The sequence below is a fragment of the Chryseobacterium cheonjiense genome (genome assembly GCF_012927265.1).
Taxonomy (GTDB): Bacteria; Bacteroidota; Bacteroidia; order Flavobacteriales; family Weeksellaceae; genus Chryseobacterium; species Chryseobacterium cheonjiense.
Map to the genome: position 1 here is coordinate 230,686 of NZ_JABBGF010000004.1, position 50,712 is coordinate 281,397.

Below are 50,712 nucleotides of genomic sequence, written 5' to 3' on the forward strand. Positions count from 1 at the left end.
TTCTATCATCTATTTTAAAAATATTAATTTTATGCCCGCAAAAATCAACAACATGTCAAAAGTAAAAATAGGTACCGTTCAGATGTCTTGTGTAGCAGACAAGCAGGAGAATCTGAACAAAGCCATTGAAAAAATAAAGGAAGCTGCAGCAAAAGGGGCTCAAATTGTTTGTTTACAGGAGCTTTTCACGTCATTATATTTTTGTGATGTGGAAGATTATGATAATTTTGATCTGGCCGAGCCCATTCCCGGACCATCCACAGAAGCACTTTCACCTGTTGCTAAAGAATTGGGTGTTGTAATTATTGCTTCATTGTTCGAAAAAAGAACCGAAGGCCTTTACCATAATACAACTGCCGTTATTGACGCAGATGGAACTTATCTTGGAAAATACAGAAAAATGCATATTCCTGATGATCCTGCATTTTATGAAAAATTTTATTTTACACCAGGAGATTTAGGTTATAAAATTTTCAAAACCAAATTCGGAAAAGTAGGGGTGCTGATTTGTTGGGACCAATGGTATCCGGAAGCTTCCAGAATCACCGCTTTAATGGGTGCAGATATTATGTTTTATCCCACTGCAATCGGCTGGGCAACGGATCAGGATGAAGAAACCAATCAGGATCAGTATAATGCATGGCAGACCATTCAGCGTTCCCATTCGGTGGCCAATGGAGTTCCGGTGGTTTCTGTAAACAGAGTAGGATTCGAGCAAAACGGAGCTATGAAATTCTGGGGCGGAAGCTTTGTTACGAATGCTCAGGGAAAACTGCTCTATCTGGGATCTCATGATCAGGAAGAGGTTGCCGTTACAGAAGTAGATCTGTCACAGACAGATTACATGAGAAAACACTGGCCTTTTCTGCGTGACAGAAGAATCGAAACGTACTCACCAATTACTAAACGTTTTATTGACGAAGATTAGTGATGATAGATAAAAATTTCAATCCGGCGGAAAACGGATATATTTTTCCTGCAGAATGGGAAGAACATGAAGCGACATGGCTTTCTTGGCCTCATAAAGAAGCATCTTGGCCTGAAAGAATCGATCTGATTTATCCGGCTTATGCACAATTTATTGCTGAACTTACGAAAGGTGAGTTTGTCTGCATCAATGTAAAAGATCAGGAAATGCAGGCCTTTGCAATGGAACACATTTCAAAAGCGGGTGCTGATATTTCAAAAGTTGAATTCTATTTTAATGAAACCAATGACGCCTGGTGCAGAGACCATGGTCCGGCTTTCTTAATTAATAAAAATGGTCAGGAGCCTCAAAAAATTATTGTAGACTGGGGATTCAATGCATGGGGTGGTAAATATCCGCCATTTGATCTGGATGATGATATTCCAACTAAGATTGCTCAACAAAAAGAAATTCCTGTTCTTTATCCCGGGATTATTATGGAGGGTGGTTCTGTTGAATTCAATGGTGCCGGAACTGTACTGACTTCAAAATCCTGCCTGCTTAATGAAAACAGAAATCCGCATCTTTCTCAGGAAGAAGTGGAGGAATTTCTGAAAAAATATTACGGACAAAAACAGGTTCTTTGGGTAGAAGATGGTATTGTGGGCGATGATACAGACGGGCATATCGATGATACCATCCGTTTTGTGAATGAAAATACCATTTTAACCGTTATTGAAGATGATCCTGAGGATGATAATTATGAAATTCTTCAGACCAATCTCCGTCAATTGAAAGAAATGACCTTACTAAGCGGAGAAAAGCTGAATATCATTAAACTTCCGATGCCGGATGCAATATATTGTGAAGGGCAAAGACTGCCTGCTTCTTATGCCAATTTTTATATTGCCAACAAATCTGTGATTGTTCCTACATACAGATGCGATAAAGATGCAGTGGCGCTGGAAATTATCCAAAAGTGTTTTCCCGACAGGGAAGTTGTGGGGATAGATTCTACCGATATCATCTGGGGACTGGGAAGCTTCCACTGTTTAAGCCAGCAGGAACCTTTAGTTTAGTTGACTTTAAAAAATAAAAGCATTGCAATATTTATTGTAATGCTTTTTCTTAATAGACCTTATCTGCTGAAATCTGTCTATTTTTACTATTTTTATACTATTAAAAACAAATAATGCCACTTTATCGCGATTTTTCTGATGACAATGCCACCATTCTTGTATGGAAATACGACGAAACAGAAGACCTTGACGTCCATAAGCTTCTGGAGCCTGAAAATGCAGAAAAAGTAAAAGATTATCATCCCAAAAAACTTCTTGAGGTATTAATGGTACGTAAACTGTTGAAAGGTCTTAAGCCGCACTCGAAAATTTTGTATAAAGAAAGAGAGCCGTTTCTCTCTCCGAAGGATGCCGAAATTTCCATTACCCATTCTTTTCCTTTTGCGGCGATAGCGATTTCAAAGAATAAAATAGGTATTGATATTGAGAAATTTAATCCTAAAATTCTGAGGGTTATTGATAAATTCACTTATGAAAATGAAAGAGGCTTTATTCCTTTTGATAATGAAGTAACCTTCTATACCATTATCTGGAGTGTAAAAGAAAGCATGTATAAAATCCATCACTCAAAACACTGGTCGCTGAAAAAGCACTATGAAGTAAGACCTTTTGAACTAAAACACCTTCATAATATCAAATGCAGGGTACATGATGATACAATGTCTGATGAATTTAAAGCCAGAGTAGAGTTTTTTGACGACTACTGCTTTACGATTGTTGAGGAATAGCCTTCAGCGATTCTTCGCTTTGTTTTTCATTCTGGTATTTTTCAATGACTTTTCGCTGTTCTTTGGCCACATCGTAGATCAGCTCCAGAATATCATGAATATTTTTTAGTTCCGTAAGATGCGATATTTTATCAGGATCCCTCAGATCATAGGTTTCATTTTCTATCAGCTCTGTTTTTCTTTTCATGATCAGGTCATCCAGCGAAGAATCTTCGGGTTCAATACGGCTTTCCATGTTAAGGGTTTCCGTTATTTTATCACCATTCAGGAGGTTGCATACTTTCTGCATTTCTGCTTCGATCTTGCGGCTCCAGCCTTCGGCGTCTATTTCAGGATATTTTTCATCATCCTTTACATACTGCGAAAGAGAAGCGGTGTACGCGGTAATAAGATGGGACGTGGCAACAAACTGATGAACAACTTCAAGCTTTTTCTGCTGGTTTTTGGGCTCAGAAATCATTCTCTGAAAATTGTCGGAAAGATTGGCCAGTGAAATAATGGCATTTTTACGTTTTACTTTATAATCTTCGATATCAAAACCTTCTTCAAGAAATTTTGAAATCACGCTCTGGAAATAAGTCAGGTTACATTCGGCTGATTTTTTCATCAAATCCAGATTTTGGGTGTGTTCCCATACCGGTAGCACAATGTAAGCCACAAGTGAAGTAATTACTGCCGCAACCATGGTATCGACAATCCTGTCTCTGAAAATAATATTTACATTACCTGGACTCAGAAAGTTGAAACTTAGAAAAACATAGATCGTCATAAATAAAACGGCCCAGAAATATTTGCCTTTCAGAAAGCTGAAACACATGATCATACTTAATAAAAGAATGGCAAAAAGAAGCTCATTAACCTGGATATAATACAGAATGGCATAAGAAATTACAGCACCTGCGATGGTTCCGTACAATCTCAGCAAATTTCTTTTTTTGGTAATAGAGTAAGCAGGTTTTAAAATCGCTACAATGGTAATCAAAATCCAGTAGGTGTGGCCAATTCCCAGAAATTGAAAAAGAGAAAACAGATAGCCTATCAACAAAGCAATCGTAATCCTCAGTGCATGCCTGAAATGGGAAGATGAAAAAGAAATATTGTTTCTTAAAACTTTAATATTGAGCTTTTCTTCATTGGGCATAAACTTTTTGAGATCTAATCCTGTTGAAAGGCTTTTTGCCAGCTTTACATTTTGGGAAAAGACTTTATAGATTTCATTGATTTCTTTTGTAATTTCATTGATACGCATCAGGATCTGTCTTAGCACCATAAAATTCTCGAAATTTTCTGGTGAAATGCGTTTGTTTCTCAGTTCGAAATAGTCGTTATTAAGATATTTCAGCTCTTCCTCCAGATTAAAAATAGGTTTTGCCCTTGTTCCGAGCTGAAGGGATATCCCGATATTGGTAATCTCTTCCGAAAGAAGATTAAGATAATCATGAATTTTCACTAAAATGGTAGTGTCTTCGAAGCTTTGCTGTAATTTCTGATAATCACTTTCCGAAGTCATCAGCTTTTCATGCAGATCCATAGAATTCAGGAACATCAGCATTAAAAGACGGCTGGTCGTGGTTGATTCGTTGACAATGGTCCTGGTTTTGAAAACAGTTTCCCGGGTTTCTTCCTGAAGGTTTTTGATCTCAATCTGTTTGGCGATAACCTGAGTTGTGAGTTTATCAAAATCGGGGTTTTTCTGGTAATAATTGGCTTTAATCTTTAAAAATTCTGCCAGCTGCAGGTAGTTTTCCCCGATCATCTGGCTTGCCAGCTTATAAGGCTGAATGGTCGTTACAACTAAAAATATAAGCAAAAACCAGATGCATCCCGATGCAAAAATCAGCAGGCTTTTGAAAATATTGGCTCCGGTTAAATGTCCGTCAATAAAAATGGCCAGAACAACCAATGATAATGAACCCACTGCTGCAAGTCTCTGTCCGTATACCCCGATTAATGAAAAGAATATTCCAAATACGATAATCTCGGTAAATACCAGGATTTTGATATTCATAACAAGGCTTGCTATCAATGCCACAAATACAAAACAGATGATGGCAAATGTTAAGGCATTTCTTCGTCTTATAAAAGGACCCGGCTGATCTGTAAGGGCTACAAAGCTGGTTCCGAGAGGAAAGAGAAAATACTCTTTAAGAATGCCGAAATGAGCCAGGGCAAGACATGGGAGCACAGTGGCCAAAGTAATTCTGATGGCAGAATATACATATTGACTGGTAACAAATTTTTTGAGCTCCGCAGAATAGTTCATACTACAAAAATAAGAGTTAAATGTGAATTGCAGGTTTTAGTTAGTAACAGAAATATGAATTTTCTTTGAAAAGTTTCATATCATAAAAATTATGGCTGTAAGTTTTATACATCATTCATACCAATATCACTAAAAGCGCAATGTTATACTGAAAATTAAAATACAGCTGTATCAAGATGAAGAAGGAAAAGTATCAGATAACCGTATATTATATACTATCCTTATTGTATTTTTTTCTCAAGGTTATAAATCTTTTCAAAATAATTTCCGAGTGATATAAGCTTTTCGTTATCTGTGGGATTTATGTATTTTAAAAAGACTTGTTCGCTGCTATGCCCTGTTGCATGCATTAAAAGAGGAGTAGGAATTTTACCATAAAAATTAGTGGCAAAACTACGTCGTCCAATATGCGATGATATAGCTTTCCATTTTTCAATTTTAGTTTTCAGACTTCTGAATCCTGTTCTTTTTCTTGTGTAAACTAACTGATTAATTTTAGAAATTTTTGCAATCTGTTTTATGTGCTCATTGTAAATTTTCATAGAAAGAGCTTTGGGAAATTGATCATTGTTCTTGGAAAGAATTTCAGATACGACGGGATGCAGTGGTAATTGAATATGTTTATTGGTCTTTTTTTGAATAAAAAAAATGAAAGGTTTATTATGGATATATATAATCTGGTCCACTGAAAAATGTATGAAATCTGAAAATCGCTGGCCGGTATAGCAGCTTATTAAAAGCCAGTCCCGGGCAATTTCCAGATCATCGGAAATGGCAGTATTTTTAATCCGAAAAATTTCTTCTTCGGTAAGGGTAATTATTTCTTTATACTGTTTTTCACGGCCTACTTCAAGCTCTTTAACATTTGTTTTAATTCCTTTGCGTTCAACGAAATTGAGAATAGTTTTGAAGAATTTTATGGTTCTGTTGATGGTGCTGGTACTATAATTTTCCTTATGTCCAAATTTTAAGAATTCGGCAGCGAAATTGCCGTCTACGTTTTCAATATATATATGTTTGCAAATCTCACCCTGAAATTGTTCTATAAGATTATAGAAAACCATATATCTGTGGTATGTGGAATAGCTTATGGCCTCCTTCCGCGAATTTATATACTGCATCGTATATTTTAAAAATGAGTTGGGGGGCAGTGTTTCCAAATCATCATTACATATTCTGGTGATGAAATTTATGATCGCTTTTTTACTGATCTGGCTTTTTTTTACATTACAGCTTGAAGCATATTCTGAAATATATAACTTAATGGTATTAAGTATTTTATTAAGCTTCTTGTTGCTTTTTTTATAGATGTTTTTAGGTCTTTGTCTGAAAGAATCCCATTCTTCAGGAATAATTTCCAAGGAAGTATTTAGATCAATTGTTTTACCAGACTTATCAGTTATTTTAAGGCAAATGTTAGCTGCAAGATTATTTGGTAATAAATAAAATTTACATGTCATTAGTCGTTTTTTTTTTAGATTTCCAACAAATCTAAATACAATTATTAGTCCTAACAAGACTAATACTTCCTGCAAAGTTACACAAAGTTTTTAAATCTGCAACTGAAATAAGATATTGTTAATCAGTAATTTATGTATGTATTTATAATCACTTTTTAGTGTATAATTTTTTCTATAAAACAATTATTATTAAATAATTAATAAGAATTATGCTTGTAAATTATTGTATCACTTGTTATAAATTTTAAATATTAGTCTTGTTAGGACTAGTATATAAAAAGTAAGTTTTTAAATAATATTTTAGGGAGTGCTCATGATGGTTATATGGTATCCATAAAAATAAAGGGAAACTAACTTTAATGATTGAAAATGAAAACACAAATGATCAAAAATGAGCAGTTAATCCTTAATTTTTTCCGAAAATTAGGCGCTTTTTTTATCATCATTACTTCAGTGTTTCATTATGGACAATCTTTCACGTCAGATAATCCAGCCGTATATATTCGGGAAGGTACCGTATTAACCCAAAATTATGAATCAAAAGAGGAGGTTTCTGAAACAAGTAAAGAAAACACATCAGAAATTATTATTACAGGTAAGGAGCATTTACACACTGCCAATGGCGCTATTGTATATGGTATAAAAAATATATCTGCAAACACAATTAAAAAAAATGAAATTTTCTTTTCCCGTCAACAAAAAATCATTGAAGACAAAAAGGAAGTATCCTGGAAAAAAACTCTGAAAAATAAACCTTCGGTCCCAGCTCAAAACATCAGGACACAGCCGGATCAAAACCGCTTTTACGCGGCCTCTTTATCGGGGCAGACGGTATGTGTAACACCGGGCAGTCACTATCAGAATTTCATATTTTATCATACGATCAGGTATGTCTCTGCAATACAGCATGATGAATATATCAATACAAATTATCACTACCGCTATTCTGTTTTTTCAAAAAATATTATAGATGGTGGAGGCATACGTCCGCCACCCTTTCATTGTTAAAAGACTTTTATCGGGATGCCCGGATCAGGAATTCTTTCCGCTTTAAAAATGATATTACATGATATTCTTGCTGAAAGTTCCTGTTACGATTCATTTATTGTATTACAGTAAATGCTCTTTATTCTGATAAAAGCAGTGAAGAATAAAAATTTTTTACGAATACACACAACAACAATGAAAAAAATCTTATTAATAATATACTGCCTGTTGTTTATAGTTTGGACACAGGCACAGTCTCCCGGCGGCGTTTCGTCCAATCTGGCAGGCTGGTATAGTGCAGATGTCTCTGCCAATGCCACTACGTGGACGGACCGTTCTCCGGCAGGCAACAATCTTACGGGAGCAGGGACACCCACCTTTACAAATTTACTGAATTTTAACAGGGTTGCCACGTTTAACGGCTCCAGTCAGCGTTTCTCACTTGCTACAACATCAGCATCCTGGCCTGGAACCAATACGGCAAATACCTATTATTATGTTGCCACTCCCACAGGAGCCAATGCCTCCAGATCCGTTTTCGGAAAAGGAACAGGAACTACCGCAACAAATGGATTGCACAGCGGTAAAGGTTCTACTGCCACAACGTTGGTTAGTGGTGCTACACCAGCAGGAACAGTAAGTAAGACTTTAGTCTGGGCTCAAAATGTACCCGAGATGATCCGTACAGGATTTAATGGGGGGACTACCGGGGCGCATTATATTTCGGATAACGGCACTGCGGAAACTTCAGCAGGGTCCAGCAATCCTAGTTATGCAGCTAATTCTGCATTTGCTATTGGTTCTCAAAACACCGCGGCAGGTTTTTGGGATGGAGATGTTGCTGAGGTTATAGCGTATTCCGGTAAGCATACCGCTGCAGACTTCAACCGGGTAGAAAGTTATCTCGCGATGAAGTACGGAATTACAAAAGCAAGTAATTATGTAAACTCTGCAGGAACAACCATTTGGACCAGTGGAGGAGGTTATGATAATAACATAGCAGGAATTGGCCGGGATGATATGGGGGGATCTGCAAACAACGGACTCAACCAGAAGCAATCGCAATCACAGAACAGCGGTTTACAGCCGGTAATCGGAAATGTCAACATTACCGATACCAATGCTAATAACACCAACACTTTCAGTACAGATTTATCTGCACTGGTTTTGGGTTCAGATACGGGAAGCACATCCTTTGCCACATCTTTTGTTTTTGGAGGACTGAACAACAGAATGGCAAGAATATGGAGAGTGCAGGAAACCGGAACAGTAGGAACTGTGAAAGTAGCCTTGCCGGCAAACCAGATTACAGCTAATCTATCATCACTGAGTCTGGTTGTGAGCGTAGACGCAACGTTCGATGGTAGTGATACCAGAACTGCGATGACTTTAGAAACATTGGGCGGTATACAATATTATACCGCAACAGTAGATTTTACTTCAGGGCAGTTCTTCACCTTTGCATCTCTGGTAACGGCTCCCGGTGGGGTCATTTCAGGGCTTAACATCTGGTTTGATGCTTCTACAGGAACTTTTTCAGATAACGGAATTACACCGTCTGTAAATAATGGTAAAGTTGCACAATGGAATAACCGTACTAATAATCCAAACTTTTTATCGGTCAACCAGTCAAATGCAACACGGCAGCCGGATTATAAAACTGGATATGTGAATTTTAACCCTGCTATTGAATTTTTTGGTTCATCAACGGCAAACCAGGAATCATTGATTAGGAACGGACTTGTCTCAGATCTTTTTACAAGCAATGCCAATAGTTCTTTTATGTTGTGGAGAGCAGCAACAGGTGTTTTATCAACCACAAATTATACGAACACAGCAAATCGTTATGATTTTTATGCTTCCAATACCGGGCAATTTGGAGGCAATTTTATCAGCACTACAGGTACTCTTTCTACATGGAATATTACTTCTTTTGTTATAAATAGTACAGCTAACCTAGGATCTGTAAATGGAGGCTCTCCTTATTCTTCTATCAGCAGGTCTGTAGATTTAAACACTGCTGTCACAGCAGATTTTGCACTTGGCGGGAGGCCGGACGGACAGTTTTTTGATACAAGCTATATCCCCGAATTTATTAATTACACAAGGGTATTGACAAATTCCGAATTGAATAGAGTAAACTCTTATCTCTCTTTAAAATATGGAACAACCTTAGGAACAGCCTCTAATCTGGTAAACTATACCAGTTCCGATGGAAGTACAATATTCTGGACAGGAAATGCCACTTACCAAAATAATATCGCAGGTATTGTAAGAGACGATGCTTCTGCTTTAAACCAGAAACAATCCCAAAGTGTTAACAGTGGATTGCAGCCTGTAATCGGAAATGTAAATATTACCGACACGAATGCCAATAATACCAACACTTTCAGTACAGATTTATCTGCTTTGGTTTGGGGCTCCGATACAGGAAGCACTTCTTTTGCCACTTCATTTGTATTTGGAGGACTCAACAACAGAATGGCAAGAATATGGAGAGTGCAGGAAACAGGAACAGTAGGAACAGTGAAAATTGCTTTACCGACAAGCCAGATCTTAGGTAATTTATCTTCTCTTAGTTTGGTGGTAAGTGCAGATGCAACGTTTGATGGAACAGATGCTCGAACTGCGATGACTTTAGAAACTTTGGGCGGAGTGCAGTATTATACAGCAACGGTAGATTTTACTTCCGGACAGTTCTTTAGCTTTGCAGCTTTTATAACAGCGCCGGGTGGAGTGTTAGGTTCATCTCTTTGGTTGAAAGCCGATACAGGAACCAACACCACTGTAAATGGTAGCACCATTACCGCTTGGAATGACCAAAGTGGAAACAGCAGGCATGTTACTCAAAGTAATGGAAACGGGTCTGTTCTTTATAATACAGTTGTGGGTAACACAAGATTTAACTTTAATCCTTCATTGTATTTTGATACCACAACCGATGCTTTAAGAAGTGCTGCCGGCGTTAATATATTTAACACGAACAATCAAAGTGCTACAATATTTGGTGTTTCCGACCAGGATGATTTTGAATTGTTACAGGTTAATCATACTTCTATATCAGCATTTGGACCTGGTTATGCTTATGATAGTCCGGATATAAGATCTTCGGGTATATTCTCTTACAATAATAATATATCCAATTCAATATTATTATCTCCGGGTAATTTTGGATCAAATACAACCAGAATCAGTACCATTTCACTTATAGAAAACGCAGCTACATCAGACCAGGCAAGATTTTCATACAATGGTGGTGTGTTTTCATTATCAACCGGAGAATATGAGTTGGGAACTGACCGATTTTTGATTGGCGGTGATGGATTTACCGGTGGCGATAATGCTACCTCTATTGGAAATGTTTCAGAAATTATTGCTTATGAATCTCAATTAAGTAATGTTGAAATGTTAAGGATACAATCATATTTATCCATTAAATATGGTACTACCTTAAATCAGGCCATATTACAAAACTACTTAGCTTCCGATGGTACTACAATATATTGGAACGCAACCACGAATACCGGTTATAACAATAATATAGCGGGTATTGCGAGGGATGATTTCTCTGGATTAAACCAAAAACAATCGCAAAGTGTTAACACTGGTATTCAGCCTGTAATCGGAAATGTAAATATTACCGATACCAATGCCAATAATACCAACAATTTTACGGCAGATTTATCTGCTTTGGTTTGGGGCTCCGATACAGGAAGCACTTCTTTTGCCACTTCATTTGTATTTGGAGGGTTGAATAACAGAATGGCAAGAATATGGAGAGTGCAGGAAACCGGAACAGTAGGAAATGTTAAGGTGGCTATACTAGCGAGCCAGATTACAGCAAATGTATCTTCTCTTAACTTGGTGGTAAGTGCTGACGCAACGTTTGATGGCACTGATACAAGAACAGCGATGACACTGGAAACTTTGGGCGGAGTGCAGTATTATACCGCAACTGTAGATTTCACAACAGGGCAATTCTTTACATTTGCTTCTTTCGTAACGGCACCTGGTGGAGTATCAGGTATAAATTTATGGTACAAAGCAGATCAGGGAGTGACCACTTCTACAGGAGTATCTCAATGGAATAATTCTGCACAAAATGCTTATAACTTAACTCAGGGTACGGCGGCAAACCAACCGGTTTATAATACAACGACCAATATTATAAATTTTAATCCTTCAATGCGTTTTGACGGAACGAATGATAATTTACAGGCAGCCAATGTACCTATTAGTGAGGTAGCTTCGGGCAGCAACCCATATGCTTCTTCTCATTATATTGTATACAGGGGATTATCTACAACTAATGGACCATTATATGTAAGTGCTACCAACACTCCCTCAATTTGGAATGTAGGTTCACAAACAGATGGTCAGGTATTAATTACAAATAGGTATATATCTACCTCAGCAGTAAATGTTAATGAGACAAGATTACAAGCCTTTGATGGAACATCAAATGCCGCAAGTTCGTATTTAAATGGATTATTGATGTCATCAACATTAAGTGCCTCCACAGGTACATCGGCGGCGAATCCATTTTTCTCGGTAGGGGTTACGCCTGGAGCATCTAATTATGCTAATGCAGATATTGCTGAGATTGTTGTATATAATACAAACCAGCCGGTTAATAGAAACAGGATAGAAAGTTATTTGTCTTTAAAATATGGGATTACCAAATCCGGAGACTATCAGAATTCTGTATCCTCTATTATTTGGAATGCAACAACCAATACAGGTTATAACAATAACATCGCTGGTATTGCAAGAGATGATGCTTCCGCTTTAAACCAAAAACAATCCCAAAGCGTAAACACGGGTCTGCAACCTGTAATTGGGAATGTGAATATTGCGGCTACTAATGCAGGCAATACCAACAATTTTACTGCAGATTTATCTGCTTTGGTTTGGGGTTCGGATACGGGAAGCACTTCTTTTGCTACTTCCTTTATTTTTGGAGGATTAAATAACAGAATGATCCGCATCTGGAGAGTACAGGAAACCGGAACGGTAGGAACGGTGAAGATTGCTATACCGGCAAGCCAGGTTGCAGGAAATATATCTTCTCTTAACTTGGTGACAAGTGCAGATGCAACGTTTGATGGCAGCGACCCAAGAACAGCAATGACATTGGAAACGTTAGGCGGCGTGCAGTATTATACCGCAACCGTAGATTTTACTTCCGGACAGTTCTTTACTTTTGCTGCAGTAGCAACAGCTCCGGGTGGAGTATTGGGTACAACAAGCTGGTTTAAATCGGATGCTGATGTGACACTTAATGGAAGTACGGTAAGTGCATGGAAAAACCAGTCAGCAAATGCTAATCTAGCAAACCTGTCACAGGCAACAGCTTCAAGACAGCCTTCTTACAGCAGCAATGGATGGAATTTTAATCCAAGCATTACTTATGACGGAAATTCTGACATTTTGGAAAGCACCTTCCCGAGTATGTTAAATGTTTTAAATGCTACTAATAATGAAATGTTTGGAGCATTAAGTGTTACCGGAGGAAGCGGGGCAAGAGTATATTTTCAAATATCAGACAATGGTCTTATCAACCCAAGACTTTCCCTTGAAAATGCAATAGCGCATTTCCCATCTACATCAGGTTTTATTACTAATACAGGTTTAAGCCAAACGAGCAGTTTACCTAGTATTATTAATTTTTCATCAGGTTCGGGTAATTTATCGTATGCTATAAATGGGAATACGCCTGCAACCGGTACATTTTCAGGGTCCATTACAGCAGGATCTGTTCCGAGATATATGCTAGGTGGCTATAACAGTTCTGGCAGCTATGCAAATTTTACCTCAGGAAATATCAATGAAGTAATTACCTATGACAAAACCTTAACAACGACGGAAAGACAAAGAGTACAAAGTTATCTGGCTGTCAAATATGGACAGACATTAGCTCATTCTTATTTGAATTCTTCAGGAACAGCAATTTGGGATATTACTACTAATACAGGATATAATAATAATATCACAGGAATTGCAAGAGATGATTTCTCCGGATTAAATCAAAAACAATCCCAAAGTGTTAATACCGGCACCCAAATGGTGATAAGTAATGGAAATATCGCAGCAAGCAATGCAGCTAATACCAATAACTTTACAGCAGACTTATCTGCCTTGGTTTGGGGCGATAACGGTCTTTCTTTAACGTATACTACTTCAGTAACCAATAATATTCCCTCCGGGTTAAACTTTGCCTATCGCATGAGCAGAATCTGGAGAGTTCAGGAAACAGGAACGGTTGGTACAACGAAAGTAGCAATGCGTTCGGCAGCTGTTGCCAATGGAGAAAATGCTTATATCATTGTAAGCTCCAGCCCGACATTTGCCAGCGGAAATACGTGGTATCCGTTAACAACAACTACAACGATTAACGGAGTAGCCCACTATACCGCAGATATCGACTTTACCAATGGTCAATACTTTACCTTTGCAGTAAAGATGATTGGTCCTGGAGGAGTTCCCGGCTCATCTTTATGGGTGCGTGCCGATAAAGCGGGTACTTACAGCAATAATGGAACGGTAAATAACTGGGATGATGTAAGTGTAAATGATAATGATGTTTTACAAAGCACCGCTGCCAACCAGCCTTTGTATAAAGACAACATAAATGATAATTTGAATTTTAACCCGGTATTGTCTTTTGATGGAACCAATGATTATATGGACGCAACCACTTTCACCATCAACGGCTCAACTAATACCTTATTCTCAGCAGTTAAACCTAATGTTGTAAATGTTACACAGGATATTTTGGGCTTCGGTGCAGTAAATTCAAGCAGCGGGGGAGAACTTAGATTTAACAATGCTGTTCTCGAATATGGACAGAATAATGGTACTTTCGTTTCTATTTTTAGTGGTTCAGTTTTAACTGCAGGAACACCTTTGTTATTTGGTTCTTCAATGAATAATGTAGCCAACGGAACGAACCTGTATTATAATAACAGAACCCTTACAACCGGAACAATTGGGCAAATTCCATCTGCTGCTAATCTCGTAAGCATTGGCTCCAGGACTCTTTTTCCCGGTCGTGCTTTCTATTTCAATGGTCTTATCCCGGAAGTAGCAGCGTTCAATTCTGTACTAACAGCAACGGAACGCCAGAGAGTAAATTCGTATTTAGCAATTAAATACGGTATGACACTTGATCAGACCTCATTAACCAATTACCTTGCTTCCAATGCTGGTATTATTTGGAATGCAACCACAAATACCGGCTATAACAACAATATAGCAGGAATTATGAGAGATGATGCTTCAGGATTAACCCAGAAACAGTCTCAGAGTGTAAACAGCGGACTGCAGCCGGTAATCGGAAATGTAAATATTGCCGATACCAATGCCAATAACACCAACAATTTGAGTTCAGACTTATCTTCTTTAGTTTGGGGTTCAGATACGGGAAGTACATCTTTTGCTACTTCTTTCGTATTTGGAGGATTAACGGCGAGAATGACACGTACCTGGAAAGTACAGGAAACCGGAGCGGTAGGATCGGTGAAAGTAGCTTTACCGGTAAGCCAGGTTACAGGAAATATATCCTCTCTTAACCTAGTGGTGAGTGCAGATGCAACGTTTGATGGTAGTGATACCCGAACAGCCATGACTTTAGAAACCTTGGGCGGTGTGCAGTATTACACCGCAACGGTAGACTTTACAACAGGGCAGTTCTTCAGCTTTGCTGCGGTGGCAACAGCACCTGGAGGAGTTTTCCCTGCGTTAGGTGTCTGGTTAAAAGCTGATGCAGGTACGTCTACAACAACTAATGGAAGTACTTTAACGAGTTGGACTGATCAGAGCAGTGGCAGTAGCTTTACAAATGCCGCAGGAACAGTTTTATACCAGACATCAGCTGGTAACAGTGGATTTAATTTCAATCCTTCCCTTAACTTTAGTACCACGAGCACTGCCTTGAGATCCAGCAATACCCTGTTTCCCGCATCTCCGGTATCCAGTGCTACATTCTTTGGGGTATCTAATGTTAATGGTTCCCAGCTTTTAAGTGTTAACAGCAATTTAGAAACCACGGCCTTTTCTTTTTATGATTATCCGTCTTTCAGCAGTAATTCGCTGTTTGCTCGCACGAACTCCAGCAGTGGTGGTTTATTTGCAGCCAATAATAGCTTGACAGGTACTATAAGCCGCATTTCAACAGGAATAATGGCAAACGGAACATCGGTTACATTTTCACTTAATGGTGGTACGGCTACAACTGTTACAGGGACTTATACCACTAATACTGGTGCTATGACAATAGGAGCTGATACCTGGTCTGGCGGCGATGACTTGACGGCTGTAGGAAATGTTCCGGAAGTCATTGCGTATATTCGACAGTTAACAGCCTTAGAGCAATTAAGAGTAGAAAGTTATCTTGCGGTTAAATATGGCATCACTAAAACAGGAGATTATCAAAACTCTGCTGCAACGGTGATCTGGACCAATGATGCTTCCTATCAAAACAATGTATTTGGTATATTGAGGGATGATGTTTCTGCATTACACCAGCGAATCTCCAAATCGGTGAACAGCGGCAGTGTGCTCACCTTATCTACCGATACCAATTTTACCAACGCCAACAGTACCCATGCGGCCATTGGTACAGACCTTCAGTCATTGGTCATCGGGGAGACTACAGGAGCATATACCTTTACCGGTACTGCGCTTACCGCTTCAGGAGTTACCTTCAGTACCACCGAAGCCATGGCGAAACGCTGGAAAGTCCAGGATACGGGAGGTATCAGCTGTATCAACTTACGTTTTGATGCCACTTCATTGCCGGCCTTATCCGGAAATGAACGCTATTACCTGATCGTGAGTGATGATGCCAACTTTACTTCAAACGTAGTGTACCGGGCAGTGACCAGAACCGGCAACAATATTGATGTAAGCGTAAACTTCAGAGACAATAATGTATCCTATTTTACATTAGCCAAAAAAGATCTGGGCATCTCCGGAGGAGACCTTACCGATGTGAAATCCGGTATCAGCACCATTCCTTCCGCAGCTTGGAAGCCAACGCTTCCAAACACCTACCTGGAAATCAATTCCAACTCCAAAGGATTGGTGGTAAGCCGCGTAGCCAGCACTGCTGCAATCGTAAACCCGATTGAAGGAATGATCATCTATGATCTTAGCGATAACACGATGAAAGTCTATACAGGCACCATCTGGAGAAAACTAGGGGACTACAGTACAGGAAGTAACGGCAACATCAATATTTTCTGTAATTAAACCATAATAACTAATTCGGGGCTGTACCTGGTTACAGCCCCGGATTTAACAAATTAAGAAAGAAGATGAAAAATATAATAATATTAGCAACACTTGCTCTTGCCGGGTGGTTTCATGCCCAGGTGGCGATAGGAAAGACCACGCTCACCAACAGCTCAGTGGCGTTGGAATTCGGTACCGATGTAAGAGGGATCCGTCTTCCGGTGGTGACAGATGTATCCGCCATGACGGGAACCAACGGCAGTATGGTTTTCGATGCAGCCACGGGCAGCTTCAGGTTTTATGCCAATAATGTCTGGAGTACAGCCACTGCGGGAGGGCAGACCGGAGGAGCTCCAACGGGAGCAGATACCGGAAACGGAGTGATTATAGGCGCCAATTCCAGCAGTGCAACAGGCGCGTTGATTATAGAATCTTCAGATAAGGCTTTGGTATTACCTAGAGCAGTTCTGATAGACCAGCGCACGATAACCGGCGTAAAAGGCCTCGCTATGTGGGATTCTGCCATGAAGGCGGTGGTGGTTTATGATGGTGCAAAATGGAACTATTACTAAAAAAACGCTCTTAGATTCAGACAATTGTAAATACCAAAGGGATATCCCTTTTTACATGGAATTAAATAAATTAACATGTATTGATAATTAATTGTCATCTGTTATGAATTTAAACATACCTCTTACTTGCTACCAAGTAAAGCGTTCACTTCGGAGCAAGAAGGGTGGTTACTTGCCGGGAGTTTAAAAAGTCCCTGGTAATATGTCCGAACGAATTATAATAACACATTTGATCTTAAACACCAGATGAGCGGACATAGTCTGGTGTTTTTAAAAAATACTAAATCTATATACACGATAATTATTACTTATCATAAAAATATATTCAATGAAAAGCATAATTACAATGGCTGCCTGTTATTCAGTCTAACGGCTTATTCTCAAGTGGGGATCAACACAAATAATCCAAAAGCAAGTCTGGATATCTCCGCAAAAACTACAGACGGCAGCAAACCGGAAGGGCTTATTGCCCCTAGGTTAACGGGTGACCAGATCCGGGCAGGCGATAACCAATACGGAACTGCGCAAAAAGGAGCTATTCTTTATGCCACCTCAGCGGTAACTTCACCAAGCACTAAAACTGCAAATATTACGGCAGAAGGGTATTACTTTTTTGATGGTACTTCATGGCAGAAAATTACCGGTGCAGCTTCTGCAGGAGATACGACCAATGATGCATGGATTAATGATACCGCCAACTCAATGGTAAAGCTGGGAACGAAATCAGATGGGACGGCTAGAACTGCAGGAACGGATGTTGTTGTAAATGATGCCGGACAAATGGGCTTAGGAACAAGTTCTCCAGCAAATAAACTAGATATAAATGGAGATGGTATAAATAATCCGGTAAGAATAAGAAATGTTTTAAGTGAAGCAATTAATGAACAAAATTTTAACTTGGTATTAAATGCTAATGGAGAAATTAAAAAAAGTCAGAGATCAAGTACACCAATGTATTTTCAAAAATATATTCTTTCGAATGTAAATGCTGATTGGGTAGAGAATTATGATACAAAAATACCTAGTAACAAGTATACCCTAGTTGTTGTTGGGGCTAATTTTCCATATACACTAAGTGCGGCTGGAGGGACTACAATAGAAGCTTATATTTTAGGAGGTACTTGGCGATTAAGAGCTGATTTTTTGGTACAAGTACTAGTCCTTTTATCAACGGAACGTGGACTATATCAACACTTATTCTAGATAATTCTCAGCTTACCATAAATGCTGATGTTTTACAAAACCTGGGCGGAAATAATTCTGGATCTGCTTCAGCTTCTCCGATTCCATAATAATAGTTTTTTACTATATTTTATAAAAGCTAATAAGTATATAATCTATTGTTTTGTAAAAGAATATCTTCGCAATTTTTCTATTGTGCAATAAATATTAGCCAATATAAAATAAAGTAAGGCGACTTCACATCAAGGGGTCGCTTTTTATTTAATATGCTATAACTTCGGTATTTATTCCTATCCAGAATAACAGCTGAATAGCGAAATCAACGCTGTACGTTGTCAGTTATAAAAAAAGAAAAAGTCCCATAAAATAAGGGACTTTTGAATTTGTATGTAAAATTTCTTAATAATCTACATTTGACGTTTCTTCTCCAATATTCCAGGTAAGCCCGAAACGAAGGGTGTTGTCCAAAGCAGTATTGATTTTTGACATATTAATAAGGTAAGAGATGTCAAGACCGAAAGAACGGTATTTTAATCCGATACCTGCCGTAGCAAACTGTCTAGCTCCCTGCTCTTCACTTTCGTGGAAATAACCGGTTCTTACAGAGAATGCGTTGTCATACGAATATTCCAGCGCACCGCTGTACATGATGGAATTTTTATTTTTAAAAGATTTTCCGATACCGGCCATTACACCAACATTCGGAACTTCGTAGATAGGCTGTCTTGTATTCGGGTCTGTTCCTACGAATTCTGAACCGGGAACTAAAATTTTGGAACCTTCAACGCTGATGCCTACTCTGTTCATGTCATCAAGATACATATCGTAACCAACCCCTAATCTTGCCATTGTCGGAAGATAGGATCTTGATTCTTCATTTCCGGTATAATCTAATTTAGGACCTAGGTTCTGTACAGCAAAACCTGCATTCAGTTTCCCGTCCATATTTCCTAAACCTGAAAATCTCGGAGAAGTATAATATCCGGAAACATCTACTGCAAAACTGTTGGCTGGCTTCAGAGTAGTATCTGTATTGAATCCTCCGGCTAAGTCTGAACGGATGAATCTACCGGTAACAGCCATAGAGTAAGAATCCGAGAGTTTAAGTCCATACGCTACGTCTATTGAGAATTCGTTTGGCTTGGAAGTACCCAATGAAGTTACTTCGTTTCCTACTAACTGAGTAAGATCTACTTCACCCATATTGAAGTAATAAATACTTGCCGAAATGGTAGATCGCTCTTCCTGCCCTAAAAATTTATGGAACGCTCCATATAATAAAAACACATCATTGGTAAGTTTTCCCATGTATGGAGTGTAGTTTAATCCCACGGAAGAACTTGTTCTGCTGAAAGGATATTTTGCAGCATTCCAGAATTGAGAAAAAGCGTCAGGAGAGGTAACGACACCCTGGTCTCCCATACCTCCAGCTCTTGCATCTGGCGCGATTCTTAAGAAAGGAGCTCCGGTTAATACAGGTCTTACAAGGCTTAAATCCTGAGAGTAGCCTAAAAAGCCAGCACTTAACCCAATTCCTAAAAGCAGTTTAGTAGTTAAATTCATATGTTGTCTTTTATATATTATCAGTTTTTTGTTGATATTATTATTGTTATTGTTTTAAATTTATTTCAAAAGTACCATTTTTTCTACAGCTGTAGCACTTCCTTTGCATTTTTCTTGATTTTGACTTTTTGCAAATATCTTAAAAATATACGTACCTTTTGCTACTGTGGCACCAAAATCATCTCTTCCGTCCCATTCAATAGCCTGACGTGGCGTTCTAAAGCCCTGTAGGAAGGGTTCTGCTACCACAGGCTGGGATAAAGTTCTTACCAGTTTTCCGGTAATGGTATAAATCTGAACATTCACATCCAAAATATCATCACAATTATGCTCAAACTGAATATACGTCTTATTGGTAAAAGGATTTGGCCAGTTTAACGGTCTGTTGATCACCAGGTGCTGGTCGGCTTCATCCTTAACTTCAAAATTTAACGTTGCAGTTGTAGAATTATTGTTTATATCCCAAACTTTAAATGTCAATTGATGCTGTCCTATTGAAAGGTTCCTGAAAGGGTAGGTGACGTTCCCCTTTTGGTAGTCTGCCAGACTCGGGTTCAGGCAGCCGTTTCCTTCTCCGGAAGCAAAAAAGTCATTCAGTACAACGGTATTGATAATTTGGCCGTCCAAATATACAGTAATATCGTGACCGATACCAGATCCCGTAGAATTTATTCCTGTATCATCCGTAATACATGCGAGCAGCATCGGATTTTGATCTGTAATCCCTCCTTCTGCAAAATTGGTATTATTCATATACAATTTTACTTTTGGAGGTTCATTATCATTGATTCCGTTTGGATTAATATCTCCCACCTGAACTGACTGATTATTGAATACGTCACTCGCTTTATTATCTGCGTAGCCTAAAATTCTTCCTTGTCCCACAGCATAATTAATATCTTTCGGTACGTAAAATTCTACCGTGAATACGCCGTTTACGGCAGTTCCCGAAGCTTTTACAATAGCACTTCCTTCTTCTGTATATTGTAGAACAGGAGTAAGTACTCCGTCATTATTTAATGTGGTCTTATTTAATCTTTTGTCAAAAATATTGATGACAACTCGTCCGTTGAAATTCGTATTAGTCGTTCCGTTCGGATTATTAATGTGTCCTTTTACTTTTACGAAATCCAAACCTCTGATAAGTCCCGGAACCGGTGTTTCTATATTATCAATGACCAATAATCGTTTTGGTCTGCTGAGTTTCATAGCCGGGTCTCCTAGAAAGTTAACTTTCAGGTGGTCTGTTGCAGCACCTTTTTGCTTTTTGGCATTGAGATGGGCAACTCCCAGTGTTAGAAAATCATCATTATTCAGTTTAAAAATATTCTGAGTGTACAGATTCGTAAAATCTACGCCGTATCCTACATCAATAGCACGGCTTGAAGTAATCATGGTTGCAGGCCCGCCTTGTTTCATCTTAAGGAACTGCTCACCGGCAGAAGCGGTTTCCGGCTCATCCCAAAGGGTAAATTCGCAGGTAATAGTCGATACAAAAGGGAATCTGCTGTATACATTAGAAAAATTATTGGCATTCTGAACTTCAGATAATGTTAAAACTCTTTCCTGAGCCCATCCGTTGATTCCTCCATGCCCAAAATAAAACATATACAAGCTATTTCCGATATCATTCGAAATGGCCTGGTTTACCTGAGGGTATCTTTGTCCACCCGCTGTACTCTGTGCCTGAAAAGCATCCAGGTACAATTTTCTCACATTGTACTCTTTAAGGACTGAGGTCGGCTGTTCAAAAACAGTGGCCAAAGAATTATTCATTACCGTATGGAAAGGTGTTCCGCCATCATTATCATCATCTACAATGAAATCAAGCTTCATTTTCCATTCTCCGAATGGCGTTGACTGTCCCGATAAACTGTTGTAGTAGGCCAGCGTTTTGTCCATCATATTTGCTGCTTCCGTCACATTGGCGGCAGGAAGTCTCCCTACTGGCAGGTCCGGAAGGTTATTGGTAATAAATTCTGTTGTCTGAGGCTTTGTCATCACAATATAATCGTCTGTCACGAAAGATCTTATCACATCAGAAGATTCCTCACTCTGATAACTTACCACGACATTGGAATTGTTGGAGATCCTGTTTTTAAAATCATAAGATGTATCTCCTAAAATGAATACATATTTTAATGTGCCTAAAGGAGTATTCAGTTTTGTTACAAAGTCTCTGATTGCCGTAAGATCTCTGCTTCCGCTTCCGAATTCATTGAATATCTTATCTGTATCTACAATCTGTACATTATAATTGTTTGTTGTCTGATGGTAATTGGCCAGTCTCTGGGCCTGCCCCATCATTTCCGGAACTGTAATGATCAGGTAATCCAAATTTTGAAGTGCCGAAAGATTCTGGTTATTAATACGACCAACGAACTGCGGTGCATAGGCAGCATCAGCTTTAAAGGCTACAAATTCATTATTAAAACTCTGATCTGCTGTTGTGTATGCAAAATTGAATGTTGTATTTCCCGTCGCCTTATTTACTCTTCTGTTAGCATTCGTAATGTCGGTAACGTCCCAGACCTGTTCCGCAGAAGCGGCATTAGATAAACTGAAACCATATGTAGTATTGCTTCCGCTGACCAATGAAAAATCTCTGAAATTCATCTGTGTTCCATTGAAGCTCAGGTTATCTTTATACTGTACCTCCAGATAATCTACATAAAAGTTTCCGTTGGGATTAACCGTAATATTAGGTTTTAAATTGAATGTAATCTGGTTTCCGCTCAATCCAGAAATAGTCCCTGAATATCTCAGCGGGAAAAACTCATTGGTTCCACCAGAATTTGCAGCAGGAATAACGGTTGTTGAAGGATTTAGGGTATTAATATCAAATGACATGCTGTTTTGCTGCGATTTGTAGCCGATTACCTGTACTCTGTACCGTATCACATCACCACCCTGAACGGCTGATGCTGTAGTAAAAGTCACCGCCTTATCAGTAGTAAACGGGGTTTCTTCCACCCACAATCTTCCTACTTTCATCAGATTTTTCTGGTCTTTATTAATGACCTGGTAGTTATCAAACCTTGTAATGAGTGGGGTAGCAGGCAGATTAACATCTACCGTGGAAACTCTTTTCCCGGGACCTTTATCAAAATTGATATAATAATAAGAAAAATCCTCATAAATATTTTTTACATTTTCGCTTCTGTCGCTTCTGGTATCGGTTCTTTTAAATCCGTTTCCGTTGGAGGTGTTGTAAAGATTGTATCCATCCGGACCCTGAGCATAAAACAGGGCATAATCATTATCATTCCACACACCGTCATCTTCGCCAACCACCTGGATTGCATTTTCCTGAAGCGCGCTATATTTTACATCCTGATTAAATTCAGGAAGCATGATGCCTCCGTTTCCGTAGATTCTGAAGTTTTTAGGATTTACAGACGAAGGATTGATCCCGTTGTCCTGTAAAAATTGTTTTGTAATCTTGAAAATACCGGATTTGTCAACTTTGATTTTGTAAAAATTTCCCGTTGATAGAGGGTTGGCTGTTGTTCCTACCTTTAACGCACTTCCAAAACTGTTGGGTGCACTGGTTTCCGAAATTTCAAATGAAGAAAGTCTCTGTACCTGTCCTTTCTCTCTTTTAAATAAAGCTATATTAATGCCGGCATAACGCTCTCCTTCCAGATTGTAATACGTAACATCTTTAATTTCATAATCCGGAAGAAGATCTTTGCTTAATTCAAATAAATCTTTTCCGGAGATGTTTTCCCATACGGGATTAGAAACTTTTAACTGCTTTTCGCCAACCTGTTGTTTGGTTGTTATAAAAATGTTATTTTGGCTGAATGAAAATCCCTGATTTTTAAAATTGGGAAGATTAAGTTTTGTATCACCATAATCCCGGATCTTAGAGCCGTCCCATTCTATGGAAATTCTCTGGGCCCAGAGTGTCGATACAAAGCTTAATAAAAATAAAAGAGAAATTTTTTGTTTCATATTTATTATTGAAATTTCTGAATTACAAAATAAATGAAAATTTTATAATTAAATTGTGATACAATAAAATTAATTTGTTAACGTTTTTCAAAAAAATCAACTCTTTACTTGATTTATTGAATAATTTATTTTTTCTTTGTACTTTGAAAATATTTATATCGACTATGAAAAAACTAAAGTTGTTTTCATTAATAGCATTAAGTTCTACACTTGCATTAACCAGTTGCGGAGGATCTAATAATGGCGGCGGTACTAAAAAGTTTGTCAGCAAAACAGGTTGGAAACCAAACGAAAAACAAGGTTGGTTTTTTGCAGGAAAGCAACAAAAGCAGAAAGGTTGGCCGGGAATGGTATATGTAGAAGGTGGAACTTTTACAATGGGATTAGTGAAAGATGATGTTATGCACGATTGGAATAACTCACCGCGCAGAATGCAGGTAAGTTCGTTCTTTATCGGGGAAACTGAAATTACTAACTACGAATACCGCGAATACCTTACATGGTTGAAGTATGTATTCCCTCCAAGCGATCCTAGCTTCAAGGAAATCTACAACGGTGCTTTACCGGATACCTTATTGTGGGACAACAAATTATCTAGAAATGATTACAACGAGACGTATTTCCGTTCTCCGGAGTTTGATTACTACCCGGTAGTGGGCGTATCATGGACTCAGGCAAACAGATATTGCGAATGGTTGTCTGACAGAGCTAATGAAAAAGCTTTGATGCAGGCCGGTATTATTGCTAAAGATTTGTACATCAACGAATCGAATAACCAAGGCGGAACTGCTTTCAATATGGATAAGTTCAAATCGAATGATCCTGAAATGCAGGGGTACATTAACGAAAAAAGAATGCAGCAAAAAACAGGTTTGAAAACAACCAACCAACGATTGCTTGCTGCAAACAGAGCTCCGAACGCTGCTATGGTAACAAAATTCAGACTTCCAACAGAAGTAGAATGGGAATATGCAGCTTTAGGATTGGCTAAAAACAGAGAGTACAACCAATATATGGGCAAAACCCCTCAGATTGAAAAATTGAGAGGTACCAAAGGAAGAGAAAAAGGGATGTTCCTTGAAAACTTCAAAATGGGTGCTGGTGATTACTCCGGTATCGCAGGCTGGAAAAATGACGGATCTGCACAGACTTCTGATGTTAGACAATTTCCTTCCAATGATCTTGGGATTTATGGTATGTACGGAAACGTTGCAGAATGGACGGCAGATGTATACAGACCAATCATTGATGAAGATTTTAGTGATTTCAACTATTACAGAGGAAATATGCCTCAGGCTATCGTAAGAAACGGAGACGGTACTTATAAGATGGTAGATGAAAATGGAATCAAGTATGATACTTTGGCAGATGGAAGATTAGTTTACAAAAACCTGCCGGGTCAGTTTGAAAGAGAAACCATCGCTGACTATAGAAACTATAGAGATGGCGACAGAATGTCTTCCTTAGATTACAGAAATGCTTCTGATTCAGCTTCTGCATATGATATGTACAATGCTCCTAAATCAAGATTTATTGTAGATGGTAGCGGTAAAGTAATATTACAGAAAGACAGAAAAGAAAGAACTTCTGGAGTTTCCAACGATATCAGAGTGGTAAAAGGAGGTTCTTGGCAAGATACAGCTTACTGGCTGGATCCGGGACAGAGAAGATATAAAAATGAAAATAAAGCATACGGATGGATTGGATTCCGTGTAGCTCAGGATGCAAGAGCAAACGATAAGAGTAGAACAAGAAGATAATATTTATCAAAATAATTTTCAAAAAACCTTCCGGAATTCTGGAAGGTTTTTTATTTTTGAACTATGAATACAGAACAGTTTTACCCTTTGTTTTTACAAGCTGCACATGTGGTTATCGACAGCAGAAAAATCGAAAAGAATGATATTTTCTTCGCCTTTTCAGGAGAAAATTTCAATGCAGCCACTTTAGCTGAACAGGCGATTGACAGAGGTGCGCTGGCTGTGATTGTAGAACAGCAGGCATATGAAAATATAGAAAAGAATATTTTCTATGTTCCTTCAACGTTGGAATTTTTACAGGAACTCGCCATATACCATAGAAATAAACTTCAGATTCCTGTCATCGGCTTAACCGGCAGTAATGGAAAGACCACTACGAAAGAAATTATCCATGCCGTACTTTCTGAAAAATTTAATGTTCAGTATACCCGCGGAAATCTGAATAACCATATCGGAGTACCTTTAACTATACTTTCTATTAAACCGGAACATGAAATGGCAGTAATTGAGATGGGAGCCAACCATCAGAAAGAAATTAAGTTTCTCTGCACGATCTCCCTGCCTGATTTCGGATATATAACCAATTTCGGAAAGGCGCATCTGGAAGGATTTGGTGGAGTGGAAGGTGTTATTAAAGGGAAGTCTGAACTGTACGATTATCTTAAATATAACCGCAAGACAATTGTTGTTAATGAAAATGATCCTATCCAGGTTGAAAAAACTAAGGATTATTCGCCTAAAATCACTTTCGGAAATACAGCATCAAATTATCAGTTTGAATTGTTTTCGGAACAACATTTTGTAGGGCTGAAGTATAATGATCAAAAAGCCGTTTCAAAGCTTACAGGCGAATATAATTTTACCAATCTTTGCGCAGCTGCAAGTCTTGGACTTCACTTCGGAATTGATTTTAAGAATATCATTCGCGCTATTGAAAATTATACACCCACCAATATGCGATCTCAGATTGTAGAAAAAGGAAATAAGACACTGGTTTTAGATACGTATAATGCAAATCCGAGCTCAATGGCCGCTTCCATCAGGAACTTTGTTACATTCCGGGGTTCAAAGACGATCATCATTGGTGATATGCTGGAACTTGGTGATGAAAGTGAAAAAGAACACCGCAGTATTTTAGAGCTTGCTCATGAATTAGCATTCGATGAAATTATTACTGTAGGTAAAATCTTCAAAAGTGTTAATCACTCCCCTTTAAGCTTTGAAGATACAAATGCCTTAACAGAATATCTTAAGGTAAATAAAATACCCTCCAAAAATATCCTGCTGAAGGGTTCAAGAGGTATTGCTCTGGAAAAAGCAATAGATTTTATTTAAATTTTTTGTTCCAGAATTCTCGTATGATAAGTCTGATATTTTTGAAGGTGCTTGGAAAGACTTCTTCTTCGATCTGAAGGGTGTTTTTCCAGGCAACTTCTGTAATACCTTCTTCGATCTGTGGTTTTGAAGTATCTTCACCATCGAAATTCATTTCAAACCAATGGGTGCATTTCAGTACTTTATCACCATTTCTTTCAATATAAATATGATAGGTCGTGTTGATGAAGCTTAGCAGTTCTACATTCTGCAATCCTGTTTCTTCTTCAATTTCCCTTACGGCAGATTCTTCACGGGATTCCCCCTTTTCCATTTTTCCTTTCGGAAGGTCCCATTTTCCAAGTCTTTTTATGAAAAGAATATCACCATCAGGATTACTCACAATACCTCCGGCAGCTTCTATAATTCTGAAAAGTTTCTGAAACTCCTGCCATATCTCGTTGATATTCTCTCCGAAAACATTTAATTCCTTTACAGATGTATTTTCAAGAAGATCAAGAGCGATCTCAAGGCTTGTGACGTTTTCGTATCCAAGCGTTTTTTCTAAGTTTTCAGATTGCTTAGACAACAGTAATTTTTTTTCGTTCACAAAAACTTTATACATATATTTGTAAGAATTAAGAATTTAATACAAAAATAAAAAATGAATTTAGAAGGACGAAAGATTATTGTGAATAAATCATCTAAAGACCTGGTAGAAATACTGAAATCTCCTGAAAATTACAAAGATTTCATGCCGGATGGTTTACAGAAGTTTGAAACGAGAGAAGACGGATTTAAATTCGGATTGCAGGGGATGCCGGAAATTGCTCTGAAAATTGATGAAGTAACCGATGAAAAGGCAGTTTTGAAGTCTGCAAGTTCCAGCCTTGATTTTTCACTGACTGCTGCTTTGCATCCTCTTAATGAAAATCAGACAGAAGTGCAGATGCTGTTTGAAGGAAAGTTTAATCCGTTTATCAAAATGATGGTGGAAAAGCCCCTTCAGAACTTTATCAATACCCTTACCGATAAGATTGAAGCTTATAAATAATCAAACCTCCTCAAATGGAGGTTTTTTTTATGCAATAATTCCCGAACTGTGATCGTACGGGCTTCCGGTTGCTGATGACAGGACATTAATACTATTGTTTATCCTGAGAACGCCCATTAATGCAAAAATCAAGGCTTCTTTGAAATCAATGATTTCTTTTTCCGGGATCATAATTTCTGCCTGTGTTTTGGAACTGATTTTTTCAATTAAATATTGATTGTACGTTCCGCCGCCTGTTACAAGCACATTTTTTAGACGGTTTTTATTAATCACCTCAGCAATCTGCTGGGCTGCATGTTCGGTAAATGTTGCTAAGGCATCCAAACTGTCGACATTCTCAAGTCTTGGGAATATATTTTCGTTACACCATTCAATTCCTAAAGATTTAGGATGTGGCTGATGATAAAAGGGTAATGAATTTAATGCGGAAAGAAGGCCTTCATTGATATTTCCATTTCTGGCTAAATTTCCGTTTTCATCAAAATCTTTATTTAAATGTTGAGCCAGTTTATTAAGAACAATATTTACCGGTGCAATGTCGAAAGCAATTCTTTTGCCTTCAGATTGTAATGAAATATTTGAAAAACCACCAAGGTTGAGGCAGGCATCGTATTCGGGGAAAAGAAGTTCATCACCAATCGGCACAAGAGGCGCTCCGTTACCGCCCATCAGAACATCCTGGCTTCTGAAATCGTAAACAACAGGAATACCTGTTTCCAGCTTAATTGCTCTGCCGTCACCGATCTGAAGGGTGAATTTCTTTTGAGGCTGATGATAAACCGTGTGTCCATGCGAAGCAATGAGATCAATATTTTTCAGTTTATGTTTTTCAATAAAGTTTTTTACGGTTTTACCTAGAAAAAAACCATATTCAGAATGTAATCCCAATAATTGTTCAGCAGGGAGATCTATTGCGTGGTTCAGCTGATGATGCAGAGTGTCGGAATATAAAACAGTTTCGGCTTTAATAATTTCAAAACTCCAGGAATAACCTTTTACAAATCTTACAAAACAAATATCCAGGCCGTCTAAGCTTGTTCCGGACATTAATCCTATCACGTGCCAGATCATATAAACTACTTTTGATTTTCAGAAAGTTTATCGGTTGTAAAATCTCCCGAATTCTGATAAAATACGTATTCGGAAAAGTCATCTTTCGCAGTCATTCCATGTGCTCCGATAAGTGTGGAACCGTCTTTCATGGTTACATATACGGTATCACGGGTATAGATTCTTTTTTTTCGCTGATCCCAGAATACAGTCTGCATGGCAAACCGGTCATTTTCGTTTGTTGTAATTCTTACATCACCTCTTGCCTCATAGAATTGTTTGTAATCGTAGAACTTGGCATATTTGGCTTTAATCGTCCCCGGGGTTTTAGGCTTCTTTTTATCGAAAAAGAGAATGTCAATTCCTTTTCTTGCCACGGTATAAGGGCTGTCGATAAGCTCATATTTTTCAATGATCGGAGCCTTCGCGCGCATTGTCACAAAACCTGAATCCCGCTGGATAATATTGGCGTTATTGATGATTTGTGATGCAAAGTTTTTATTGTTTTTACCCTTATTATTGGTGAGGTCTTCTTCACAGGATGTTACCATAAAAAATATAGCACAACTAAAAAGGTATGCTATATTTTTTTTATATGATATGTTTCTGAGAAACTTCATGCTAGTTGTATAGAGTCTTTCTGAACCATTTATCTGCAAAATTGAACCCAACTTTGAGATTAATATAATTTTGGTTAATGAGGTTATTCTTAAGTGTTCCTCTTTTTCCTACCTCAATCCCGAGCTCAAGTCCGCTCATTCTTGTTATGCTGCTGTTTTTGAATGGAAGAAGAACCCCTCCGGAAACCCCGAATTTATTGATGTTCTGTCCTGCAATCTGCAGGTTTCCTTTTTCATAAAAAGCTCCGTAACGGTATACAATTCTGGAAAAATAACTTCTGAAGTTGTTATAATTCGGTAGGTACCATCCTCCTGCAGAAATTCTGTAAGAATCCTGAAGATCCAGAGACTGTCCGAAATAGGCAATGCTTTCTCCTTTTTTATAGTCTCCCTGAACGGATAAAAACCATTTGTTCTCTTCACCATATCCAACCCCTACAGAAGCCTGGAGAGGCATAAGATTTTTAGAGCTTATAGATTTTCTTTCTATTGGACTTTCGTTGGCTTTTGTCGTTTGGCCGGCATCAGAATAATAATAAGTACTGTTCAGGTAATCGGTGGTCATATTGCTCGTATTACCGAAAGTTGTGGTTGCACCAATTGTAAGTTTTCTGTCGGTACTCGTATTCAGGTTCTGATAGCTTGCTCCCAGCGTAAAGTTGAAATTTTTAATGCTGTTTTTGGTTTCATATCCATTAATAAGCTCTGCATTGGAATATGCAAGTTCATTAAGATCATACAGGTTTCCAAAATAATAATTGGCTCGGACTCCTACTGCAAATTTATCATTGACTTTATAGCCTAATGCGATCTGAGCGGTATTCAACGTTCCGCTTCCTTTGAATCTGTTTGCTACCGTCACACCGGTTTCCACATCTGTATCCGTATGAACAATTTCATAGCTCTTAGAACTGTAAGGCTGGTAAGAAAGACCCATCTTCAATTTTGGAGATAGTGGGAAAGCCAGTGAAATATTGGATAAATACGTAGAATGTTTGGTAGACTTTGTATTGTTATAATCTGTTTTGAAGTAATTGTTTTCGTTGGTAGCTTCCAGCTTAATACTGGTAAGCTCGAAATTGGCATTGTTTGCAGGGTTTGCAAAGTTAAAATTACTGGTAAAATCGCTTATGAAAGCGGTAGATATACCTCCCATAGAGGAAGTTTCGATCGTATTATCATATTTAATATCTCCGATTCCGTAGGTCGCATAAGGTGAATTACTCAGATTCTGCGCGTTTAGGAAGTATCCGACTGATATTAATGATAGTACAAAGATTTTTTTCATTCTTTATTTTTAAAACAATGCGCAAATATCTTAAATATTAATGAATTGTAAAAATTATAAGAGGTTAAAGTTTGTTAAGGACGATGAATAGATATAATATTGATGAATGGTGAGTTGCCAATCGCTTGCTTGTGAATTTTTCCGCATATCTATATATACATGATAGAAGTTCACAGCTGATCAGAACACAAAATTCATTTATGAAGTAAAAAATCACATTCTACGAATTACAAATTTCTTTATCTTTGAGGCATGAATTGGGAGAACATTGCCGGACAGGAAAATCTGAAAAAGCTTCTGAGAGAAAGTATTGCCGAAAACAGAGTGAGCCACGCCCAGCTTTTCGTAGGGAAGGAAGGGTACGGAACGTTGCCTATGGCTCTGGCATATGCCAAAGAAATTTTAAGCAGTGAAAATGAACATGCCGCTTCAAAAGTAGAACATCTTAATCATCTTGATCTTCATTTCAGCTTTCCGGTTTTTACCGATAACAGAAATTCTTTAAGCAAAAACAAATTTGAAGAATTCCGGGAGATGGTTATGAACTCTCCTTATTCCAGCTACGATGACTGGACTGCCTTTTTGGAATCAGAAAATAAGCAGCTTTTTATTTCTGCTGATGAAGTTGATGACCAGAACCAGAAATTTTCATTAAAAAGTTTCGAAGGGGGAACCAAAATTCTCATTGTTTGGCGTGCTGACAAGATGAACGTTGCGGCAGCCAACAAATTCCTGAAGTTTTTAGAAGAACCTCCTGCAAAAACCGTTATTATTCTTACCGCAGAAAGTACCAACGATATTCTTCCGACCATTCTTTCCAGAACCCAGATTGTTGAAGTTCCTAGAATTAATGATGAAGATATCGAAGCATATCTGAAAATAAATTTCAATGTTTCTCAGGATAAAACAGGAGAGATCATCCATCAGGCACAGGGAGATCTTAATGCTGCTCTGAAGCTGATGCAGTCGGGAAATAAAAGTGATGAGTTTGAAAAGCTTTTTATTCAGTGGGTGAGGGATGCTTTTATGGTTAAGAAAAAACCGGAATTCCTGAAAAGCATTATTTTCTGGGCCAGAGAAATTGCAGGCTGGAACCGGGAAAAGCAAAAGAATTTTCTTAATTACTGCTCGGAAATTTTCAGGCTTGCTCTTCTGCAGAATTACCAGTCGGAAGATCTGGTTTACAAAAAAATTGATGCCAATGGATTCAACTGGGTCGGATTTTCAAAATTCATCAGCGGAGCCAATATCGAAAGTATCCTGGAAGAAATAAGTACTGCTGATCTGCATCTTACCAGAAACGGAAACCCGAAAATCGTATGGACCGATCTGGGAATAAAACTATCGAGGTACATTCATAAAAATGCATAAAAAATCCGACTGTAAGGTCGGATCTTATTTTTACAGTTAAGCAGTTTTCTTTGCTTTTTTCTCTTTAGAACCATTTGTTTTGATTCTGTTTTGGGCTGTAGATTCTTTTTTTTCACAGCCTTTGTGATATTCGGCATTGGCTTTTTTGTCTGCTGCAGAACAATGCTTTTTATCTTTTCCTGCACAACATCCTTCTTTTTCCTGTGCGAAATTTAAAGTGAATACGCTTAAGAGCGCTAAAATTGAAATTGCTTTTTTCATCTGATATTTTCTAACACTCAAATATAATAAATTCAGAGTATTAGATTTAGCCAATATTAAAAATAGATTAAATTTAACATAATATTCAATCAATCGTTTGATTTATTAAAAAACCGTTGTACATTTGCATTCTCAAAATGAGAGTAAAAAATGATTTCAAAAGAAGAAAATATATTGTTTGCTGCTGAGAAGCTTTTTGCTGAAAAAGGTTTCGAAGGAACTTCCACAAGGGAGATTGCCAAAGCAGCCAATGTAAATATTTCTATGATCTCTTATTATTTCGGGTCAAAAGAAAAGCTGTACGAAAAGCTGGTAGAGTACAGAATGAACGAAGGGCAGTTTTTCTCAAAAGATATTCTGGAAAGAACGGATATTAATGAATGGGAAAAAATCGTAAAGATCGTAGATCAGTTTGCAGGACGGGTAAGACATCAGAAATGTTTCTACCGAATCATGCAGAGAGAGCAGCTGCACACGCAGAATCCTCATATTGTAGATTTTCTGAAGCAAACAAAAATGGGATTTATCTCCATGTATTCAAAAATATTGGAAAGCGGACTGAAGAACGGAATTTTCACTAAAAATCCACCAATTTATCTTCTCCATTCCACGGTGAGCGGAACTTTATTCTACGCATCCAATGCAAAAGAAATGTACAAGGAATTTCTTAACAACACAGATGAAGAGGAAGTTTTTGACGAAACCTATTACACAGAGCTTAATACACATATAAAATACTTATTAAAAGACCTTCTAGGGTATGAAGAAAATAAATAACTCAGTTATTGCACTGGCATTATTCATAGGGATTGCACAGGCAAATGCACAGGAGAAAAGAACACTCACTCTTGATGAAGCTGTGCAGTTGGGTATTCAGAACAGCAAAAATCTGAAGATTGATGCCGCTAAGATCGAAGAAGCTACCGCAGACCTTCTGGAAGCAAAAAACAGACAGCTTCCGGAACTGAAGGTTTCAGGAAGCTATATGTATCTTCCGCTAAAACCGAATATCAACATTAAACTTCCGGGAGTTTCCGGAGATGGTGGGCCCGAAGTACATCAAGTAGCCTATGGCTCGGCTAATCTCAGCGTACCCATCTACAGCGGCGGAAGAATAAAATACGGGATTGAATCTGCAAAATATCTGGTGGAAGCATCAAAATTAAGCACTGAAAATGATAAAGTAGCCATTGCCTACAATGTTGCACAGGCTTACAATAATCTTTTCAAGGCTAATCAGTCTATTAAAGTATTAGAAGAAAATCTTTCTGCTTCCCAAAAAAGAGATGAAACTTTTCTTAAAATGGAAAACAATGGCCTTATCGCAAGAAACGACAGGTTAAAAGCCAATCTTCAGACTTCAAACATAGAACTGCAGCTCCTTGAAGCTAAAAACAATTACAACATTGCCAACATCAATATGGATCTGTTACTGGGTATTCCGGAAACAACGGAAATCGAAGTGGATGAAAACTATATTGAAGAAGGAGAGGACATAAAAACAGTAGATTATTATATCAATACGGCAAGAGAAAACCGTAAAGACCTTCAGGCTTTAGACAAACAAAGACAGGCCGCAGCACTGGGAACAAAATCAGCAAAAGCTGAAAATCTTCCTTCCATTGCTTTTACAGGGGGGTACGTGGCAGCAGATATTCCTAAATTTTTAACGATTTATAATGCCGTGAATGTCGGAGTCGGGATTTCCTATAATTTATCAAATCTCTGGAAAGAAAATTCTTCACTGAAACAGTCCAGAGCAAGAGAAATGCAGCTTTCTGCCACCAATGAGCTTTTGAATGATAACATTAAACTGGACGTCAACAGAGAATACCAGAACACAGATTATTCTAAAAAAAGAATTGCTGTTTTCGAAAAATCTGCTGAACAGGCGAATGAAAACTACAGAATTACTAAAAACAAATACGACAACGGTCTTGCCACGATGACCGAGCTTCTTGATGCTGATGCAGCCCAGATTGCAGCCAATGTAGGAGTCATCAATGCGAAGGCAGATGCGGCACTGGCTTACAGAAAACTATTACAAACTACAGGAACTTTAACAACAAAATAAATTAAGAGCGATACCGAAAATGGAAAATAATACTACACAAGTAACTGAAACTAAAAAGAAAAAAAGTTTAGTTTTCCCTATTATTTTAGCCGTTGTTTTAATCGGCGGCGGAATCTATGGATACAGAACCTATTCTTATGGACAGGTGCATGAAGAAACAGACGACGCACAGATTACTTCCAATATGGCTCCCGTAATTTCAAAAATTTCAGGGTATGTAAAAGAAGTAAAAGTAAAGGATAATGAGTTCGTAAAAAAAGGGGATACTCTGGTTATTTTGGATAACAGAGATCAGAAAATGGCGCTTGAACAGGCAGAAGCAGCTTTGGCTACGGCAAAAAGTAATATTTCCAATGCTCAGGCTTCTACTACCGCAACCTCTAAAAATATCGGTTCATCACAGGCTGCCGTTACTACAGCCAATGCACAGATTGAAGCAGCAAAAGTAAACGTCTGGAAAACTACCCAGGACTTAAAAAGATATGCCAATCTTGTAAAAGATCATTCCATTACCGAACAACAATACGAACAGGCATTGGCAGCAAAACAGACTGCCGACAAACAACTGCAGGTGCTTGTTGATCAAAGAAACCAGATCGCTCAGCAGACTAATATTGCCTCTTCTCAAACAGCGGCAAGCTCCCAGCAAATTAGTGTTGCCGGTTCTGTGGCCAAACAAAGAGAAGTAGATGTGGAAAATGCAAGATTAAACCTTTCTTATACGGTAATTGTTGCTCCTGAAGACGGATATGTAGGTAAAGTTCCTATTCAGGCCGGACAATATTTACAGGCCGGATCACAGTTGTTTGCTTTGGTTAAAAACGATCAGAAATGGGTAGTGGCCAACTTCAAAGAAACTCAGGTTGATAAAATGGTAGAAGGACAGAAAGTGAAAATTGAAATCGATGCCTTCCCGGACAGGGAATTTGATGGGGTTGTAAGCTCTTTCTCCCCAGCAACCGGTGCTACATTCTCTATCCTTCCTCCGGATAACGCAAGTGGTAACTTCGTAAAAGTAGTACAGAGACTTCCTGTAAAGATCGATTTTGTAAATCTTGATAAAGATGTAGCCAAAAGATTAAGAACGGGAATGAACGTAAAAGCAGAAGTTTCACTGAAATAAAATATAAAGTGGATTGTCAATAATCCCGGGATGGCCGATAATGCAGAAGATGGAAAGAAGCTGCCGATTATGATAAAGAAATACATGAAGAGGATCGGCGATGTTGATGAAATGAAGGAGCAGGCAATGATGAAGACGGACAATTGACAATTCACTTTTCAAAAAACAATATAAGAGAATTGTCAATATACGAGGAGAAGTCGGTAATGAGGAGGTAATGAAGAAGCTTTGATCGTAATGTTGACCGGAGTTTGCAGATGAAAATCAGCCTTATGTGGAAATGTTGTTCAGGCTAATCATGAAGTTGTCTTACGATGAAGAGATCAAAATGAAATGGTAAATGAAGCCGTACCGACATAATGAAGATGACTATTGACAATTCACTTTTTTAATTAAGATTTTTTGAGATTCAGATTACTGTCAGTGAACGATAAAGATTGTTCATTCACAGGAAATTAATCAGTAAGAATTAAGTTAGTTCGTAAAAAACTTGTTCTGGTTTCAAAAAAGTTCTGAATCTCATAATCTCTTAATTTTTTTAATACTATTAAATAAACATGCAAGATTCATTAGTAGAATATGGAGCGCGAAGAGTAATCATTACGATTACAGCCATTCTTTGTGCTTTGCTTGAAATTGTGGATTCCACGATTGTAAATGTTGCCCTCAATGAAATGAAGGGTAACCTCGGAGCCACACTTTCCGAGGTGGGATGGGTCATTACGGCATATGCCATCGGGAACGTGATCATTGTACCGATGACAAGCTGGCTTTCGCAGCAGTTCGGGCGTAGAAATTACTTTGCGGCATCCATCATTATATTTACCGTATTCTCTTTCCTCTGCGGAAATGCTACCAACATCTGGGAGCTGGTATTCTTCAGGCTGATGCAGGGAATTGGCGGTGGTGCGCTGCTGGTAACTTCACAAACCATCATCACAGAATCTTATCCTATAGAAAAAAGAAGTATGGCACAGGCCATTTACGGTCTGGGAGTAATTATAGGTCCCACTTTGGGTCCGCCTCTGGGAGGATATATTGTAGATAACTTCAGCTGGCCTTATATTTTTTATATTAATATTCCAATCGGGATTGCTGCAACACTAATGACGCTACAGTTTGTAAGAAGTCCGAAATATGCTGAAAAGCGTAAAGCTTCGGATGTCGACTGGGTCGGGATCGCTCTCTTGGCTGTTACCGTTGGGTCGTTACAGTATATTTTGGAAAGAGGGCATGAAGAAGACTGGTTTGCAAGCGGGTGGATTGTACTCTTTACCGTATCAGCAGTTTTAGGGTTTATACTATTCCTCTGGCGGGAACTTACCTTCAAATATCCTATTGTGGAATTAAGGGTTTTGAAAAACAGCAACCTAAGGATCGGTACAGTCATGTCCTTTGTACTAGGATTCGGTTTATATGGCTCTACCTTTATCGTTCCGCTGTATACACAAAGCATTTTGGGCTGGACGGCACTTCAATCAGGAGCATTAATGATTCCTGCGGCACTTACCACCGCTTTTATGATGCCGATCATCGGAAGGTTATTATCGAAAGGGGCGAAACAGCAGATTTTGGTTTCTTTAGGATTATTCATCTTCTTTGTCTACAGTTTCTGGGGATACAAAATATTAACGCCGGATACCAGTAAAGACGCCTTTTTCTGGATGCTTATTGTGAGAGGAGCCGGTCTCGGATTATTATTTATCCCGATTACTTCACTTTCTTTAAGTACGCTGAAAGGACAGGAAATCGGACAGGGAGCAGCTTTCACCGGAATGATGAGGCAGCTGGGAGGTTCTTTCGGGATTGCGGCGATAACGACTTTCATTGCCAATGCCGGACAAAAATACAGACTGAACCTGATTTCGCATCTTGATGAAAATGATTTTGCCGTTCAGCAGAGACTTCAGGCTTTAAAAGGCAGTTTCATGGCAAAAGGAATGACTCCTGATGCCGCCATGAATGCCGCTTATAAAATGCTGGACCTCACGGTAACGAAACAGGCTACGGTACTTTCCTACATGGATGTATTCCTCTATCTCGGAGTCATCTTCTTAATCTGTATTCCGTTTATTCTTTTCATTAAAGAAAGAAAAAGCAAAGAGAAGATTGATCTGAGTGAAGCGATGCATTGATAAAATGTTGAAAAATTTTATTATAGCATTATAAAAACCGCAGAATTTTCTGCGGTTTATCATTTTTAAATTGACAAAATACAATTAATAAATTTAAAGACTTTTTTTAATAAAAACGTTGCAGCTTTATAACACAAAACCCACCGCAAAAACGGTGGGCTATTTTCATATGAACACGAGCGGGACGCTTGCGCAAGCGATTTATAATTTATACTTTGCTAGTTTAGTAAAAAATAATTTAATGAAATAATAAAATTAATTATTATAGATGTAACAATTACCCAGAAGAAAATAGAGTATTTTCTTCTTTTTTTTAAGGGAAATTGATCAAACTCAGCAAAATATTTTTTCCAATTGTCACCGAATATAAATATATAAACGTTAGAAATAATTATAAATATAAGTGTAATGATTATCAATTTGAATTTTTGAAGCACAGTTTCGCTATAATATAAATATGATAAAAATATTAATGCTTCAAAAAGACAAATGCTTATAACCTCTTGAAATCCGATAGAATTTTAGGATCAGAAATATAGTCTCAAATTTTATAAAATTTATAATATAGATAATAATAAAATTTCATTTATCATTTATTTTGGTTCGTGTGCTGCTGTTAAATTAATTCTATACGGTCCAGCGCTATTTACACCTTTATCTAATTCAGTTTGACCTGAACCTACATCATTAACGTAACCATTAAATCTCCCGGGATAAAATGCATCTAGTCCAAAATAAACTAAAGAAGGAACAGTACCTACACCTGTTAAACCATATATCCCTACACCTGTGTTTAAAGATGCTTTGCCTTGTGATACCGCATTTGGAGAATTTGGATCTTTCTTATATTGCGGAACACCATACCCCCAATCAAGAACAGCTCCTAAAACAACAGTTCCAACACTAACACCTTTACCTACTTTTATAAGAGATCCTGCGTTAATTAAGCTTTCGGATTTTAAAAAAGTCTGACCATTACCATAATATCGAATTCCACGATAGGTAAAAGGAGAATTCGGTCTAGCTGTTCCAATATATCTTCTGTAGGATAAATTAGACATATAGGTTCCATTAAAAGACAGCAATGTATTTGCTTGTCCTAATGGAGAATAGATACTTTGTTGTTGATTGTCAGTTTTTTTTATTTGCTGTAATCAAAGCTGACTCCTGAACACCTTCATTAGCGAAAGTTTCTCCAGAACCCTCTTCTCCTTTTGTATAACTTACATTATTGGATTTATCATTAATAGAGTACGAACCATCTTCATTTTTTGGATAGAGCCAGCTATATTATGTTCTCGCCTATAAGCTCTTGCTTCTTTTCTTGACTCAAATAATCCAAATGGATCAGTATATAAAATAGGATTGTTAAATCCATAACGATAAGGTGTTATAGTAACACCTAATTCCGCGAGTGGATCTACGACGCCCCATCGTCCAATATCCGGCATATAGAATCTTGCCCGTAATCATACATTCGTTTCCTGCAGCTCCTTACCATTGTACTTATATTGATAAGCATTATCAAAACTATAATACTGTGCATTATGCATTAACCCAAAAGGATAGTAATTGTTTACCCCTTCTGCTTCGCCGGGTGTAATATAGTTATTACATGATGTACTGCCATCCGGAAAAGTCTGGCAATTTTCAATCACAATATCACCGGTTACTATTGCATTTCCGTTAGCATCGCTGTAGCTTAATCTTACATTTCCAAGATGATCCGTATAATTATAAAAATACCTGTTCCTTAATCCGTCAAAATAACCTTCCGAAGTAGGGATAATTCTCAGCTTCATTCCATCACTGGTCATGGTGCCCGTTTCATCTTCCCATACATAAGTAAACTTATATAATAACAAAGCCAACTCAATTAAGTTGGCTTTGGTTATTTAGGATTAAGTCCTATAAACATCCTTTTTTCTTCAGAAGCTCTTTTATTTCAGAGTATTCTTTCGCAGAATGGTCTGCTTCATCTTCTATCCAGTTTTTCATATAAATATCTTTAGGATTAACTGCTCCTCCTTTTTCATATAAAACTTTACTACAGTCAGTCCCTTGTTGCAAAAGGTATAATACGATATCATAATTACTTGCTAAAGCTGCTGAACCTAAAGCTGAACCCGCTTGACTTCCATCATTGTAATTAACTTTTGCTCCATTATCAATTAAAAGTTTTACAATATCTAAATGGTTTCTACCTGATGCCGTGATTAAAGGAGTTCTATACATTTTTTGCTCATTTTTACCCGTGCTGCATTCAATGTAGTTAACATTCGCTTTATGTTTAATTAATTCCTCAGCATATTTTGTTGTATTGTCGAAGCTTGCACAAGCTATTATCAAAGGAGAACTACATTGCATAGAATCTGCAATATTAGGATTGGCTCCTAATGTTAACAACTCTTTAAAGCCTTTATAACTATTATTATATATACTCAAATGTAATAGTGTATTTCCATATATCTTTTCCTGATAATTTAATACCTCAGGATTCTTTTTTATCTCTTCATCTATTTTACCAATGTCATTATCTTGAACTGCTTTTGCCAGCTCCCAAGCTGGAGTATCTTGGAACAATCTATAATCTCCTGCTAAAATTTTATTTTTATCTACTTTTTTATCTCTGTCTATTTTATTGCAGGATGTTGCCAATAATAACAAAGAAAATAATAGCAAAATTCTTTTCATATTATTTCGCATATTTTTAGGATTAATTCCAAATTCTTTCAACATATTATCCATACTGTACCCATTATAGACCGAACTCGCACTGGTTGGCCAGACAGTATGCCTTTTACCATTTACATCAGGCATCAGCAAACTTTTATCCTGAGCTATATTAAGAGGGGTCAGTTTTCATTATATAAGCATTGATGAGTCCTTCCGTCCTAAAGGTTGCAGTAAAACCACCAAACCAGCCTTTCATATCAGAATTGTTTTTCCCATTTAGAAACTTTGTTGCAGCTCCGACTCCCGCAGCATTAAAAGTTATGGCTTCCCTTCTGGTAAGGTTGGAATTAAGTGCTGCCAAACCACCGCCTAGAGAATGACCTGTATAGGTTAATTCTGTATCACCCAACTGTTTGGAAATTTCCGTCGCATTTGTCGCAGATAACGAATATTGGCTTGATGCTCCTAATGGTTGCGCTACATCCGCAACCCCATCTTTAGCCAGGTCTTCTGTTCCGGCTGTAGCATAGGCATATTCCGTAACCTTCCCATCAACAACCCTCTCGTAAACTTGTGACTTAAAGCCTGATGCTTTGTCCTCTAATTGAACATTACTACCAAAATCTCTTTGAGAAACCCTCCAGCCGCCAATCAGAATATTATCCTTTTTATCGCCATAAACGTGGGCAGCCATTGCAGCAGCTTCTTTAGGAGTAGGCTTCATTGCCTCTCTTCCATCAGGATCAATAAACCTGATCGGATTATTAAACGCATAATTATAAGGACTGTGACGAGTCATCTTCTCCGCCAACGGATCCACCACGCACCATCTTCCAATATCCGGCATATACATCCTCGCTCCATAATCATACATTCCTGTCTCTTGCGGCTCCTTCCCGTTGTACTTATACTGATAAAAAGGATTCCCTGCTAGTGCATTATACCCTTCATGCTTCAACCTGAAAGGATAATAATTGTTTTCTTCAAAAACTTCTATTCCGTTGCTATTATTAAAGTAGCTTAACCTTACATTTCCTAAATGATCTGCATAGTTGTAAATATACTTTATTGTTTTCAAAAAATTTATTAACATAAAATAAAGTCATCGCAGAAGAATTAGAAAACATTTTTAAATTGATAAAACTTCACTACTAAATTTAAAGACTTCTTTAATAAAAATGTAGCTGCATTATAAAACAAAACCCACCGTAATTGCAGTGGGTTTTATTTTATCTACCGGCACGAATGGGGCACTTGTCAGCAAAGGGGTTACTTTATAATTTCTCCATTAAGTTTGAATTTTACAGAAAAAGTGTTTTCTCGAATATTAATAACTCTTTTAATATTCTCTTCGGTTCCTAATTTTTTTAATACATTTTCTCCTTTTTCTGCAAATGAAAAGTATTCATCTGTGTAAAAATAAAGAGGAATTAATCTTTTCTCTAAAAAAATAGACCTATTACTATTTTCTATCCAAAAATTTTCAGATGGCATAGATAAATTATTCAAATATAAAATATAGGTCTCTTCATTTTTTTTGTCTAAAACCACATAAACTTTACTTTCCTTGCCTCTTTTTTGAACCTCTTTATTTAGGATTTCAGTAACAGAGGTGGGTAGAAAATAAATTATATCTGAAGTTTTCTTTTGTGAGTAACAACCCAACAAACAAAAATACAACAATAGGATTAATATGTTTTTTTTCATTACGGATTTTTTTGTTTTTCTATAAAATGATTTAGTGATTCTTGACCTATATTATTAGTTTTAGTAGTGCCAATATTATTAGTTTGTACTCCATTAGGTGTAACTCTATGTATTGCATTACCATTTGTTTGAACACCAGTGTAAGAATCTACAGCATATATAGGAATATTTAAACGTTGAGATGTTGGTTTATCATAATACGAAGATGTCATATTAAACATTGTTATGGTAGTCTTTCCATCAATTCCATTGGGTCCTCTTGTTGAAGTTATTTCCGCAGTTGGAATATCTCCTCTTGTGACACTTATACCCACATATACCTGTCTTTCTTTAGTTTGGTCTGCAATCGTTTCATTATTAGCATTGTTAATATCAGCATTTATTTGAGTATTATTAACTATAACTATAGAGCTGCTTTTCTGCAAAGCCTGTGTTGCTACTGTTGACAAAGAGCCTCCGTTCTCAGATGTAATATTATTCCAATGATTTTTGTATATTACTCGGAGGTTTTTGGTTGTTGCTCCATCACTTCCTAAATATTTCCCAAGCGTAATAAGGACTAAATCTTGTCATCTTCTCTGCGAGCGGATCCACCACGCCCCATCTTCCGATATCCGGCATATACATCCTCGCTCCGTAATCATACATTCCTGTCTCTTGAAGTTCCTTACTATTGTACTTATACTACGCATAAATTTTTCAAACTCACGCATTGCGATGGGCTATTTATTATGTTACCAGCACGAGCGAGGGAGATCGGGTGTTAATTTATTACTATGTTTTTCCATCCAATATTATAAGAATTAATATCGTTAACTAAATTTTTGAAAAAATCTGATTCATATGTACCACTTTTCATACAATCAAGTGTAATAGGAAATCTTCTTTCTATGAATGATATATCATTTTTAACTTTATATAATAATACAAATCCATCTGTTGCAATACATTGATCTAACCCAAAGTCATCTTTAGCTGGTGTATGTAACCACTTCTGATCATGATTTTGAAGATATATTATTTTTTTTGAAGATATTTTTCCCCTTACTAGATTATATACAGTTATATTTTCCTTAGCATAACTCCACATATAAGATGATTCAAAATTGGAAGTTCCTATTGCAAAAATATTTCCATTTGTTTGATATAGCTTGTTATAAAGCTTTTTATTCTTACTTAAAATGTCATTCTCTGTATGTTGAGCCTGACATGAAAATAATACTAACAATATGTTTGTAAAAATTAATAGCTTTTTCATGGATTAAATATTAGATTTGTAATAATAGAGTTTACATAATTTACGGTTGCATTTATCCCGGCATTTTTCCAGTCATAATAGTTTGCGTTTACAAGAGTACCATTTCCATTAAAATATGTAACTTCATTACTATTAGTACCGATAACAAATGAATTACCTTTATAACCTCTTTGCTCCAAAATACCTTGAACGCTCAAATCAGCATCAGAAGGAGTAGAATCACCTAACTGTTTACGAGAAAGAATATTTACAATAGTATCGGGATGATCATGCCACCACATTTCTAGGTTTGATGCATTTTTTGGAAGTCCTCCTTTGCCATTAGATGTAAATACTTGCATAGAAGCTTCTGTAACAATATTTCCTTTATCATCATAGTACTGTTTTGGGGCACCTCCCTGGTCACCTCTTGTTACATTTTTATCACCAATAAAAGCGTAGCCGCCATTTTCACGACCCGATTTTTTAGTGTCAGCAACTGACTCCAAAACACTATTTAGTCTATTTCCAGTAGGAATAAGAGCAACATTTTTTCCTTCATTTAAACCACCGGTGTATGTTTCACCTTTTTTGGTTGCTGCTTCTACAGCTTTTTTTGTACTTCCAGTTACTATATAAGCTTTTCCTGTATTTTTCCCATCATCACCTATTAACTTAAGCTTATTACTAAATGCACTTACTCTTCCATAAATCGGATCAATAGCCTGTCTTCCATCGGGATCAATAAACCTTATAGGATTATTAAATGCATATGTATAAGTACTCCATCTTCTCGAAGTCTCCGCCAACGGATCCACAACACCCCATCGTCCGATATCCGGCATATACATTCTTGCGCCATAGTCCAGCCCTTGGGTTTCCTGTTGCTGCTCTTTGCCGTTGTAAGTGTAGAAATAATTAGGACTTATGCTTCCATACGACATTGCATTCCCAAACTCCAGCCCGAAAGGATAGTAATCGGTTGCTTTATCAATGGCTGCATTTCCTGATGCGTCTCTGTAAAAAGCCAGTCTCATGTTTCCTAAATGATCTTTGTACTGGTAAATATACTTATTTTGATTAAAATCATAATATCCTTCCGAAGTGGGTACAAATTGTAAACCATTCGGAGATGACGGAAACCCTAGATTATTAACCTCATAGCTGTACTGAAACCCATCCAGGTATTCCATGGTCTGGCTGGCGTCGCTCTGCCTTCTGCCGGAGAAGAAATTGTATTTTTTCTTCAGCTTCACCCCATCTGCACGATACAGGTATTGGGTATTGACATAAACGTTCTGGCTATTCCTTAAAACATAATTACTGAATTGAATATAGCTCGGGAGATTAAGGTGATTGTAATTGATATTCAATATCCCTTTATCCTTGTGGTCTTTCATATTCCCGTTGTTGTCGTACCCGATGGTCATGCCCGAAGTATCAGGATATCCTGCATAATTCATGGAAGTATCGTTAATCGTAAGCAGTTTGTTTCCCGAATAGATGTAACTTAGCTGATCGATCTGCTCTGCAACGGAATAATAGTTTTTGGTATTTCTTTTCAGGGTTTGGATGTTTCCGTTCAGGTCATAGGATAACTCTTCATTATAAAAATTGTTCTGCGGTACTGAAGAATTAGGTTCGGAATACGTTCCTTTTTGCAGCCTGTTGAGTGCATCGTACTGATAGGAATATCTTTTCAATATATTTTCCTCCGAAGCAGCCCAGTCAATTTCTGCAATGTTGCCGTTGTATTTCCCGGAAGTTAGTGAAGTGTATACCGGGTTGGTATATTTCATTTCATATCCGAACAGCTTTCCGTCAAGGTTGGAAGGATCATTCACTTTATTCAACCAGCCACGGATATTGTAGGTGTAATCTATGCTTTGGAGATTGTTTCCTACTTTTTTGTTGGATAGCTGAGAAAGTTCATTATAAGTATTTTCTGCCAGTAGTTCCTGTGGCTGGCTGTCTACCTGATGATAATGCTTTTTGAGCCTGTTTTGTGAGTCGTACTCAAAATTTTCCGTAATTACTTTATCGGTGTCGGTATCCAGCCTTTTGTGGCGGGTAATGCTCTGCTGAACCGCGCCTGCAAAATCCAGTTTGGATTTTACCTCAGTACGGCCGCCTAAATGGTTGATGGAGTAGCTTCCAATCGTTCTTCCTTTTTTGTCGTAATAGGTGTAATTCTTCGTCCAGTTATCATCTTCAATATTTTTCACAAGACTCATTACCGGAAGGCTTTTGGTACTCGACCCTTCTGCGGTAGGCGTTTCGGTAAGAGTGGGTTCTCCTAAAATATTTGTCGGGAACGTTGGGTTAAAGCTGTATCCCGGGTAAGAATCGTAATAGTTTAAAGATAATAAGGTTACTCATTTGCTTGAATTAGGATAAGTACTATCCGGTGTATCATAATATACATCCATTCCTTGGCGGTTGAAAAGAACAGTCTGTATTCTCTTGACATTGTTGGGACTTATTCCGTTAACTTCCGCCTGTTCAGTGCTTCTGTCAGACCCTGTTCCAATTCCTGTAATGGCCACTCTTCCAAATTGGTCATATTTAGTGTAGAGCCATTGCCCTTTTTCTTTCATAACAGTGTCTTGGGTTGCAACCAGCCTGTCCTGCTTATCATAGAGCATATATTCCCATCCTTTGCCCGGAAGCTTTTTTTCTACCAATCGGTTCCTGCCATCGTAACGATATTGATAACAAAGATCATTGAGCAAGGTTTCGGTAATAGTCTGATTCACTGCTTTTGGCGGGATTACAAAGGCCAGCTGGTTGTACTCATTGTATACATAATAGGTGTCGGCATATTCTGTATCGGAGATCATTTTTCTCACCAAAAGTGTTTGTCCTTCACCATTTTTATATTCGTAGGTTTTATTCCCGTCTTCGTCGATAACTGCATTCCTGTAGAGCTGGTTGGCAGCGTAGGCTGGTGTTGAAGATAAGCTCACGCTGGATTTTGTAGCTCCGTTTTCCCAGATAGTTGTGGTGACAAAATGATACACATCATTGCCAATGTTGGCGGAATATTCAAACTGTACGGGTTTATCATTCCACGCATTGCCCACCTGTTTCTGCTGTAAGATCCTGTCTAAAGGTGAACTTTCCAGAATTTTCTCTGAAAAGATTTTCTCCGGACCATAAAGCGTTGGCTGGGTGGCATTGTTCAGCGGAGAGGTGTAAATTCCTCCATTCTGTGTTCCCTGCTGGGGAACCGGGAGGTAATCTTTCACCTGTCTTCCGAAACCATCGTATTCGATATGGGTTACCACATCTTTCCCTTGTGGGGAAGCTTTGATATTCACTACCTGCTTGGGTCTCCCCAAACCATCAAAGTACTGAACGGTTTCTGAAGTTTTGGTAGCGGTGGTTCCGTTATAATCTAAATAGGTTTTTGTATAGACGTAGTTTTCTGTCGGGCTCAATTGTGCATGAACTAAACCGGATAAAAGCAAAGCGCCAATTGGAATTAATATCTTTTTCATCAGTCTTAGTTTTTGTAATTGTACTTGAATTCTTTTAACAGTTTGCCGGTTTGGCTGCCTTCTCTTATTTCCATTAACCTGTTGGCGAAATCATAAATATACACTTCCCTGATTCCTGATGGCGGGGTAATGCTGGTAACGCCGATCAGTGGATCATAGGTATAAGTGGTTACCTGATAATTTGCCATGTTAGAATTTTTTCTGAAATCATCCAGCGCTGTGATCAATGCCGGCTCATTCAATGGATTGGAAGCGTCCAGGTCGGAAACATTCACAATACTGCTGATAAGAGACTGCTGGATATCGGATAGCTTAGCTCCTATTATCTTGGCAATCGGTTGGGTTTGATTATAGCCCCAGATAATAACTGTTGAAATACCATCTTTGGCGGTGTATTGTTGTAAGTTACCTTTACTGTCGTATTGATCGTAGGTAACTTCCGTAGAAGCTGTACTCTGCAAATCATAGGAAATTACAGAAGTTGGAAATAAATTGGCTGCATTGTCGTACTTCGTCTCAGTTCTTGATATGGTTTTGCCCTGGTCAGAAGCATTCTGTTTTTTTATTACTGCCGTTTCCAAAGGAATACCAATCATATTGGCATTGATCAGCTTTTGGTTGTTCTTCTCGTGGGCATATTGGTAAGTATTTTCTGTTATGCTGCCATCGGGAGAAGTGCTGGTTTGGGTAATAGGATTTAAATGTTTATAGCTATTATCATAATAATAATCTGTAATTTCTTCCATGGCAGTTCCATTAAAATATTTTGTTATTTTTGTTTTTGTAGGTTTTACCCAGGAAGATGATATTGGATAATTAGCATACTTAAAATGTACTTTATAACCCAAGCCTGATATTGGTGTCTGTTCAACAGAATAGGGTTTTAGTGCTATTGCCCAATATACATCGTCATTTTGGTTTCCGTTAGTAAAAGGGCTGTAGGAGAACTGATTGAAATAATTATCAAAACCATAGTAAAATTCCTTATCTATTAACTTTGTACCATTGCTGTTATATGATGATTCTTTTACTGGTAATCCGTTTTTGTAATCTTTATAATTATAAGGCACATTCAAGTCAATATCCTGATTTCTGTTTTCATCTTTGTACGAATTGGTAAAAATAAATTCTTTTTTGTAAGAAGAGATTCCATTTTCAAAATTTTCTGTTACAAAAGAATAGCCCACTGCTTTAGGCAATGCATGATTAAATGAATCACTGCTGAAAATAAGGGTTTTTCTGGTATTCCCATTCAGATCTTTAGGAGCTTCGCTGATGCCTGTATATATTCTTTCTTCCTCCAGGTTGTTACCGCTTGATGCATCAGTACTCAGATTGTATGAATATGTCCTTTTCATTGCAGAAGTTCCATCAAAAAAATCAATTTGTTTAATTCTAAAGCTGCCAACTTTTTTATTTTTCACAAAGTTTGGTGTGATTTCAATTCCGTATAATTCTGCTTTACATTTGTTTGGTAAAACACCCTCATTTTTTAATTTGAATTTATAATTTTTATTAGGATCCAAACTCAAACTGTATATATTATCAATATTTACACTTTTTAACAACACATTGTTTTCCAGAACTTCAAGCTTACAAAAAGTGCCGTTTTCGGGGATTGAGTTGGTATTGCCATTATACATATTATGGCTGCTGTTAAACATTAAGCTATAGCTGAAGGTATTATTAGGAGTAGTAAAGAGAATTTCAGAATAACTTTCATTTTCTATATGTAGAGACGTCTTTAGCTTTTTAGAATAGCTGTTCTCGGTATTGTTAAAATAATAATCATCCAATTCATATTTGTATTCCGAATATCCTTTTGTAGGGTATATCACCTTTTTTAATAATCCTGTAATTGCATAATTTTCATTCACTTCTCGATTGGCTCCTTCATAATACCTATTGTTGTAGATAAGTGCGGGTATTTTATGCGGGTTGTTTTGTCCGTTGTAAAGCCCCCAGTAATCTATTGAATTGGATAGCCTGTGTGGTAGCTGAGCGCTTTCATAATATTCGAAATTGTGGGAAGTTGAGTGGACATTGTTTTTTATTTCTGTCAATTTCAGTCTTTTGGTTAATGAATTTTTTAAAGCTGTATTAGAAACGGGCAGAGCATCTACATCTTCGTTAGAATTAAAATAAGAATAAATAAAGGAGTAATCTTGGATAATCCTATTGGTTTTATCATAGCTCACAATTCTTTTCAGAGAAAAATCACCAGGCAGGTCTTCTCTTTCATTGAGAGAATATTCAAATACTACTTTTCCTGCAGAGTACTTGATTTCGGTAATCAGCTTCTCGGTATTTCCCTGTAGAAAATAAGTATAAGGGTTATCAATTTCAATATCGGGAGGAAAATATGAGTTATCTGTGGGGAAAGGGAATGTTTCTTTATTGGATGTGGGCAATAGTTGCTGATAATTTACGGTCTTATCATACAGAAAATCAACAGAACTGTTATTAATTAATGTAATTTTTCGAGTCTGCCATTGGTTGCCACCCTGTAGAGAAAATACATCGCCTATGTTATTATATCCACTGTTTGATGTGATGGTATTTGTTCCTATAAATTCATAAAGATTACCATTGTTATCTTTAAGCAAAGGTTCATTACCAATACTTACTTTAACATCTTCTTTTGGAAGCATCAGAATTTTATCTTGATCCAGAATAAATTTACCCGATTTTCCATTTACACTATAATCATAAATATCGGGCATGAGGTCTATTGGAGCAGTATCTTTAGGGGTCAGTAGATTAGGACCTGAATATCCTAATGCCCACAATGCTTTATATTCATCTGCTGTACAGCAAATATTCCCAGTATTAATATTAAAATTTAAAGGCAATGTATTTGTTGGAGCAGAATCTGGATATCCATAAACTTGCTTGCTCATTTTGGCTCCACCAATATCCAAATACCATCCTAAACCAACTCTGGATGCTATTTCATCCACCTTTATTCCGGATGAATGGTATTTTAAAATGATTGGAAAAGACTGTCCACTTTCTTCTATCGTAATTAAGGGAATTTCTATACTTGGAACGCCTGTATATTTGCTTACAGGGATGTCTATATACTTAGTGAAATTAGAAGATTCTGGGGTTTTAGGAAATTTCGGAACTTCATAATTGATTTGTCCGAAAACATTACTACTGCTTAACAAAGCAGATAAAACTAATATTGAATATATCTTTTTCTTCATTAATTGTTATGTTTATTTTTTAATCAATTTAGCACTCGCCGTTTTGTTATCATTCGTTTTCACGGTCACCAGATACGCTCCCTGAATAAGGTTCTGGGTATTGATCTTGGTAACTTTATTTTTAGTTTTTGAGCTCTGAAGCTGTCTTCCTCCCATATCATATACAATAATCTCTGCTTCAAACCCCTGTCCTGAGCTTGTCGAAGGGAAGCCAATTTCTACATATGCATACTCACTCACCGGATTCGGGTAAACCTTAATATCCTGCTTTTCAATCAGCTGGTCAATCTGCTTATCGCCCAGCTTGACAATCTTCCAGTTTTCTTTTCCAAGCTCTTCTGCACTGGTTCCGGCCAAAACAATCGAACCGTCCCGGTTCAGTTTAATATCCGAAAGCCTTT

The 50,712-nt window shown here is 37.6% G+C and carries 35 protein-coding genes and 3 pseudogenes; 15 read left to right on the top strand and 23 right to left on the bottom strand.

The annotated features are described in order from the left end of the window. Positions 1-52 precede the first annotated feature (52 nt). The 3 genes from HHL20_RS18810 to HHL20_RS18820 all read left to right on the top strand — a co-directional run bounded on the left by HHL20_RS18810 (position 53) and on the right by HHL20_RS18820 (position 2,714). Complete coding sequence (locus HHL20_RS18810) at positions 53-928, top strand: carbon-nitrogen hydrolase (RefSeq protein ID WP_169232685.1); 876 nt, start codon at positions 53-55, stop codon at positions 926-928. Positions 929-930: 2 nt separating this feature from the next. Then, positions 931-1,986, top strand: a complete 1,056-nt coding sequence (locus tag HHL20_RS18815) for an agmatine deiminase family protein (RefSeq protein ID WP_169232686.1) — start codon at positions 931-933, stop codon at positions 1,984-1,986. A gap of 113 nt (positions 1,987-2,099) precedes the next feature. Further along, positions 2,100-2,714: a 4'-phosphopantetheinyl transferase family protein gene (locus tag HHL20_RS18820; protein WP_169232687.1), complete on the top strand. Its 615-nt coding sequence runs from the start codon at positions 2,100-2,102 to the stop codon at positions 2,712-2,714. On the opposite strand, the gene HHL20_RS18825 is transcribed toward HHL20_RS18820, so the two are convergent. Continuing rightward, positions 2,695-4,977, bottom strand: coding sequence for an FUSC family protein (locus HHL20_RS18825; protein ID WP_169232688.1), 2,283 nt, complete (start codon positions 4,975-4,977; stop codon positions 2,695-2,697). The genes HHL20_RS18820 and HHL20_RS18825 overlap by 20 nt on opposite strands. A gap of 221 nt (positions 4,978-5,198) precedes the next feature. Further along, positions 5,199-6,437, bottom strand: a complete 1,239-nt coding sequence (locus HHL20_RS18830; protein ID WP_169232689.1) for a tyrosine-type recombinase/integrase — start codon at positions 6,435-6,437, stop codon at positions 5,199-5,201. Between the two features lie 369 nt (positions 6,438-6,806). Here HHL20_RS18830 and HHL20_RS18835 point away from each other — a divergent pair, with 369 nt between their 5' ends. The 4 genes from HHL20_RS18835 (at position 6,807) to HHL20_RS18850 (ending at position 18,433) form a co-directional block, all read left to right on the top strand. Further along, the gene (locus tag HHL20_RS18835; protein WP_169232690.1) at positions 6,807-7,445 is read left to right on the top strand and encodes a hypothetical protein; all 639 of its coding nucleotides are present in this window, start codon (positions 6,807-6,809) and stop codon (positions 7,443-7,445) included. 174 nt (positions 7,446-7,619) lie between these two features. Next, complete coding sequence (locus HHL20_RS18840) at positions 7,620-16,676, top strand: beta strand repeat-containing protein (protein ID WP_169232691.1); 9,057 nt, start codon at positions 7,620-7,622, stop codon at positions 16,674-16,676. A gap of 65 nt (positions 16,677-16,741) precedes the next feature. Next, on the top strand, positions 16,742-17,230 hold the full coding sequence (locus tag HHL20_RS18845) for a hypothetical protein (protein ID WP_169232692.1): 489 nt from the start codon (positions 16,742-16,744) through the stop codon (positions 17,228-17,230). Positions 17,231-17,476: 246 nt separating this feature from the next. Continuing rightward, a complete protein-coding gene (locus HHL20_RS18850) occupies positions 17,477-18,433 on the top strand; it encodes a hypothetical protein (RefSeq protein ID WP_169232693.1) in 957 nt (318 codons plus the stop codon). 378 nt (positions 18,434-18,811) lie between these two features. Here HHL20_RS18850 and porV read toward each other — a convergent pair whose 3' ends face one another. Together porV and porU are read right to left on the bottom strand one after the other, a co-directional pair. Further along, complete coding sequence (gene porV / locus HHL20_RS18855) at positions 18,812-19,975, bottom strand: type IX secretion system outer membrane channel protein PorV (protein ID WP_169232694.1); 1,164 nt, start codon at positions 19,973-19,975, stop codon at positions 18,812-18,814. 60 nt (positions 19,976-20,035) lie between these two features. Beyond that, a complete protein-coding gene (porU, locus tag HHL20_RS18860; RefSeq protein WP_169232695.1) occupies positions 20,036-23,932 on the bottom strand; it encodes a type IX secretion system sortase PorU in 3,897 nt (1,298 codons plus the stop codon). A gap of 164 nt (positions 23,933-24,096) precedes the next feature. On the opposite strand from porU, the gene gldJ reads away from it, so the two are divergent. Continuing rightward, complete coding sequence (gldJ, locus tag HHL20_RS18865) at positions 24,097-25,692, top strand: gliding motility lipoprotein GldJ (RefSeq protein ID WP_169232696.1); 1,596 nt, start codon at positions 24,097-24,099, stop codon at positions 25,690-25,692. 63 nt (positions 25,693-25,755) lie between these two features. Then, complete coding sequence (locus tag HHL20_RS18870) at positions 25,756-27,027, top strand: UDP-N-acetylmuramoyl-tripeptide--D-alanyl-D-alanine ligase (protein ID WP_169232697.1); 1,272 nt, start codon at positions 25,756-25,758, stop codon at positions 27,025-27,027. Here the strand turns inward: HHL20_RS18870 and HHL20_RS19650 are convergent. Next, on the bottom strand, positions 27,020-27,631 hold the full coding sequence (locus tag HHL20_RS19650) for an NUDIX hydrolase (protein ID WP_169232698.1): 612 nt from the start codon (positions 27,629-27,631) through the stop codon (positions 27,020-27,022). The two genes, HHL20_RS18870 and HHL20_RS19650, sit on opposite strands and share 8 nt — an antisense overlap. Before the next feature lie 39 nt (positions 27,632-27,670). On the opposite strand from HHL20_RS19650, the gene HHL20_RS18880 reads away from it, so the two are divergent. Further along, positions 27,671-28,060: an SRPBCC family protein gene (locus tag HHL20_RS18880; protein WP_123855335.1), complete on the top strand. Its 390-nt coding sequence runs from the start codon at positions 27,671-27,673 to the stop codon at positions 28,058-28,060. Between the two features lie 27 nt (positions 28,061-28,087). Here the strand turns inward: HHL20_RS18880 and HHL20_RS18885 are convergent, their stop codons facing one another. Genes HHL20_RS18885 through HHL20_RS18895 form a run of 3 tightly spaced genes read right to left on the bottom strand, consistent with a single transcriptional unit; the run spans position 28,088 to position 31,018 of the window. Beyond that, the gene (locus tag HHL20_RS18885) at positions 28,088-29,131 is read right to left on the bottom strand and encodes an anhydro-N-acetylmuramic acid kinase (RefSeq protein WP_169232699.1); all 1,044 of its coding nucleotides are present in this window, start codon (positions 29,129-29,131) and stop codon (positions 28,088-28,090) included. A gap of 5 nt (positions 29,132-29,136) precedes the next feature. After that, entirely contained in the window at positions 29,137-29,730 is a 594-nt protein-coding gene (gene lptC / locus HHL20_RS18890; protein ID WP_169232700.1) for an LPS export ABC transporter periplasmic protein LptC, read from the bottom strand. A gap of 1 nt (position 29,731) precedes the next feature. Next, positions 29,732-31,018, bottom strand: a complete 1,287-nt coding sequence (locus tag HHL20_RS18895) for a hypothetical protein (protein WP_169232701.1) — start codon at positions 31,016-31,018, stop codon at positions 29,732-29,734. Positions 31,019-31,270: 252 nt separating this feature from the next. Here HHL20_RS18895 and HHL20_RS18900 point away from each other — a divergent pair, with 252 nt between their 5' ends. Next, entirely contained in the window at positions 31,271-32,389 is a 1,119-nt protein-coding gene (locus tag HHL20_RS18900) for a DNA polymerase III subunit (protein WP_169232702.1), read from the top strand. Between the two features lie 36 nt (positions 32,390-32,425). Here HHL20_RS18900 and HHL20_RS18905 read toward each other — a convergent pair whose 3' ends face one another. After that, positions 32,426-32,743: a hypothetical protein gene (locus HHL20_RS18905; protein ID WP_169232703.1), complete on the bottom strand. Its 318-nt coding sequence runs from the start codon at positions 32,741-32,743 to the stop codon at positions 32,426-32,428. 57 nt (positions 32,744-32,800) lie between these two features. On the opposite strand from HHL20_RS18905, the gene HHL20_RS18910 reads away from it, so the two are divergent. From HHL20_RS18910 to HHL20_RS18925, 4 genes are all read left to right on the top strand, one after another. Next, entirely contained in the window at positions 32,801-33,427 is a 627-nt protein-coding gene (locus HHL20_RS18910; protein WP_169232704.1) for a TetR/AcrR family transcriptional regulator, read from the top strand. Continuing rightward, positions 33,411-34,724, top strand: coding sequence for a TolC family protein (locus HHL20_RS18915; RefSeq protein ID WP_169232705.1), 1,314 nt, complete (start codon positions 33,411-33,413; stop codon positions 34,722-34,724). The genes HHL20_RS18910 and HHL20_RS18915 overlap by 17 nt, the downstream gene beginning before the upstream one ends. A 19-nt stretch (positions 34,725-34,743) precedes the next feature. Then, the gene (locus tag HHL20_RS18920; protein ID WP_169232706.1) at positions 34,744-35,847 is read left to right on the top strand and encodes an HlyD family secretion protein; all 1,104 of its coding nucleotides are present in this window, start codon (positions 34,744-34,746) and stop codon (positions 35,845-35,847) included. A gap of 557 nt (positions 35,848-36,404) precedes the next feature. After that, positions 36,405-37,982, top strand: coding sequence for a DHA2 family efflux MFS transporter permease subunit (locus HHL20_RS18925; RefSeq protein WP_169232707.1), 1,578 nt, complete (start codon positions 36,405-36,407; stop codon positions 37,980-37,982). 593 nt (positions 37,983-38,575) lie between these two features. Here HHL20_RS18925 and HHL20_RS18930 read toward each other — a convergent pair. From HHL20_RS18930 to HHL20_RS18985, 14 genes and pseudogenes are all read right to left on the bottom strand, one after another. Beyond that, on the bottom strand, positions 38,576-39,043 hold the full coding sequence (locus HHL20_RS18930) for a hypothetical protein (protein WP_169232708.1): 468 nt from the start codon (positions 39,041-39,043) through the stop codon (positions 38,576-38,578). 162 nt (positions 39,044-39,205) lie between these two features. Beyond that, a pseudogene (locus HHL20_RS19715) lies at positions 39,206-39,436 on the bottom strand (hypothetical protein); the annotation flags it as partial. Positions 39,437-39,451: 15 nt separating this feature from the next. Continuing rightward, complete coding sequence (locus HHL20_RS18935) at positions 39,452-39,847, bottom strand: hypothetical protein (protein WP_317166058.1); 396 nt, start codon at positions 39,845-39,847, stop codon at positions 39,452-39,454. 43 nt (positions 39,848-39,890) lie between these two features. Next, the gene (locus HHL20_RS18940) at positions 39,891-40,802 is read right to left on the bottom strand and encodes an ankyrin repeat domain-containing protein (RefSeq protein ID WP_169232709.1); all 912 of its coding nucleotides are present in this window, start codon (positions 40,800-40,802) and stop codon (positions 39,891-39,893) included. Between the two features lie 25 nt (positions 40,803-40,827). Further along, positions 40,828-41,382, bottom strand: a complete 555-nt coding sequence (locus HHL20_RS19585) for a lipase family protein (RefSeq protein ID WP_317166060.1) — start codon at positions 41,380-41,382, stop codon at positions 40,828-40,830. Positions 41,383-41,388: 6 nt separating this feature from the next. Beyond that, positions 41,389-41,724: pseudogene (locus tag HHL20_RS19590) on the bottom strand (RHS repeat domain-containing protein); the annotation flags it as partial. A 203-nt stretch (positions 41,725-41,927) separates the two neighbouring features. Beyond that, a complete protein-coding gene (locus tag HHL20_RS18950) occupies positions 41,928-42,365 on the bottom strand; it encodes a hypothetical protein (protein ID WP_169232711.1) in 438 nt (145 codons plus the stop codon). Continuing rightward, positions 42,365-42,814 carry a hypothetical protein gene (locus tag HHL20_RS18955; RefSeq protein ID WP_169232712.1) on the bottom strand — a complete coding sequence of 150 codons (450 nt, stop codon included), beginning with the start codon at positions 42,812-42,814 and terminating at the stop codon, positions 42,365-42,367. Before HHL20_RS18955 ends, HHL20_RS18950 begins: the two co-directional genes overlap by 1 nt. A 103-nt stretch (positions 42,815-42,917) precedes the next feature. Continuing rightward, positions 42,918-43,049, bottom strand: a pseudogene (locus tag HHL20_RS19775) (RHS repeat-associated core domain-containing protein); the annotation flags it as partial. Between the two features lie 79 nt (positions 43,050-43,128). After that, positions 43,129-43,623 (bottom strand): hypothetical protein, encoded by a 495-nt coding sequence (locus HHL20_RS18965; RefSeq protein WP_169232714.1) that lies wholly within the window; start codon positions 43,621-43,623, stop codon positions 43,129-43,131. Continuing rightward, a complete protein-coding gene (locus HHL20_RS18970; RefSeq protein WP_169232715.1) occupies positions 43,620-45,836 on the bottom strand; it encodes an RHS repeat domain-containing protein in 2,217 nt (738 codons plus the stop codon). The genes HHL20_RS18965 and HHL20_RS18970 overlap by 4 nt, the downstream gene beginning before the upstream one ends. A gap of 141 nt (positions 45,837-45,977) precedes the next feature. Beyond that, positions 45,978-47,102, bottom strand: coding sequence for a DUF6443 domain-containing protein (locus HHL20_RS18975; protein ID WP_169232716.1), 1,125 nt, complete (start codon positions 47,100-47,102; stop codon positions 45,978-45,980). Positions 47,103-47,107: 5 nt separating this feature from the next. Then, positions 47,108-50,311, bottom strand: coding sequence for a hypothetical protein (locus tag HHL20_RS18980; RefSeq protein ID WP_169232717.1), 3,204 nt, complete (start codon positions 50,309-50,311; stop codon positions 47,108-47,110). A 12-nt stretch (positions 50,312-50,323) separates the two neighbouring features. Next, positions 50,324-50,712 (bottom strand): T9SS type A sorting domain-containing protein (locus HHL20_RS18985; protein WP_169232718.1); only part of this gene is annotated, 389 nt, incomplete at its 5' end.

Bases quoted from the DNA above. Each gene is read 5' to 3' on its own strand.
- HHL20_RS18925 (WP_169232707.1), top strand. From the start codon at position 36,405: ATGCAAGATTCATTAGTAGAATATGGAGCGCGAAGAGTAATCATTACG.
- HHL20_RS18825 (WP_169232688.1), bottom strand. From the start codon at position 4,977: ATGAACTATTCTGCGGAGCTCAAAAAATTTGTTACCAGTCAATATGTA.
- HHL20_RS18900 (WP_169232702.1), top strand. From the start codon at position 31,271: ATGAATTGGGAGAACATTGCCGGACAGGAAAATCTGAAAAAGCTTCTG.
- HHL20_RS18920 (WP_169232706.1), top strand. From the start codon at position 34,744: ATGGAAAATAATACTACACAAGTAACTGAAACTAAAAAGAAAAAAAGT.
- HHL20_RS18815 (WP_169232686.1), top strand. From the start codon at position 931: ATGATAGATAAAAATTTCAATCCGGCGGAAAACGGATATATTTTTCCT.
- HHL20_RS18930 (WP_169232708.1), bottom strand. From the start codon at position 39,043: ATGTCTAATTTATCCTACAGAAGATATATTGGAACAGCTAGACCGAAT.
- HHL20_RS18870 (WP_169232697.1), top strand. From the start codon at position 25,756: ATGAATACAGAACAGTTTTACCCTTTGTTTTTACAAGCTGCACATGTG.
- HHL20_RS18845 (WP_169232692.1), top strand. From the start codon at position 16,742: ATGAAAAATATAATAATATTAGCAACACTTGCTCTTGCCGGGTGGTTT.
- HHL20_RS18915 (WP_169232705.1), top strand. From the start codon at position 33,411: ATGAAGAAAATAAATAACTCAGTTATTGCACTGGCATTATTCATAGGG.
- HHL20_RS18970 (WP_169232715.1), bottom strand. From the start codon at position 45,836: ATGAGTCTTGTGAAAAATATTGAAGATGATAACTGGACGAAGAATTAC.
- HHL20_RS18885 (WP_169232699.1), bottom strand. From the start codon at position 29,131: ATGATCTGGCACGTGATAGGATTAATGTCCGGAACAAGCTTAGACGGC.
- HHL20_RS18835 (WP_169232690.1), top strand. From the start codon at position 6,807: ATGAAAACACAAATGATCAAAAATGAGCAGTTAATCCTTAATTTTTTC.
- HHL20_RS18980 (WP_169232717.1), bottom strand. From the start codon at position 50,311: ATGAAGAAAAAGATATATTCAATATTAGTTTTATCTGCTTTGTTAAGC.
- HHL20_RS18910 (WP_169232704.1), top strand. From the start codon at position 32,801: ATGATTTCAAAAGAAGAAAATATATTGTTTGCTGCTGAGAAGCTTTTT.
- HHL20_RS19585 (WP_317166060.1), bottom strand. From the start codon at position 41,382: ATGAAGCCTACTCCTAAAGAAGCTGCTGCAATGGCTGCCCACGTTTAT.
- HHL20_RS18940 (WP_169232709.1), bottom strand. From the start codon at position 40,802: ATGCCTGATGTAAATGGTAAAAGGCATACTGTCTGGCCAACCAGTGCG.
- HHL20_RS18830 (WP_169232689.1), bottom strand. From the start codon at position 6,437: ATGACATGTAAATTTTATTTATTACCAAATAATCTTGCAGCTAACATT.
- HHL20_RS18840 (WP_169232691.1), top strand. From the start codon at position 7,620: ATGAAAAAAATCTTATTAATAATATACTGCCTGTTGTTTATAGTTTGG.
- HHL20_RS18950 (WP_169232711.1), bottom strand. From the start codon at position 42,365: ATGAAAAAAAACATATTAATCCTATTGTTGTATTTTTGTTTGTTGGGT.
- porU (WP_169232695.1), bottom strand. From the start codon at position 23,932: ATGAAACAAAAAATTTCTCTTTTATTTTTATTAAGCTTTGTATCGACA.
- HHL20_RS18880 (WP_123855335.1), top strand. From the start codon at position 27,671: ATGAATTTAGAAGGACGAAAGATTATTGTGAATAAATCATCTAAAGAC.
- lptC (WP_169232700.1), bottom strand. From the start codon at position 29,730: ATGAAGTTTCTCAGAAACATATCATATAAAAAAAATATAGCATACCTT.
- porV (WP_169232694.1), bottom strand. From the start codon at position 19,975: ATGAATTTAACTACTAAACTGCTTTTAGGAATTGGGTTAAGTGCTGGC.
- HHL20_RS18975 (WP_169232716.1), bottom strand. From the start codon at position 47,102: ATGAAAAAGATATTAATTCCAATTGGCGCTTTGCTTTTATCCGGTTTA.
- HHL20_RS19650 (WP_169232698.1), bottom strand. From the start codon at position 27,631: ATGTATAAAGTTTTTGTGAACGAAAAAAAATTACTGTTGTCTAAGCAA.
- gldJ (WP_169232696.1), top strand. From the start codon at position 24,097: ATGAAAAAACTAAAGTTGTTTTCATTAATAGCATTAAGTTCTACACTT.
- HHL20_RS18850 (WP_169232693.1), top strand. From the start codon at position 17,477: ATGAGCGGACATAGTCTGGTGTTTTTAAAAAATACTAAATCTATATAC.
- HHL20_RS18965 (WP_169232714.1), bottom strand. From the start codon at position 43,623: ATGAAAAAGCTATTAATTTTTACAAACATATTGTTAGTATTATTTTCA.
- HHL20_RS18810 (WP_169232685.1), top strand. From the start codon at position 53: ATGTCAAAAGTAAAAATAGGTACCGTTCAGATGTCTTGTGTAGCAGAC.
- HHL20_RS18895 (WP_169232701.1), bottom strand. From the start codon at position 31,018: ATGAAAAAAATCTTTGTACTATCATTAATATCAGTCGGATACTTCCTA.
- HHL20_RS18820 (WP_169232687.1), top strand. From the start codon at position 2,100: ATGCCACTTTATCGCGATTTTTCTGATGACAATGCCACCATTCTTGTA.